At 68.5% G+C, this 57,463-nt stretch carries 50 protein-coding genes and 3 pseudogenes (2 of these 53 running past the window's edge); 21 read left to right on the forward strand and 32 right to left on the reverse strand.

Translation table 11 applies throughout. The annotated features are described in order from the left end of the window. The 12 genes from OP79_RS00535 to OP79_RS00590 all read right to left on the reverse strand — a co-directional run. Positions 1-546, reverse strand: partial view of an ABC transporter substrate-binding protein gene (locus tag OP79_RS00535; protein ID WP_033317840.1) — the start only. 816 nt of this gene lie to the left of the window's left edge; 546 of the gene's 1,362 nt are visible here — the first part of the coding sequence; it begins with the start codon at positions 544-546; its stop codon lies off the left edge, out of view. Between the two features lie 56 nt (positions 547-602). Beyond that, complete coding sequence (locus OP79_RS00540) at positions 603-2,636, reverse strand: pectinesterase family protein (protein WP_033317841.1); 2,034 nt, start codon at positions 2,634-2,636, stop codon at positions 603-605. Positions 2,637-2,670: 34 nt separating this feature from the next. Further along, positions 2,671-4,224, reverse strand: a complete 1,554-nt coding sequence (locus OP79_RS00545; RefSeq protein WP_033317842.1) for a glycoside hydrolase family 43 protein — start codon at positions 4,222-4,224, stop codon at positions 2,671-2,673. Continuing rightward, complete coding sequence (locus tag OP79_RS00550) at positions 4,221-5,063, reverse strand: DUF6807 domain-containing protein (protein WP_033317843.1); 843 nt, start codon at positions 5,061-5,063, stop codon at positions 4,221-4,223. The genes OP79_RS00545 and OP79_RS00550 overlap by 4 nt, the downstream gene beginning before the upstream one ends. Further along, complete coding sequence (locus OP79_RS00555; protein WP_033317844.1) at positions 5,060-6,235, reverse strand: Gfo/Idh/MocA family protein; 1,176 nt, start codon at positions 6,233-6,235, stop codon at positions 5,060-5,062. Before OP79_RS00555 ends, OP79_RS00550 begins: the two co-directional genes overlap by 4 nt. Then, complete coding sequence (locus OP79_RS00560; RefSeq protein WP_033317845.1) at positions 6,232-7,548, reverse strand: pectate lyase family protein; 1,317 nt, start codon at positions 7,546-7,548, stop codon at positions 6,232-6,234. Before OP79_RS00560 ends, OP79_RS00555 begins: the two co-directional genes overlap by 4 nt. 14 nt (positions 7,549-7,562) lie before the next feature. Then, positions 7,563-8,459 (reverse strand): carbohydrate ABC transporter permease, encoded by an 897-nt coding sequence (locus tag OP79_RS00565; RefSeq protein ID WP_033317846.1) that lies wholly within the window; start codon positions 8,457-8,459, stop codon positions 7,563-7,565. Continuing rightward, the gene (locus tag OP79_RS00570) at positions 8,456-9,391 is read right to left on the reverse strand and encodes a carbohydrate ABC transporter permease (protein WP_033317847.1); all 936 of its coding nucleotides are present in this window, start codon (positions 9,389-9,391) and stop codon (positions 8,456-8,458) included. Before OP79_RS00570 ends, OP79_RS00565 begins: the two co-directional genes overlap by 4 nt. Positions 9,392-9,511: 120 nt before the next feature. After that, entirely contained in the window at positions 9,512-11,284 is a 1,773-nt protein-coding gene (gene araD, locus OP79_RS00575; RefSeq protein WP_425428544.1) for an L-arabinonate dehydratase, read from the reverse strand. Next, positions 11,281-12,192, reverse strand: a complete 912-nt coding sequence (locus OP79_RS00580; RefSeq protein ID WP_033317849.1) for a dihydrodipicolinate synthase family protein — start codon at positions 12,190-12,192, stop codon at positions 11,281-11,283. Before OP79_RS00580 ends, araD begins: the two co-directional genes overlap by 4 nt. Continuing rightward, positions 12,189-12,845 carry a GntR family transcriptional regulator gene (locus OP79_RS00585; RefSeq protein WP_033318109.1) on the reverse strand — a complete coding sequence of 219 codons (657 nt, stop codon included), beginning with the start codon at positions 12,843-12,845 and terminating at the stop codon, positions 12,189-12,191. The genes OP79_RS00580 and OP79_RS00585 overlap by 4 nt, the downstream gene beginning before the upstream one ends. Positions 12,846-13,168: 323 nt before the next feature. Beyond that, entirely contained in the window at positions 13,169-13,780 is a 612-nt protein-coding gene (locus OP79_RS00590; RefSeq protein ID WP_051744281.1) for a TIGR03086 family metal-binding protein, read from the reverse strand. Positions 13,781-13,988: 208 nt separating this feature from the next. On the opposite strand from OP79_RS00590, the gene OP79_RS00595 reads away from it, so the two are divergent. Next, a complete protein-coding gene (locus OP79_RS00595) occupies positions 13,989-14,957 on the forward strand; it encodes an NAD(P)-dependent alcohol dehydrogenase (RefSeq protein WP_033317850.1) in 969 nt (322 codons plus the stop codon). A gap of 131 nt (positions 14,958-15,088) precedes the next feature. Here OP79_RS00595 and OP79_RS00600 read toward each other — a convergent pair whose 3' ends face one another. From OP79_RS00600 to OP79_RS49580, 3 genes and pseudogenes are all read right to left on the reverse strand, one after another. Next, positions 15,089-15,385: a hypothetical protein gene (locus tag OP79_RS00600; RefSeq protein WP_033317851.1), complete on the reverse strand. Its 297-nt coding sequence runs from the start codon at positions 15,383-15,385 to the stop codon at positions 15,089-15,091. A 203-nt stretch (positions 15,386-15,588) separates the two neighbouring features. Continuing rightward, on the reverse strand, positions 15,589-16,095 hold the full coding sequence (locus OP79_RS00605; RefSeq protein WP_033317852.1) for a DUF6624 domain-containing protein: 507 nt from the start codon (positions 16,093-16,095) through the stop codon (positions 15,589-15,591). A gap of 134 nt (positions 16,096-16,229) precedes the next feature. Continuing rightward, positions 16,230-17,851, reverse strand: a pseudogene (locus OP79_RS49580) (nuclease/transposase family protein). A gap of 193 nt (positions 17,852-18,044) precedes the next feature. Between OP79_RS49580 and OP79_RS00615 the strand changes: the two are divergent. The 3 genes from OP79_RS00615 (at position 18,045) to OP79_RS00625 (ending at position 19,953) form a co-directional block, all read left to right on the forward strand. Then, the gene (locus tag OP79_RS00615) at positions 18,045-18,554 is read left to right on the forward strand and encodes a DinB family protein (RefSeq protein ID WP_033317853.1); all 510 of its coding nucleotides are present in this window, start codon (positions 18,045-18,047) and stop codon (positions 18,552-18,554) included. Between the two features lie 124 nt (positions 18,555-18,678). Next, entirely contained in the window at positions 18,679-19,296 is a 618-nt protein-coding gene (locus OP79_RS00620) for a dihydrofolate reductase family protein (RefSeq protein ID WP_033317854.1), read from the forward strand. A gap of 12 nt (positions 19,297-19,308) precedes the next feature. Further along, on the forward strand, positions 19,309-19,953 hold the full coding sequence (locus tag OP79_RS00625) for a GNAT family N-acetyltransferase (RefSeq protein ID WP_051744283.1): 645 nt from the start codon (positions 19,309-19,311) through the stop codon (positions 19,951-19,953). Positions 19,954-20,393: 440 nt separating this feature from the next. Here the strand turns inward: OP79_RS00625 and OP79_RS00630 are convergent, their stop codons facing one another. Next, entirely contained in the window at positions 20,394-20,873 is a 480-nt protein-coding gene (locus OP79_RS00630; RefSeq protein ID WP_169786174.1) for a hypothetical protein, read from the reverse strand. A 63-nt stretch (positions 20,874-20,936) separates the two neighbouring features. Between OP79_RS00630 and OP79_RS00635 the strand changes: the two genes are divergently transcribed. Continuing rightward, positions 20,937-22,193 (forward strand): MFS transporter, encoded by a 1,257-nt coding sequence (locus OP79_RS00635; RefSeq protein ID WP_033317856.1) that lies wholly within the window; start codon positions 20,937-20,939, stop codon positions 22,191-22,193. On the opposite strand, the gene OP79_RS00640 is transcribed toward OP79_RS00635, so the two are convergent. Then, positions 22,127-23,293 carry a hypothetical protein gene (locus OP79_RS00640; RefSeq protein WP_033317857.1) on the reverse strand — a complete coding sequence of 389 codons (1,167 nt, stop codon included), beginning with the start codon at positions 23,291-23,293 and terminating at the stop codon, positions 22,127-22,129. The genes OP79_RS00635 and OP79_RS00640 overlap by 67 nt on opposite strands. A 53-nt stretch (positions 23,294-23,346) precedes the next feature. After that, positions 23,347-24,288, reverse strand: coding sequence for a 5-dehydro-4-deoxyglucarate dehydratase (locus tag OP79_RS00645; RefSeq protein ID WP_033317858.1), 942 nt, complete (start codon positions 24,286-24,288; stop codon positions 23,347-23,349). Positions 24,289-24,575: 287 nt separating this feature from the next. Between OP79_RS00645 and OP79_RS00650 the strand changes: the two genes are divergently transcribed. The 8 genes from OP79_RS00650 to OP79_RS00685 all read left to right on the forward strand — a co-directional run bounded on the left by OP79_RS00650 (position 24,576) and on the right by OP79_RS00685 (position 32,221). Continuing rightward, a complete protein-coding gene (locus OP79_RS00650; protein ID WP_033317859.1) occupies positions 24,576-25,385 on the forward strand; it encodes an NAD-dependent epimerase/dehydratase family protein in 810 nt (269 codons plus the stop codon). A gap of 274 nt (positions 25,386-25,659) precedes the next feature. Continuing rightward, on the forward strand, positions 25,660-26,421 hold the full coding sequence (locus tag OP79_RS00655) for a DeoR/GlpR family DNA-binding transcription regulator (protein WP_033317860.1): 762 nt from the start codon (positions 25,660-25,662) through the stop codon (positions 26,419-26,421). Positions 26,422-26,531: 110 nt separating this feature from the next. After that, complete coding sequence (locus OP79_RS00660; RefSeq protein ID WP_033317861.1) at positions 26,532-27,902, forward strand: ABC transporter substrate-binding protein; 1,371 nt, start codon at positions 26,532-26,534, stop codon at positions 27,900-27,902. After that, positions 27,899-28,837 (forward strand): carbohydrate ABC transporter permease, encoded by a 939-nt coding sequence (locus tag OP79_RS00665; RefSeq protein ID WP_033317862.1) that lies wholly within the window; start codon positions 27,899-27,901, stop codon positions 28,835-28,837. Before OP79_RS00660 ends, OP79_RS00665 begins: the two co-directional genes overlap by 4 nt. Beyond that, positions 28,834-29,685 (forward strand): carbohydrate ABC transporter permease, encoded by an 852-nt coding sequence (locus OP79_RS00670; protein WP_033317863.1) that lies wholly within the window; start codon positions 28,834-28,836, stop codon positions 29,683-29,685. Before OP79_RS00665 ends, OP79_RS00670 begins: the two co-directional genes overlap by 4 nt. Continuing rightward, a complete protein-coding gene (locus tag OP79_RS00675) occupies positions 29,682-30,671 on the forward strand; it encodes a zinc-dependent alcohol dehydrogenase family protein (protein ID WP_033317864.1) in 990 nt (329 codons plus the stop codon). The genes OP79_RS00670 and OP79_RS00675 overlap by 4 nt, the downstream gene beginning before the upstream one ends. A 42-nt stretch (positions 30,672-30,713) precedes the next feature. Further along, positions 30,714-30,935: a hypothetical protein gene (locus OP79_RS00680; RefSeq protein ID WP_033317865.1), complete on the forward strand. Its 222-nt coding sequence runs from the start codon at positions 30,714-30,716 to the stop codon at positions 30,933-30,935. Between the two features lie 65 nt (positions 30,936-31,000). Beyond that, positions 31,001-32,221 (forward strand): TerD family protein, encoded by a 1,221-nt coding sequence (locus tag OP79_RS00685; protein ID WP_211270716.1) that lies wholly within the window; start codon positions 31,001-31,003, stop codon positions 32,219-32,221. 80 nt (positions 32,222-32,301) lie between these two features. Here OP79_RS00685 and OP79_RS00690 read toward each other — a convergent pair. Next, positions 32,302-32,664, reverse strand: a pseudogene (locus OP79_RS00690) (DUF4097 family beta strand repeat-containing protein); the annotation flags it as partial. Between the two features lie 272 nt (positions 32,665-32,936). Between OP79_RS00690 and OP79_RS00695 the strand changes: the two are divergent. After that, the gene (locus OP79_RS00695; protein ID WP_051744330.1) at positions 32,937-33,653 is read left to right on the forward strand and encodes a methyltransferase domain-containing protein; all 717 of its coding nucleotides are present in this window, start codon (positions 32,937-32,939) and stop codon (positions 33,651-33,653) included. Positions 33,654-33,666: 13 nt separating this feature from the next. Here OP79_RS00695 and OP79_RS00700 read toward each other — a convergent pair whose 3' ends face one another. From OP79_RS00700 to OP79_RS00715, 4 genes are all read right to left on the reverse strand, one after another. Then, positions 33,667-34,683 carry a 1-aminocyclopropane-1-carboxylate deaminase gene (locus OP79_RS00700; RefSeq protein ID WP_033317868.1) on the reverse strand — a complete coding sequence of 339 codons (1,017 nt, stop codon included), beginning with the start codon at positions 34,681-34,683 and terminating at the stop codon, positions 33,667-33,669. Positions 34,684-34,697: 14 nt separating this feature from the next. After that, a complete protein-coding gene (locus tag OP79_RS00705; protein WP_033317869.1) occupies positions 34,698-35,345 on the reverse strand; it encodes a GntR family transcriptional regulator in 648 nt (215 codons plus the stop codon). A 94-nt stretch (positions 35,346-35,439) separates the two neighbouring features. Continuing rightward, entirely contained in the window at positions 35,440-35,688 is a 249-nt protein-coding gene (locus tag OP79_RS00710; RefSeq protein ID WP_033317870.1) for a DUF397 domain-containing protein, read from the reverse strand. After that, on the reverse strand, positions 35,685-36,503 hold the full coding sequence (locus OP79_RS00715; protein ID WP_033317871.1) for a helix-turn-helix domain-containing protein: 819 nt from the start codon (positions 36,501-36,503) through the stop codon (positions 35,685-35,687). The genes OP79_RS00710 and OP79_RS00715 overlap by 4 nt, the downstream gene beginning before the upstream one ends. A gap of 138 nt (positions 36,504-36,641) precedes the next feature. On the opposite strand from OP79_RS00715, the gene OP79_RS00720 reads away from it, so the two are divergent. After that, entirely contained in the window at positions 36,642-37,082 is a 441-nt protein-coding gene (locus OP79_RS00720) for an ATP-binding protein (protein ID WP_051744285.1), read from the forward strand. 115 nt (positions 37,083-37,197) lie between these two features. Here OP79_RS00720 and OP79_RS00725 read toward each other — a convergent pair whose 3' ends face one another. After that, on the reverse strand, positions 37,198-37,773 hold the full coding sequence (locus tag OP79_RS00725; protein WP_033317872.1) for a CGNR zinc finger domain-containing protein: 576 nt from the start codon (positions 37,771-37,773) through the stop codon (positions 37,198-37,200). Positions 37,774-37,876: 103 nt separating this feature from the next. On the opposite strand from OP79_RS00725, the gene OP79_RS00730 reads away from it, so the two are divergent. Beyond that, positions 37,877-39,049 carry an epoxide hydrolase family protein gene (locus tag OP79_RS00730; RefSeq protein ID WP_033317873.1) on the forward strand — a complete coding sequence of 391 codons (1,173 nt, stop codon included), beginning with the start codon at positions 37,877-37,879 and terminating at the stop codon, positions 39,047-39,049. Between the two features lie 143 nt (positions 39,050-39,192). Here the strand turns inward: OP79_RS00730 and OP79_RS51235 are convergent, their stop codons facing one another. From OP79_RS51235 to OP79_RS00760, 6 genes and pseudogenes are all read right to left on the reverse strand, one after another. Then, positions 39,193-39,615 (reverse strand): hypothetical protein, encoded by a 423-nt coding sequence (locus OP79_RS51235; RefSeq protein WP_078491540.1) that lies wholly within the window; start codon positions 39,613-39,615, stop codon positions 39,193-39,195. 200 nt (positions 39,616-39,815) lie between these two features. Continuing rightward, the gene (locus OP79_RS55125; RefSeq protein ID WP_157857258.1) at positions 39,816-39,959 is read right to left on the reverse strand and encodes a hypothetical protein; all 144 of its coding nucleotides are present in this window, start codon (positions 39,957-39,959) and stop codon (positions 39,816-39,818) included. Between the two features lie 789 nt (positions 39,960-40,748). Next, positions 40,749-41,165 (reverse strand): hypothetical protein, encoded by a 417-nt coding sequence (locus tag OP79_RS00740; RefSeq protein WP_033317875.1) that lies wholly within the window; start codon positions 41,163-41,165, stop codon positions 40,749-40,751. Between the two features lie 28 nt (positions 41,166-41,193). Next, a pseudogene (locus tag OP79_RS00745) lies at positions 41,194-45,761 on the reverse strand (RICIN domain-containing protein). Between the two features lie 462 nt (positions 45,762-46,223). After that, the gene (locus tag OP79_RS00755) at positions 46,224-47,807 is read right to left on the reverse strand and encodes a TROVE domain-containing protein (protein ID WP_033317878.1); all 1,584 of its coding nucleotides are present in this window, start codon (positions 47,805-47,807) and stop codon (positions 46,224-46,226) included. Between the two features lie 487 nt (positions 47,808-48,294). Beyond that, positions 48,295-49,761: an alkaline phosphatase PhoX gene (locus tag OP79_RS00760; RefSeq protein ID WP_033317879.1), complete on the reverse strand. Its 1,467-nt coding sequence runs from the start codon at positions 49,759-49,761 to the stop codon at positions 48,295-48,297. A gap of 229 nt (positions 49,762-49,990) precedes the next feature. Here OP79_RS00760 and OP79_RS56360 point away from each other — a divergent pair, with 229 nt between their 5' ends. Then, entirely contained in the window at positions 49,991-50,344 is a 354-nt protein-coding gene (locus tag OP79_RS56360) for a hypothetical protein (protein WP_211270709.1), read from the forward strand. 7 nt (positions 50,345-50,351) lie between these two features. Here the strand turns inward: OP79_RS56360 and OP79_RS00770 are convergent, their stop codons facing one another. After that, positions 50,352-51,779: a hypothetical protein gene (locus OP79_RS00770; RefSeq protein WP_033317880.1), complete on the reverse strand. Its 1,428-nt coding sequence runs from the start codon at positions 51,777-51,779 to the stop codon at positions 50,352-50,354. A 299-nt stretch (positions 51,780-52,078) separates the two neighbouring features. Between OP79_RS00770 and OP79_RS00775 the strand changes: the two genes are divergently transcribed. Further along, positions 52,079-53,911, forward strand: coding sequence for an endonuclease/exonuclease/phosphatase family protein (locus OP79_RS00775; RefSeq protein ID WP_033317881.1), 1,833 nt, complete (start codon positions 52,079-52,081; stop codon positions 53,909-53,911). A gap of 236 nt (positions 53,912-54,147) precedes the next feature. Here OP79_RS00775 and OP79_RS00780 read toward each other — a convergent pair whose 3' ends face one another. Next, positions 54,148-54,789 carry a TetR/AcrR family transcriptional regulator gene (locus OP79_RS00780; RefSeq protein WP_033317882.1) on the reverse strand — a complete coding sequence of 214 codons (642 nt, stop codon included), beginning with the start codon at positions 54,787-54,789 and terminating at the stop codon, positions 54,148-54,150. Between the two features lie 158 nt (positions 54,790-54,947). Between OP79_RS00780 and OP79_RS00785 the strand changes: the two genes are divergently transcribed. The 3 genes in view from OP79_RS00785 to OP79_RS00795 are tightly spaced (at most 4 nt apart) and all read left to right on the forward strand, a layout consistent with a single transcriptional unit that may run on beyond the window. After that, the gene (locus OP79_RS00785; RefSeq protein ID WP_211270710.1) at positions 54,948-55,871 is read left to right on the forward strand and encodes an SDR family oxidoreductase; all 924 of its coding nucleotides are present in this window, start codon (positions 54,948-54,950) and stop codon (positions 55,869-55,871) included. Between the two features lie 4 nt (positions 55,872-55,875). Continuing rightward, positions 55,876-57,015 (forward strand): MBL fold metallo-hydrolase, encoded by a 1,140-nt coding sequence (locus tag OP79_RS00790; RefSeq protein ID WP_033317883.1) that lies wholly within the window; start codon positions 55,876-55,878, stop codon positions 57,013-57,015. Beyond that, positions 57,012-57,463 carry the start of an alpha/beta fold hydrolase gene (locus tag OP79_RS00795; RefSeq protein ID WP_033317884.1) on the forward strand. It continues 472 nt past the right edge of the window, so 452 of the gene's 924 nt are visible here — the first part of the coding sequence; it begins with the start codon at positions 57,012-57,014; its stop codon lies off the right edge, out of view. The genes OP79_RS00790 and OP79_RS00795 overlap by 4 nt, the downstream gene beginning before the upstream one ends.

Here is a 57,463-nt window from a genome sequence, read left to right on the forward strand (position 1 = left end):
CGCCTTCTCGAACAGGTCGGTCCGGTAGTAGAGGACACCGTTGTTGGCGGAGGTCGGGATCGAGTACAGCTTGTCGTCGTCACCGCCGGCGGACTTCAGCGACTTGACCATGTCCTCGTTGAGCTTGCCGTTGAGGGAGGACTTGCCGAGGCGGTCGTCCAGCGGCTCCAGCGCGTTCTGGGCGGCGAAACCGGCGAGCATCGCCGCGCCGGCGCCGCCGACGTCCGGCAGGCCGCCGCCCTGGATCGAGGTGTCGACCTTGGACTGGTACTCGGTGGCGGCGACCCCGACGTACTCGACCTTGATGTCCGGGTTGGCCTTCTCGAAGTCGGCGATGATCTCCTTCCAGATGTCGGTGCGGACACCGCCGTTGTTGTCCCAGAAGACGATCTCGCCCTTGCCGCTGCCCTCTTCACCCTTGTCGCCCGCTGCCCCGCTGCCGTCGTCACCGCAGGCGGTGGCGGTCAGCGCGAGCACGGCGCTCAGGGCGACGACGGCGGCCGAACGGCGCCCGCCTGTGCTGCTCCGGTGAATGCTGATCTTCATTGGTCGGCTCTCTTCTTCTTCTGGATCCAGCGAGGGTTGCAGTGACGCTGTGGGGGTCAGTGGCGGGCGTGGGGTGCCCAGTTGTCGGTCCCGGCGAGGTAGTCGGCGACCGTGTGCGTGGCCGCTTCCTCGCCCGGCATCTGCGGCCGGTCGACGTTGACCGTCGCGCCCGGGCCGTATGTGCGGTACTCGGTGAAGCGCGCGTCCTTCCACGAGAAGCCGCCCATGTCGGTCCACGGTGAGGACTTGATGGCGGCGGGCAACTCGGTGTCCCGGAACAGGACTTGAGCGATCGCGTTCGGCTCGCCGCCCGGGTGCCAGGGCCTGCCGAGGTGGAAAGACCCGGCGGGCGCGTCGCTGACGACCTTCGACCTGGTGATCAGGAACCCGTACGGGTTGTCCTTCCAAGTCGAAGCGGCCGTGATGTAGCCGTTGTTGGTGGTGGAGCCGCGGGTGAGTGCCTTGATGACGGAGCGTTCGATGACGGTGGTCGCGCGTCCGTAGATGAAGTCGACGTCGCCCTCGATGTACGAGTCGCGGACGTAGACCCGGCTGATGACGTCGAGCTTGGGGCTGTCGGTCATCAGGGTGTCCTGGTTGCCCAGGAAGGCCGTGTCCTCGAAGACGATCCGGTCGCCCGTCGTCTTCATCGCCAGGGCCTGCTCGGCGCCGTACTCGTACGCGGCCTCGTCGAAGTCGTTGCTGAAGGTGAGGTTGCGCGCCGTGACGTCGCTCGCGGCGATCCGCACGGTGGCGCTCCCGGTGGAGCCGCCGAACTGGGCGGGTGTGTCGAAGACGATGACGGTGTCGGAGCGGTCCTGTCCAGTCCCCTGGAGCACCACGTTCGGCTTGGCGGCGGGGATGAGCACCTTCTCCCGGTACGTGCCGGGCGCGATCCGGATCGTCACGGTGGAGTCGTTGCCGTCGGGCACGGCGTCCACGGCGGCCTGGACGGTCGGGTAGTCGGCGGGGACGTTCAGGACGGTGTCGGTGCCGAGCTTCTTCTGCGGTCCGGAGAACTTCGACACGAGCGCGGGGACGGCCGCCGCCGGGTGGAGCTCGTACTTGTAGAGGTCCCGCGGCTCGAAGGCCGCGCCCCACGCCTCCTGCCGCCCGCTGGTGTTCTTCAGGATCGATCCGCGCTGCACCAACTCGGCGGTGGTGTCGGCCTGGTAGGGGTGCTGGACGTCCTTGTAGTAGCTGTTCTCGATGACCATCTTCGTCTGGCCGCGCGACCAGTTGCCGTACGTCCACACCGGGTCGCCCGGATCGGCCTGCGCGGTCAGGTAGTTGTTGTAGAGGTGTGCGTAGGCGCAGTTGTCGGCGGACGGGTTGCGTTGCTTCGTACCGCTGAACAGGTTGTGGTCGATGGTGATCTGCGTCTTGACGTTCGTCGTCCAGCCGATGCCGAAGGTCTTGTTGTTGTTCTCGAAGCGGTTGTAGGAGACGGTGACGTACTCGCTGTCCTTGCGGACGTCGAGTTGGCCGTCGCAGATCCGCGAGAAGCGGTTGTGGTCGATCCAGACGTGGTGGACGGTGTCCATCTGGATGCCGTCGAAGTCGGTGTCCTTGCAGTCCCAGTTGCCTTCGACGTACGAGTCGCGGATCGTCAGGTTGCGGATGATCACGTTGTGGGTGCCGGGCTTGAGGTTCAGCTCGCCCTGGACGAGCTCCCCCGCGGTGCCGACGCCGATGATGGTCTTGTCCGAGGCGACGACGACGTTCGCGCCGAACGGCTCGGCCTTGATCGTCCCGGCGACCCGGATGACGTACGGCTCCTCGGCCGCCGCGTACCGTTCCAGGTCGGCCTGGGTGGTCACGGTGACGACCTTGCCGCCGGCGCCTCCCGTCGTACCGCCGTCGAGGGAGGCGAAACCGTGGGCCTTGTCGGTCCAGCGAGGCGCTGCCATGCCACTGGTCGTCGCATCGGTCGCGGCTTCGGTCACCGCGTCGGTCGCGGCTTCGGCCGGGGCGAGGGCTCCCAGCCCCAGCGAGGCCACCAGGGCTGCGACCGTGACCAGGGCCTTGCCCAGGCCCGGTCTCGATCCCGGTTCCGGGCCCGGCAAGCGCTTGCTACGGAGGTGCGTCATTGCGGCTCCCAACAGGCGTACACGTGAAGTGAGTTCAGGAAGTCGGTCGTGCGGTGATGCGGAACTGCGTGAACGTGGCCGCGCCGGCGTGTCCCCCGCCGGTCGGCGCGAGTGCGAACAGGCCGAGCAGGGCGCCGACCCAGCGCCAGGGCGTGGCGGTGAAGACCGGCCCGGAGGGCTGCCACCCCTCCCCCACGTCGCAGAAGAAGCGGCAGCGCGCCCCCTCGCCGAGTTCGATCCGCAGCCGCGCCCGTCCCTCGGGAGCGAGCCGTGGATGCGCGGCGTCCCGCTCCCGCTCGGCGACGGACTCGGCGAACCGGTGCACGAGATGCACCATCCCGTCGGCGCCCCGCTGGAGCCCGATCCAGCTGAACGCGTCGCCGAGTACGGCGAGTCCGGCCCGGGCGCCCGGCGCCTCGCCGGACAGGGCGAGTTCGACCTCGACGGTGGCGGGGGTCCCCGGCAGCCGTTGCGTGAGCACGTTCGGCAGCTTGCGCAGATCGTGCGCGTCGGCCGTCCGTACGCAGGTCAGTCGTAGCCCGTCGCCCGCGTGCCAAGTCGCCCAGCCGTCCTGCGGGTTGGCGGTCCACTGCCACTGGCGTCCGAAGCGTCCGCCGGGGAAGTCGTCGTCGGTGGCAGGCGCGGACGGTGGCTGAGATGGTAGGTCGGGCTTCTTGTGTACGTCGACGGGGGCGCCCTCGTCGCCCAGTACGGGCCAGCCGTCCGCACCCCAGCGCATCGGCTGGAGGTGGACGACCCTCCCGTACGCGCCCTTCTCCTGGAAGTGGACGAACCAGTCCTCGCCCACTGGGGTGCGCACCCAGCCGCCCTGGTGGGGGCCGTTGACGTCGGTGTCGCCCTGCTCCAGCACGATCCGCTCCTCGTACGGCCCGAAGAAGCCGCGTGAGCGGAAGGCGCCCTGCCAGCCGGTCGTCACTCCCCCGGCGGGGGCGAAGATCCAGAACCAGCCGTCGTGTCGGTACAGCTTCGGCCCTTCGAGGGTGAACCAGCCGGGGATGCGGTCGCCGTCGACGATCACCTTGCCCTCGTCGAGCAGGCCGGTGGCGTCGGGCCGCATGCGGTGGCCGGTGAGCCGGTTCTTGATGCCGGAGCGGGACTTGGCCCAGGCGTGCACGAGATATGCCTCGCCGGTCTCTTCGTCCCACAGGGGGCAGGCGTCGATGAGTCCCTTGCCCTCCTTGAGCAGGTGGGGGCGGGTCCAAGGGCCGCGTATCTCGGGGGCGTTGATCTGGTAGATGCCGTGGTCGGGGTCGCCCCAGAAGATCCAGAACCGGTCGTCGTGATGCCGTAAGGACGGCGCCCACACTCCGCAGTCGTGCCGGGGTGTCCTGAACTCCTTTGCCGGTTCGAGGAGTTGGAGGGCGTGTCCGACGAGGGTCCAGTTGACCAGGTCGCGGGAGTGCAGCAGCGGCAGGCCGGGGGCGCGGCCGAAGCTGGAGGCGGTCATGTAGTAGTCGTCGCCGACGCGGATCAGGTCGGGGTCGGACCAGTCGGCGTTCAGGACGGGGTTGCGGTAGGTCCCGTCGCCGAGGTCGGCGGTGAAGGCGGGTGCGCTCTGGCTGCTCATGGGCTCACCGCCTTGCGGACGAGGGCGGCCGTCTCGCCCCGGTCGAGGCGGCCGTCGGCGATGACGGTGACGATCCGGCGTACGACGGTGTCGCCTGCCGGGATGCGCAGGCGCTCGTCGTGGGCGAGGGACGAGCCGACGCCCGGGTACTCGGCGGTGCGCACGAACCACGGGTCGCGGCGGGTCTGTTCGGTGGCGCCGGCGAACACCAGGGTCCAGTTGGCGCCGGCGAGGGCGAGCCAGTCGGCGCGCCTGCCGTGCACCGCGTCCTCGCCCTCGGTGTCGTGGGTGAACACGGCGGGCGACTCGGCCTCCTTGCGGGCGCGCCAGAAGAAGCCGCCGTATGCCGCGCCGGGGCGTCCGTTCGTGGCCGGGCTGCCGATCGACAGGGGCCCGTCCGTGGTGTTGGTGAGCGAGAAGGTGAAGTCCAACGCCCAGGCGGCGTCGGTGAGTTCGGTGGCCGCGACGGTACGTCGCTCACGCAGCAGCTCGCCGCCCGCGGCCATCCAGCGCAGTTCCTCCACGAAGCCGTCCGGGTCGCTCAGCTGGAATCCCGCGTGCCGTTGGGCGCCGTGGTTGTCGAGCTCGGTGGGGCCCTGGTCGCGGACATAGGTGCGCCCGCCCCAGAAGTTGTGCCCCTCGACGTCGGGAACGGCGACACCGACGCCGAGGTGGTGTACGTGGTCGGCCGGGCTCAGCTCGGTGACGGCCGTGCCCGCCAGGGTGGTGACCGGGTGCAGATACGGACGCGGCGAGAGCTTCGGCGGCAGTTCGGGCCGGGTGATGTAACGGCCGACGGGGCGGCCCGCGATCCGCAGGACCAGGGAGTCGTCTCTCATGTGCTCACCTCGTTCGGGAGCGCCCAGGGGGCGCCCAGCTCGGAGTAGAGACTGAGGGTGTCGGCGGCGGCTCTGACGAGCGCGTCGATGCCGCGGACGACCCGGCGGTTCTCCTCGGGCAGCAGGTACCAGTCGTCCTCGGGGAGTGCGACGGGATCCGGTGCCTGCCGAATCGCTTCGACGACCCGCATGAACGCGCCCGTCGACTCGGGCGCGACCAGCAGCTCGGCTCGGCCTTCGAGGTGTTCGACCAGGTTCTCCAGCAGGTCGGTCCTGCCGTACTCGGTCTCCTCGGGGCCGCGCCCGGACCGCTGGAGGAGGACCCGGTCCTGCTTGTACCAGAAGGTGATCCGGCCGCTGGTGCCGTGCACGAGGACGTACGGCTCGTCGGGCCGTTCGGCGCACAGAGTGGCGGCGACGGTGACCCGTCGGCCGGCCGCGGTGGTGACGCGTACGCACGAGGTGTCGTCGGACTCGATGGCGTTGGCGCGCAGCAGTTCGGCCTCGATGGCGGTGATGTCCTCGGCGCGGGTGGCGCCGTCGAGTGCGAGGGCGGTGGCGACGGCGTGTGCGAGGGGGTTGGTCAGCGCGCCGTCGACGACGTCGGCGCCGTTCAGCGTGCGCCGTCCCGCCCAGGGCGCGCGACGGTAGTACTCCTCGGCGCGCGCCCAGGCACCGGCCGCCCCGATCCCCGTCACTTCGCCGATCGCGCCCTCGGCCACCAGCTCCCGGATGGCGGGCACGGCGCCCGAGCCGAGCGACTGGAACCCGATCTGGCACACCACCCCGGCCGTCGCGACCCCGTCGGCCATCCGGCGGAACTCGGCGTACGACGGCGCGGGCGGCTTCTCGAGGAGCAGGTGTACGCCCTTGTCGGCGGCGATCAGTGCCAGGTCGGTGTGGGTGTGGATCGGCGTGCAGATCACGGCGACCGCGGCACCGGTGGAGTCCAGCAGCGCCCCGAAGTCGGCGGACTGCTCCGGCAGTTGACCCGCGGCGGCGAAGGTGTCCAGCTCCTCCTCGGTGAGCGGCGTCAGCTCGCAGATCCCGGCGAGGCGTACGAGGCCCTTGTCCTGGAGGCGGCGGATGTTCTTCAGATGCCAGCTTCCGTGGCCGCGCGCGCCCGCGAGGACGATCGGCACGGGTGTGGTCATCGGCGCAGGTGTGGTCATGGGATCCTCCCCGCTCCCGCGCCGCGCGCCACCTCGCGGTCGGCCCGCTGGGCGGTGTCGATCTTTCCGTGCAGGGCGGGCTTCCAGCCGACGTCGGCGGTCAGGTCGCGTTCGCTGCCGGAGTTGTAGGCGTTGTTGATGGCGAGCAGGTCGACCGGGTAGCCGTTGAAGAGGCTTCCGGTGGCGTGCAGAGCGGTGCCGTTCCAGCTCTTCACCAGGTCGGCGGCCTCGATGTGGCCGGGTGTGGTGAAGGCGTTGTTCTCGGCGTAGATCGCGGACTCGGTGCCGACGCCCCAGGAGTAGCGGTAGTCGTGGGCGTCCTCGGGGACGACGTACCGGTTGTTGTAGGCGTGCACCTGGCCGAAGCGGACGCGCGGGGCGCGCTGCACGGCGGAGTCGAACTCGTTGTGGTGCAGGGTGACGCGGAGCTTGCCGCGGTCCCCGGTGGCCGTGTCACCGTTGCCGATGAGCATCGCCTTGTCGTGGTCGGCGAACCGGCTCCAGGAGACGGTCACCAGGTCGGAGGCGTTGGTGATGTCCAGTAGGCCGTCGTGGCGCAGGTAGTTACGGCCGAAGTAGGTGGGCTCGTCCTCGTCCGGGTGGCCCTTGTCGGAGGCCGTGACATGGTCGATCCACACGTGCGTGGCGCCGCGCAGCCACAGGGTGTCGTACGCGGTCTTCCAGTCACCGAGGCCGCCGGTGTTGGGCTGCCAGCCGGGGAAGCAGTCGTAGGCGTCGCGGAGTTCGAGGTTGCGGACGATGACGTTGTCCGCGCCGTTGATCTGGAGGCTGGCGCCCTTGAGCACCGCCTTGTCGCCGAGGCCGACGATGGTCGTGTTGGACCCGACGGCCAGCTCGACCCGCTCGGCCTGACGCGCGGCCGAAGCCTGCCGGGCCTCCTCCTGCGGGCCGCTCGGCTTGGCGGAGCCCCAGGTGCGTGGGTCGTAGGCGGCGAGGTACTTCTTCAGGTCGTAGCCGCCGGTCGCGTAGTCGTCGCAGTCCAGCCGCTTTCCCTTGTCGTCGGTGTTGGCGTCGATCGTCCCCGCGATCTTGATGATCTTCGGGGTCGCGCTGCCGCCGTCGAGGGCACGGACCAGCTCACTTCGGTTCCGTACGGTGAAGACGTGGGCGTCGTCGGCGGTGGAACCCCCCGTGGTACCACCGTCGGCCGCTGCCCAGCCGTCGTCCGGAGCCAGGGTGTCCCGGCTGATGTCACGCGTCTCGGCGTTCGCCGGCGCACCGAGGGCGGCCAACAGCCCGCAGGTGAGGGTGACTTGGAGGAGGCGGTGCCCTCTTCTCGTATGCGGCGGCAAGGTGCGTACTCCTCTCATCCCTTCACCGCCCCGGCGCTGAAGCCCGTGATCAGCCACTTCTGGATGAAGGCGAAGACGATCACGACGGGCACGGCCGCGATGATGCCGCCCGCGGCGAGTGCGCCCAGGTCGACGCTGTCGGCGCTCATCAGGCTGTTGAGGCCGACGGGGATCGTCTGCTTGTCCTGGTTGCTGAGGAACATCAGGGCGAACAGGAAGTGGTTCCAGGAGTGCACGAAGGCGAAGGAGCCGACGGCGATCAACCCGGGCCGCAGCAGCGGCAGGACGACGACCCGGAAGCCGGTGAGGCGGGTGCAGCCGTCGACCCAGGCGGCCTCTTCGAGGGAGTACGGGACGTTCCGGATGAAGCCGCTGATCAGGATCATCGACAGCGGCAGCTGGAAGACGGTCTCGGCGATGATGACGCTGCCGAGCGAGTTGATCATCTGGAGCTCGGCGAAGATCTGGAACAGCGGAACCAGAAGCAGTGCGCCGGGCACGAACTGGGAGCACAGCAGCGCCAGCATGAAGGCGCGCTTGATCTTGAAGTTGAAGCGGGCGAGGGCGTAACCGCCGGCGAGGGCGACGAGCGTGGTCATCACCAGGGTGGCGATGCCGACGTAGACGCTGTTCTCGAAGTAGGTCCCGAAGCTGCGCTCGGTCCACACCTTCTCGAAGTGCTCGAAGGTCATGGGCCAGGGCACGAGGGAGGTCGAGCCGGGCTCGCGCAGGGCGAACAGAAGGATCCAGTAGAAGGGAACGAGCGTGAAGACCAGGTAGATGCCGAGGGGGAAGTAGATCTGCCAGCGCGGGACTTCGTCCCAGGCGCGGCGACGCTTGGCCGGGCGCTGCGGTGCGGGGGCCTCGTCCTTGGGAGCGGGCGCCGTCATGGTGGCCTCTGTGGTGCTCACTTGTCGTCACCTCCGAACTTGCTCAGCCGCAGATAGACCATCGAGAAGAAGAGCAGGATCACGAATGCCACCGTGGTCAGGGCCGATGCGTAGCCGAAGTTGTGTGCGTCGACGCTGGTGTTGGCGATGTAGAGCGGGAGTGTCGTCGTCTCGCCCGCGGGTCCGCCGCCGGTGAGGGTGTAGAGCAGGTCGACGTTGTTGAACTCCCACACCGCGCGCAGCAGCGTGGACAGGATGATGGCGTCCTTCAGGTGCGGCAGCGTGATGTGCACGAACTGCTTGAAGCGGCTGGCCCCGTCGACCTCGGCGGCCTCGTACAGGTCCTTCGAGACGGACTGGAGGTCGGCGAGGATGAGGATCGCGAAGAAGGGGACGCCGCGCCAGAGATCGGCGACCACCGCTGCCGAGAAGACGGTCGATGTGTCGGACAGCCAGCTCGTGCCGTACTCCCCGATCCCCATGTCGGCGAGATAACGGGTGATGCCCGTCTGGGAGTTGTAGAGCAGCACCCAGATCGCGGAGGTGAGCACCCCGGAGACGGCCCACGGCGAGAACACCATGGCACGGCCGAGCGACCGCCCCACGAAGGTCTGGTTGACGATCAACGCGAGCGCCAGACCGAACAGCAGTTGCAGCCCGACCTCGACGACGACCCATTTGGCACTGAAGATCAGCGTGTCCCAGAACAGCGGGTCCTCGGTGAAGGCGTACACGAAGTTCTCGAAGCCCGCGTAGCCGTTCCGCCAGGGCTTGGTGGGGTTGTAGTCCTGCAGGCTGTAGTAGAAGACGCTCAGCACCGGGTAGGCGATGAAGCCCAGCATCAGCAGTCCCGCCGGGGCGATCAGCAGATACGGGAGCCTGCGTGGCGTGGCTGAGCCGCGGCGCCGCCGGGGTGGCGCGGGCTTTTTCGCCACGGCTGCGGCTTGGGCCATGACTGTTCTCCGTTCTCGGGGGTGCGGGTGGTGCTGTGCGCGCTCGCTCGTGCTGTGCGCTTGGTGCCCTGTGCTGGTGCGCTGTGCTTGCGCCTGGTGCGCTGTGCTTGTGTGGTTCGCTCAGCCCGCGTACGGGTCCGGCACCTTGCCCGGCTTGGCCAGGAAGGCGAAGTCGCAGCCGGTGTCGGCCTGGGTGATCTGTTCGTTGTAGAGCGCTCCGTAGCCGCGCTCGTACCGCTCGGGCGGCGGCGTCCAGGCCGCCCTGCGTTGCTCCAACTCCTCGTCGGCCACGTTGAGTTGAAGGGTTCGCGCTTCGACGTCGAGGGTGATGGTGTCCCCGGTCCGTACGAGGGCGAGCGGTCCGCCGATGTACGACTCCGGCGCTACGTGCAGCACACACGCGCCGTAACTGGTGCCGCTCATCCGGGCGTCGGAGATCCGCACCATGTCCCGTACGCCCTGCTTCAGCAGGTGGTCGGGGATGGGCAGCATGCCGTACTCGGGCATGCCCGGGCCGCCCTTGGGACCGGAGTTGCGCAGCACCAGCACGCTGTCGGCGGTGATGCCGAGCGCGGGGTCGTTGATGGTGCGCTGCATGGTCTTGTAGTCGTCGAAGACGACTGCCGGACCGGTGTGCTTGAGCAGGTGCGGCTCGGCGGCGATGTGCTTGATGACGGCGCCGTCGGGGCAGAGGTTGCCGCGCAGCACCGCGACCCCGCCCTCGTCCGCGACCGGGTTGTGGCGCGGGCGGATCACGTCGTCGTTGTGCACCTGAGCCGATGCGAGCTGCTCGCGCATGCTGTCGTGGGACACCGTCGGCCGGTCCAGGTGCAGCAGATCGGTGATCCGCGACAGGAAACCGGGCAGCCCGCCCGCGAAGTGGAAGTCCTCCATCAGGTACGTCCGGCCGCCGGGCCGTACGTTCGCCAGCACCGGCACCGTACGGGCGATCCGGTCGAAGTCGTCCAGCGTGAGCCGTACGCCGGCCCGCCCGGCCATGGCGATCAGGTGGATGACGGCGTTCGTGGAGCCGCCGAGCCCCAGGACGGTCGTCACGGCGTCGTCGAAGGCCTCCTGGGTGAGGAGGTCGGACAACTTCCGGTTCTTGCGGACGAGTTCGACGATCCTCAGGCCACTGGCGGCGGCCATCCGGTCGTGCCCGGAGTCGACGGCGGGGATGCTGGACGCGCCCGGCACGGTGACGCCGAGGGCCTCGGCGGCCGCGGTCAGCGTCGACGCCGTGCCCATGGTCATGCAGTGGCCGGGCGAGCGGGCGAGGCCGCTCTCCAGTTCGGTCATCTCGCAGTCGCCGATGAGTCCGGCGCGCTTGTCGTCCCAGTACTTCCACATGTCGGTGCCGGAGCCCAGGACCTCGTTGCGCCAGTGGCCCGGCAGCATAGGCCCGGCGGGCACGAAGACGGCCGGCAGATCGACGGACGCGGCGCCCATGAGCAGCGCGGGCGTGGACTTGTCGCAGCCGCCCATCAGCACCGCACCGTCCACCGGATACGACCGCAGCAGCTCCTCGGTCTCCATCGCGAGCATGTTGCGGTAGAGCATCGGGGTCGGCTTCTGGAAGGTCTCGGAGAGGGTGGAGACCGGGAATTCGAGGGGGAAGCCGCCGGCCTGCCACACTCCGCGCTTGACCGCCTGTGCGCGGTCCCGGAGGTGTACGTGGCAGGGGTTGATGTCGGACCACGTGTTGAGGATCGCGATGACCGGCTTGCCCAGGTGCTCCTCGGGGAGGTAACCGAGCTGGCGGGTGCGGGCCCGGTGGCTGAAGGACCGCAGGCCTTCGGTCCCGTACCACTGGTGGCTGCGCAATTCCCTTGCACCGTCGGCGGTTTCGTCCGGGCCTGCTGCTGGGCTTCTGTCTGGGCTTCTGTCGGTCATATGGACCACCCCGCCGCGATGGCGGCGACTTCGGCACGCTCGGCCTCGGGCAGCAGGCGGCTCGGCGGCCGGACCTCGCGACGGCACAGACCCAGCGAGGCGAGGGCCTCCTTGACCACCGTCACGTTGTTGGCGGAGCCGTTGGCCGCGCGCAGTTCCTCGAACCGGCGGATCTGCTCCCACACCTTCATGGCTGCCGCGTAGTCGCCCGATCGAAGCGCTTCGATCATGTTCAGCGAAACGGACGGGGCGACGTTCACAAGCCCCGAGGTGAAGCCGGTCGCGCCCGCCGAGAAGTACGAGGGCGCGTACGGCTCGGCGAGCCCCGCCACCCAGACGAAGCGCTCCAGCCCCGCGTCCCGCGCGAAGGCGGCGAAACGGGCCGCGTCCGGCACGGCGTACTTCACGCCGATGACGTTCGGGCAGTCATCGGCCAGTTCGGCCAGCCGGGCGCCGAGGAGCTGCGCGTTGCGGATGTACGGGACGACGCCCAGTTCGGGGACGGCCTCGGCGATCGCCCGGTGGTAGTCGACCCAGCCGCCCTGCGCGACGTACGGATGCACCGGCTGATGGACCATCACCATCTGTGCCCCGCAGTCACGGGCGTGCCGCGCGGAGGCGACGGCGGTCGGCACATCGTGCCCGACCCCGACCAGGACGACGGCCCGCTCGCCCGCCTCGTCGATGGTCAACTCCGTGACCAGGCGGCGCTCTTGGGGGCTCAGTGCGTAGAACTCGCCGGTGTTGCCGTTCGGCGTGAGGATGCGTACGCCGCCCTCGACCAGGCGGCGCAGCAGGGCGCGGTGGCTGTCCTGGTCGACGGTGCCGTCCTCGGCGAACGGAGTCACCGGGATCGCCACCACATCGGCCAGCGCCGCCCGCTCCGTCTCGAACGTCGCGCTGCTCACTTCTGCTCACCCTCTCCCTGGGCCTCGGGGAAGGCCCGGTGCACGAACGACGCGATGTGCGAGTGCAGGGCGCGGGCCGCGCCGTCCGAGTCGCCGTCGAGGGCGAGCCGCAGGATCTCCCGGTGCTCGCCGGCCTCCCGCTCCCAGGAGGGGTTGGCGGCCCAGGCGACCGCGGAGACCAGAGCGGCCTGGTCGCGCACCTCGTCGAGCATCCGGCCGAGCAGCGGATTGCCGCAGGGGACGTACAAGGCGCGGTGGAACTCCCGGTTGGCCAGGGAGCGTTGGGCGGTGTCGGTGGCGGCGTCCGCGCGTTCCAGCGCGTCGCGCGCCGTGTCGAGGGAGGCGCCGCGCTGCACGGAGCGGCGCAGGGCCTCCGGCTCGAGGAGCAGCCGCACGTCGTACACCTCGCGCGCCATGTCCGCGTCCACCATGCGCACCGTGACGCCCTTGTACTGGTTCATCACGACGAGCCCCGTGCCGGCCAGGGTCTTCAGCGCTTCCCGCACCGGGGTCTTGGACACCCCGAACTGCGCGGCCAGCTCCGTCTCGACCAGGGCCTGACCGGGCGTCAACTGCCCGGTGAGGATGCGGTGTTTGATCCCCTCCAGCACGTACTGCGTGCGGGACGGGATCGGCGTGGGCACAGAGGTCATGCGCGCCTCTCGGATCTCATCGATCACTTCACGTGTCGGATCGCAGGACCGGATACACATATCTCACGTATCTGATCTCGCGTATCGCGTCTCATATATGACGTACGAAGTACGACGCGTTGAAGGTAGGAGCGCGGTGATGTTTCGTCAACGCTTCTGACAGAAGTTGTTTGTGTTGACGCTCAAGAGATATCGGGGGCGGGGTCGGCCCGGGGGCGCGGAACCTTTCGTTCGGAGGGTGCGGAACCTTTCGTTCAGGCCCTTGCGGTGCAGGTCGGAGGCTCAGGCCCGTCGTGCAGGCTCTTGCCGTCCAGCTCGGACGTTCAAGCCCTTGCCGTCCAGTTCGGATCGCGGCCGCTCAGGCCGATCGTCCGGTCAAGGAGAGGGGCTTCGTCCGGTACGGGCACCGGCGGGCCGAAGATTTCGGAGCCGTCAGGGTCATCGGCCGCGGGGGCGAGGAGGCTGTGGGACGCCTGGAGGGCTGCCGTGTCGGGGGTGTAGTGCTGGCCGGTGGCTCGGGCCAAGTCCCAGCCGTGGATGACGAGTTCGTTGGTGGCGACCAGGGCCGCGACCTCGCCGGGGAGGTCGACACCGCCTGCCCGGGTGTCGCCGGTCCAGGCGGCCGGGTCACGCCAGGCCTCGGCCAGTTCGGCGAGGAGCTTGGGGAGTTCGGCGCGCCAGTCGGGCGTGACGTCCGGCAGGGAGGAGCCGGGGTCCGTGTCCGTCGTCGGTCCCAGGTCCTTTCGGCCGGCGTCCCGGAAGGCCCGGGTCAGACCGACCAGGTGGCCCAGAAGATTGCGTACGGCGTACTCCGGACAGGGCGTCGGAGCGCCCAGCTGCTCCTCGCCCACGCCCTCCGCGAGACGCGCCACGATCAGGGCCTGCGGCCCCAGGTCAAAGGTCGTCGATGTCGATGTCGATGTCGTACCAGTCATGCTCGGCTCCTCTTCTGGTCACCGGTCACGGGGTCGTCGGGTCGTAGTCCGTCTTGCAGCCCCGCCATGTAGACCGTCGGCCGTACGAAAAGTCATCGCACCCGCTCCTGAGATCATGCTCAGGAAGCTGGTCAGGCCTTCGAGCTGCCGCGATGCTCGGGGTATCCGGGACGCTCGGTGTCCGGGACCGCGAAGGGGGAGCCACGCCATGAAGGCGATCGTTCAGGATGCGTACGGATCAGCAGACCTTCTGCGCCTGCGCGAAATCGACCGCCCCGTCCCCGGGGACGACGAAGTGCTGGTCGAGGTGCGCGCGGCCGGTGTCGGCCCCGAGGTGTGGCACCTCATGACGGGCCGGCCCTATGTGGCCCGGGCGGCCCTGGGACTCCGTAAGCCCAAGAATCCGGTACAGGGCTGGGACGGCGCCGGGCGGGTCGAGGCGGTCGGTGCGAAGGTGACCGACTTCAAGCCGGGCGACGAGGTCTTCGGCAACTGCGAGGGCTCGTTCGCCGAGTACGCGCGCGCCAAGGCCGAGAAGCTCGCCCACAAGCCCGCGGGCCTCAGCTTCGAACAGGCCGCCGCCCTCCCCGTCTCGGGCATGACCGCTCTCCAGGCCCTGAGCGGCAAGTCCCGCCCACAGCCCGGCCAACGGGTCCTGGTCATCGGCGCCTCCGGTGGCGTGGGAACGTACGCCGTCCAGCTCGCCACGATGTACGGCGCCGAGGTCACCGGCGTCTGCGGCCCCACAGCTGCGGACTTCGTCCGCTCCCAGGGCGCCACCCACGTCATCGACTACACCCACGAGGACATCACCGACGGCCCTCACCGCTACGACGTCATCATCGACAACGCGGGCCTCCGCCCCCTGCCCGTCCTCCGCCGCGCTCTCACCCCACGCGGCACCCTCGTCATCGTCGGCGGCGAGGGCGGCACCGGCTTCTTCGGCGGCATGAGCCGCGACCTCCGCGCCGTCCTGCTCTCCCCCTTCATCGCCCAGAACCTCCGCAACCTCATCTCCATCGCCCGCCGCGAGGACCTCCTGACCCTCAAGGACCTCGCCGAGAAGGGCAAGATCACCCCGGCGATCGACCGCACGTATCCGCTTGCCGAGGCGGCTGCTGCCCTCCGGCATCTGGAGACGGGGCATCCCCGGGGCAAGCTCGTCATCACAGTCTGACGACAAGCCCTCAAAGCGACCACCATCGCGGCCGCCGCAGGAACGAGGCGTCCGGAGCCACCGCTGCCGGCTCCGGACGCCCCCGTAGCGGCTGAGAACCGCTTGCGTTCGCTCCTAGCCCGGTCGGCGGATCAGCAGGTGACGACCTTGCCGTACGAACCCCGGCCCCAGTTCCACTCCCACTGCTCACCGGGCTGGTACGTGAGGCAGGGAGAGTCGGAGCCCCAGTCGATGACGACCTTCAGGTGCATCGCCTCACCACAGTTGTTCGTGACCTTGACGTACTTCTCGTGCTTGATGACGTCTCGCTTGACACAGGCCGGAGCCGTCCCGGCCTCGGCCGCCGTGGCTGTGGGGGCCACGGCAAGGCCGCTGCCCAGGACGGCGGTGGCGAGGATGCCGAGTGCGGCGCTCTTGTGGAACTTCATGATGGGGTTTTCCCTTCTGGAGTACTCGGTGTGCTGAGGTGAGCGGCATGTGGTGGATCACGCCGCCCGGTGCAATGCTCCGACTGTGCCGGGGTTCGGATACCGAGCACCACGAAGATTCACCCGTTTGGGGCCATCTGGGATGCCCCAGGGCCTGACCTGCTGGGATACGGACGCGGGTGACGCGATCGTGGGACGGGGCGTCAGGCCATCGCGAACTTGGCAACGTACTCGTCGAAGGGCTCGATACCGACTTCCGCACGGAGTTCGTCCATGCGCTCAGGCTCTTCACAGGGCCAGGGAACCGGTGCCCCGTCCTTCACGCCGGCGATCTGAGTGCCGTAGATCTGCTTGCGGCCCTCATTGACCAGCGTGCGGTCGCACAGAAAGGCCAGCTCGCGTGGGCCGGCCGAGCCTGCCGACACCGCCTGCTGCATCAGATGGAGGGCGCGTCGCTGAACTTCGAGCTGCCGGTCAGCGTGCTGGGCGATCAGCCACGCTGCGCGCGACGCCTCCTGGCCGACCAGTTCCTCCGTCGGCCAGCCGTACTCATCCATGATCTCGCCGAGCCGGTCACCGTGCTGTGCGGTCAGCCGCCGCCAGGCCAACTGCTCGGCAGGGTCGTCGCTGTTCGCGCGGACTGCGGACTGGTGATCCGCCGCGGCCATCTCCGTGAGTTCCACGGCTAGCGCGGCAACGGCGTGCGCCACTCTCTCAACTCCCCGTTCAAATCAGTGCGTTGTGCTCGTTGACCGCAAGCCTAAAGATACAAATCAGGCATAAAGATCATTCCGGGGAACGGTGACAGGCACCTCCGCGAGCCGGGATAACGGATCTACCGGTCCTAGAGACTGAGCGGGAGTGAGTCCTGTTGCCAGGGCTCATGCCCAGCCGAACGCCCCGAACGGTGTTGGGCGTTCTGGTCCACCGCGTTCTCGCCGCGTCCGGCGCCAGCGGATCGTGTCCGTGGTCCGGGGGCGGTTTCCCTCACGCCCTGGGGTGCCCGGTCGGGCCTGGACGGTCCGATGCCCCTGCTCATCACTCTGGTGAGCAGGGGGCGGTGCCGTCCGTCGCCGGATCGGGTGCCCCAGGGCGCGCCTGCCGATCGCCACGGCAGCAGCGTCGTGGCGGGTGGTCTTACGGGTCTTGCTGGTGAGGGGCTTTTGCCAGTGCCGGGCGCCCCACTTGGAAGTGTAGGCCGGGTCGACGGCGACGACGGTGATGCCGAGTTCGGCTGCCATGCTGACGAGCCGGGCCCGCAGTCTGGCCACGGGCATGCCGGAGATGAGGTTGCGGAAGCGTTTGCGGCGGCCGTACTTCTCCCTGCTGGTCTCGGCGGTGAAATCGAGGTCCTCGATGGCGATCGCCAGGCCATGGCGCTTGGCCCAGTGCAGCAGGCGGATCAGCGCGTGCCGGACCTGTGCGTCACGGTGCTGGGCGGTACCGGACAGGTCGTAGAAGAAGCGTCGGGGATTGCCGGTGGGGTTGCCGTGGTTGTCGAGGCGCCAGGCGGCGAGGTGGTCGGCGTTGGTGTCGACGCCGATCAGGCCGTTCGTGCGGGCAGCCTCGAGCGGCACGGTCTGGACCGGTGGGATCGTCCAGGACGCGGTCAGGTACCAGCGGCCCCGGCCTGTGTCTTCGTGGATGCGGTAGGCGACGGCCCGGTTGGCGGTGACGCGGTCGGCCCACTGCTCGCCCCGGTGCGCGAACGCCACGCGGGCGGTGAGCACGTATCGGCCGTGCGGCGCGTTCGCCAGGTGCGCCAGCGGCGCCGGGAGCTTGAGGGACACCTCGCCGTCGTCGGTGACGCGGATGGTCTCGTTGCCGCACCGTTTGCCGGACTCGCCGTCCGCGGCGAGAAACCGGCGCCCTGCCTGCCACCGCTTGCGCCATTCCGGCTCGGTGAGCTGGGCGGCATCCAGGTGGTGGCGGGTGTTGAGCAGCCGCTTCCCGCCGCGCACCACGTGCACGACGCCGGCCTCACGGTCGGCCCGCACCGTCTGAAGCCGGTCTTCGAGCAGGTGCAGGCGGCGGGACTTGGCGAACCATTCCTGTTTGCTGCGGTAGCCGCCCGGAGCGCGCTTGGTGCCTTTCTCGCCCACGGGCAGGGACAGCCGGTGCGTGATCGTCTCGATCCCGGCCTGAAGGCTCTGGATGTGCGCGAGCTGGCCGCGCCGGGCGAGCACCCACTGATCGTGGGTGGCCTTCGTGATCGACCCGGCCCAGCGCGAGGAGGACTGTTCCGTCAGGGTGCGCTTGCGCTCGGCCCACCGCTCACTGTCGTGGTCCAGCCTGGCCGCGCACCGCGCCTTCAGATCACGGGAGGCGAGCGAACCCAGCAGGTCGCCGACCAGGCGCAGCACCTTCTCGTCCCCGGCGCTCAGATGCTTGAGCCGGGTACGGATCGCAACCCCCCGAGGGGCCGGGCACCACAAACGGCGCCGCCACCTCCCGCAGTCCCCCCACCCCTTCACCCCCGGCCCGGTGTCGCAGAAATCCGTCACCCCACCCAACGACCATCACCAGTAAAGGTCACGCATTCGATGCAAGAACTCTCGTTCCCTGCCGGGGAGCGTGCCTGATTGATGGCCCTCGTATGGGGACAGCCGACGGAGTAGATACTGGCCCTGCATGCAGGCACGGATGAGGAGCACGGTCAGTGACCAGCGACAATCGCATAGGACCGCCCAGTTTTGGAAGCGAACGCGACATGCTGCGAGCCTTCCTCGACTACCACCGCGCGACCCTCGCCATGAAGTGCGAAGGACTGACCGACGAGGAGCTGCGGCAGCAGTCGATGCCGCCGTCCACGCTTTCACTGCTCGGGCTGGTGCGGCACATGGCGGAGGTGGAGCGCGCCTGGTTCCGTCGAGTGTTCGAGGACAACGACGCGCCCATGGTCTGGTCCGACAAGATCGACTTCCAGGCGGCGTACGACGCGAGCGCGTCGACCAGGGAGGAGGCATTCGGGGCCTGGGAGGCCGAGGTGGAGAACTCGCGTCGTATCGAGCGGAAGGCCGAGTCCCTGGACCAGGCCGGGTATCAGCCGAGGTGGGGCGAGGAGGTGTCGCTGCGGATGGTGATGGTGCATGTGCTCCTGGAGTACGGCCGCCACAACGGGCACGCGGACTTTCTGCGTGAGGGTGTCGACGGGACGGTGGGCGCCTGAGCCCGCAGGAGCCACCGATCTCCAAATGCTGCGTCGCGTGTCGCTGGGGGATGTCGAATGGGCCGGTTCCCGATCGACGTGAGAGTGAAGGCAGCACATCCCAGGACTTGAGGAGCACCCGATCGTGACCGTAACCGCTGATATGGCCATCTCCCTCGACGGCTACGTCGCCGGCCCCGACGTCACCCTTGACAATCCCGGAGGCGACGGCGCCGAACCGCTCTTCGAGTGGATCCACAACCTGGCGAGCTGGCGGGAGCGCCAGGGCATGACCGGCGGGGAGGAGAACCGCGACTCCGAGCTGATGCGTGAGTGGTTCGATGCCACCGGAGCGGTGGTCATGGGGCGGATGATGTACGACACGGGCGAGGAGTTCTGGGGCGACAACCCGCCCTTCCGGGCCCCGGTCTTCGTGCTCACCCACCGCCCCCGGCCGACCCTGGTCAAGGAGGGCGGCACCACCTTCACCTTCGTCACCGACGGCATCCACAGCGCCCTCGACCAGGCGAAGGCCGCCGCCGGGGACAGGAACGTCGACATCGCGGGCGGGGCGAGCACGGTGCAGCAGTACCTCGGGGAGGGGCTCATCGACGAGCTGCAACTGCACGTGGTCCCCGCGCTCCTCGGCGCGGGACTGCGGCTCTTCGAAGGGCTGGGCGCCGTACGGCGGAACCTCGAGCCGGTCAGAGTGGTCGACACACCCCTCGCCACCCACCTGAAGTACCGATTCGTCGAGCGGTGAGGGGTTGCTGGGGTGCTCACGCTGACAGAGATCGCCGAGGATCCGCTTGTCCTGGAGTGCCGCCTGGACCTGTGTGACGGTACGGAGGTCGTCTTCCGTCCCCTCACCCACACCGATGCCGAGCGCTTGGCTGGTTTCCTTGAGGGCCTGTCACCCGAATCGAGGCGGCTGAGTACGTTCGCCGGGTATGACCTCGCGGCTGCGCGGGAGTTGTGTGACGCGATCGCGCGTTACGACAAGCTCAGGCTGGTGCTGGAGGAAGTGCCGTCCGGCAGGATCGTCGGCCTCCTCGAACTCAGTCTCGCTCTCACACCTGCGGACATCGCGCGCTATAAAGAAGCGGGCATCCGCCTCGCCGAGACGACTGACTGCCGTTTCGGTCCGACCCTGGCCGATGACTACCAGGGGAGGGGGGTGGGGACGCTGGTCCTCCCGCTCATCGCGGACGTCGCACAGCGGCTCGGCAGAACGAGGATCATCCTGTGGGGCGGCGTCCTCGCCAACAACCCCCGCGCCATTCGCTATTACGAGAAGAACGGCTTCCAGCCAGTCGGTTCCTTCGCCGGAACGGACGGTTCGCCGTCTCTCGACATGATGCTGGATCTCGATCAGGTACCGAGCGCAGCAACGTCGCCGACGCGGCACTGCGGCTCGTAACGCCGGCAGAGGGCCTTCCTTCCGGCGAGGTGGTGTCCCCAAATGTGGTGTTGCGGAGGCGGGCGCGGTGGTGGGCCCAGGGGGTGCTGGTCCCACGGCTTGAGCCCTTCTCCCCGCCCTGTTCACGCATCGCTCGTTTGAGCGCCCGAAGGGCATCCTCCCCCTCACTGTTCACGCTTTCTGCGGGAGAGGGGGCATGAGGCCGTGAGGCGTGCGTCCTGGGTGTTTGCACGTCCGCGTGGGGCTGTCCCAACCATCGCCCCACCGGGGGCAGTACAGCACTTCCACGGACACGGCCTCCGGCAGGACCTCGCTCAGTCCGTCGAAGTACGCGAACTGCCCCGACCTCGGCCTCCAGCCCAGGCCGGGAAAAAATCGGCTGGCAGCGTGGGGAACGATCGCCTCAGGCACCTGGAGAAAACCTGACCGGCGAACACGTGTCATTGACCTTGTTTCGCCACTTCCACACAGGACTCATCGGATCCATGAGGGGTGATCTGGGCCTGTCGGCCTTGGCCTGAGTCTCCAAAGGTGATGGTGAAGCAGCGGTCGACCATGGTCTCGGCCGGACCGAAGAGGACCACGGAGCGCTGATACATGCGGGAGAGCTCAATAGTGACGCGTGTGCTTCCTTCTGCGGAATCGACCGCGAACAGACGGCCGTATCCCATGCCCGCAACCGAAGCCAGGGCAGCTTCCACGTCCTGCCGGTCGACCGGGCGAGTGTCGTCCTGAGCCACGACGGCATCAGCGAAGCGCCGCGCATCATTCCGCGTCGCTTGGAAGGCAGCATCCTTCCTCGCCGCTTCGCGGTAGCTGCCGACCCCGTACGAGACCAGAAGCGCTGCCAGAAACGTAAGCACGAGCGCTCCCAGCGCTTTCGCCCAGGGAGCAGACCTTCCCATCTGATCAGTTGTCATCGCGCCCAATTAAGGCAGTCGCCCGATCCCTTGCCCAGGGCCTTAGCCCCAAGATGACGAGCCATGACAAAATCGGCATCGCATGCGCCATGGACAGTGACCCGTGTCCTGAGGGACCGCAACGCCGGCCTCTACCTGGGCGGAGTCGTGGTCTCCGGGTTCGGGTCGTCGGCGATGTGGCTGGTGGCCGGGATCTGGGTGAAGGAGCTGACCGGTTCGGACGGGCTGGCCGCTCTCTGTGTCTTCGCCCTCTGGGCGCCCACGCTGATCGGCCCCCTCCTGGGCACGCTCGCCGACCGCACCCGCCGCAGACCGCTGCTGGTGTGGACGAACCTGGGGCTGTCCGCGCTCCTCCTGTCCCTCCTCGCCGTCGACTCCCCGGGCACCCTCTGGATCCTCTTCGCGGTGCTGTTCGTGTACGGCGCGACCGGCGTCGTCCACGACGCGGCGGAGTCGGCCCTGGTGGCCACGGCGGTCGACGAGCGGCTCCTCGGCGACTTCAACGGCCTGCGGATGTCGGCCAACGAGGGCATGAAGCTGGTCGCCCCGCTCGCCGGAGCGGGTCTGTACGCGGCCTTCGGGGGCGCCGGCGTCGCCCTCCTGGACGCGCTCACCTTCGTGCTGGCCGCGGGGCTGTACACACTCCTGCGGGTACGCGAGCCGAAGCCGCTCCCGGCCCCGGCCGGCTGGCGCACCCAGACAGCCGACGGCGCCCGCTACCTCTGGCGCCACGAGACACTGCGCCCCCTCGTCCTCGCGGGCGGCACGACCATGCTCTTCGCGGGCCTCAACGGCGCGACGATCTACGCGGTGGCCGAAGGCCTGGGCCACTCCCCCGCGTACGTAGGTGTTCTGTACGCCGTGCAAGGCGCCGGTTCGGTGGCCGTCGGCCTGGCCTCGGGTCCGCTCCTCCGCCGCCTGGGCTCACACCGGTTCGCGGGGTACGGCATCGCGCTCACCGCCCTGGCCGTGGCCGCCCGCGCGCTCCCGTACGACGCGGTGGCCCTCGTCTCGTCCGCGGCCGTGGGCGTTGGCCTCCCGTGCGTGCTGATCGCGGCCCTCACCGCGGTTCAGCGCGAGACTCCGGACGACCTCCTGGGCCGTACGACCGCGACCGCCAACACGCTGATGTTCGCCCCGAACGCGGTGGGACTCGCGCTGGGCGCGGGCCTGGTCGAACTGGTCGATCACCAGGTGCTGTTGGTGACGCTCGGGCTGATCCGGCTGGTGACGGTCGTACCGTTGCTCAGGCGTCAGCCGAGCCGTGCGAGCGCCTCCGCCACGAGTGACAGGTCCTCGTCGGACGCCAACCCCGCGTGATACAGCCGTACTTCGGTGGCTCCCCGCTCGACCGCCCGTGCCACGTCCTCCGCGAGCGTGCCCGGGCTGCCGCCCATGCCGCGCACGACGGGGAAATTGGCTGCCAGCACGCTCCTCTCAACAGCCTGCTCGGCGAAGGGAGTCAACAACTCGGGCCCTCCGGCACACGGCACGACCACGCCGTCGGCCACCGACAGGATGTGCGCGGGATCCACGCCGACGTTCGCGCCGACGTGGTACGAGGCCGGGTCCGCGTGCAGCAGGATCTGGAACCCGTCGGGAGCGGCCGCGCGTACGGCGGCGACGGCCTCCGTCTGGAGGGAGCGGGCGACGGAGTCCCGCCACACGCGTGTGGCCGTTGCGAGTTCGGCGCCGAGGAGTTTCTCCACCGCTTCCCAGGCTCCGGTGGGTGCCTCGCCCCGCCATACGGGTTCCAGGGCGCGCCGGACCGAGGCCGCCAACTTGTCGGGGGCCAGGCCCCGTTGCGTATAGCCGTCGCGGCAGGAGGGGCAGAAGCACAGCGACATCAGGTACTGGCCGGCGTCTCCGAGTGCCACGCCGGCCGTCTTGTCGTGGGCGTGGAGATGCGCGAGGCCGTACCAGCCGAGGGACTCCAGCTCCGTGCCTGAGGCGCCGGGCCGCACCGCCGCCTCGACGGCCAGGTCGACCAGGTACGCGCGCGTGTCGGGCTGTGCGATGCAGGGCGCCCAGGGATAGCGGTCTCCGTAGGCGTTGACCACGGAGGTGTCCGGGAACTCGTCCCCCATACGGGAGTTGTGCGCGAGCACCACCCAGGTGTGCACGTCGAGTCCCGCCTCCGCGAGGGACGCGGCGGCCTGCCCGTACGCGTCCCCGGAGGCCCAGTCCCCGGCGTCGTACGGCCGCAGCCGGCGTCCCTCCCACCGCGGGCCGGGCGGATAGAGCACGGCCGCGTGCCGGGCGGTGACGATGCGGTGGCGGGGGTGGCGGGGGGTCAGCGCGCGCGTGGAGTGGTAGGCGGAGGCGAGCGTCGCCTGCCGTACGCCCAGGTCGGCGATGCGCGCGGCGGACTCGGGGTCGCCGTTGACGTCCCACGGGTAGACGAAGGTGGACGCCTTCACAGGCCCCTTCAGAGATCCCTTCGGAGACTCCTCCGCAGACCCTGCCGCCTGGCTCACTTGTCCTCCTGGAGAAGCGCCTCGCCCCGCTCGATCAGCTGGGCGAGCTGCTTGACGTGGTCGTCGCTCGGCTCGTGCAGCGGCGGCCGTACCTCGCCCACGTCGAGACCCCGCAGCCGTACGCCCGCCTTGACGAGTGAGACAGCGTATCCGCGGCCCTGGGCGCGCAGTTCGACGAGGGGACGGTAGAAGCCGTCGAGCAGACGGTTCGCTGTGGCGTCGTCTCCGGTGTTCAGCGCCTTGTGGAAGGCGAGGGCGAGCTCGGGGGCGAAGCAGAAGACCGCCGACGAGTACAGCGTGATGCCGATGCCGCGGTACGCGAGGCCCGTGAGCTCGGCGGTCGGCAGTCCGTTGAAGTAGAGGAAGTCGTCCGGGACTTCGGAGCGCACCGCGCTCACGGTGCGCTGCATCAGATCGAGGTCGCCGACCCCGTCCTTGAAGCCGATGATCCCCTCGGTGCGGGCCAGTGAGACGACCGTTTCGGGCGTGAACACGGCGTTGTCGCGCTGGTAGACGATGACCTCGAGCGAGGTGGCGCGGGCCAGCTCCGTGTAGTGCCGCAGCAGCCCCTCCTGCCCGGCGACGACGAGATACGGCGGCATGGCGAGCAGCCCGTCCGCCCCGGCCTCCTCGGCGAGCTTCGCGTACCGCACGGCGAGCGCGGTCCCGTACCCGGCGCCCGCGATCACCGGCACGCGCCCGGCCGTCTCCTCGACGGCCGCGCGTACGCAGTCCTGGAACTCCTCGGGGGTGAGCGCGTGGAACTCCCCGGTCCCGCAGCAGGCGAAGACGGCGGCGGCCCCGGCCTCGACGCCACGCCGGACATGCGCGCGGTACACGTCGAGGTCGACGGCACCGTCAGGGCCGTACGCGGTGACGGGGAAGAACAGCGGCCCGCTCGGGACACTGAGGCGAGCGGCAAGGGGCGCTGACGTCACGGGCTCTCCCTAGGCATGCACGCACACGCCGACCGTGCACGTTTCCGATCCACGTTTCTGATCCACGTCCATATTTCTGAACACGTACACGCTAGAGCGCCTCTTCGGGGGTGGTCAAGCGGGCGAAGCGGCAAGACAGCCGCAAGACGGGAGCGACATACGGGCGATCACGGTGCGGATTTCCCGCCCCCGCGCGACACTTGACGCGGCCCGACGGCGATCCATAGTTTGTCCATGGATGTGAATGCCGTACACGATGACGGCTGTTGATTCAAGGAGACCCGAGGATGCCCGCTCCCCGCACCGTTCTGCTCACCGGCGCCGCCGGCGGCCTCGGCACCCTGATGCGGGGACTGCTGCCCGCCTACGGATACGAGTTGCGGCTCCTCGACCTGCGCCCCATCGAGGGCGAGCCGGACGCGATCACCGCGGACCTCGGCGACAAGGAGGCCCTGCGCGAGGCCGTGCGGGGCGTCGACGCGATCATCCACCTCGCGGGCATCTCCCTGGAGTCCACCTTCGACAAGATCCTCAAGGCGAACATCGAGGGCACGTACAACCTCTACGAGGCCGCGCGCGAGGAGGGCATCCGACGCGTCGTCTTCGCCTCCTCCAACCACGCGGTCGGCTTCACCCCGCGCCCCCAGGGAAACGATCCCCTCATCCCCATCGACACACCGCACCGCCCGGACACCTTCTACGGCCTTTCGAAGTCGTTCGGCGAGGACCTGGCGCAGTTCTACTGGGACAAGCACGGCATGGAGACCGTCTCCGTACGGATCGGCTCCTGCTTCCTGGAGCCCACCAGCGTGCGCATGCTGTCGGTGTGGATGAGCCCCGGCGACGGCGCCCGCCTCTTCCACGCGGCCCTGACCGCCGAGGACGTCAAGCACACGGTCGTCTACGGCTCGTCCGCGAACACCCGCCTGTGGTGGGACCTCTCGACCGCCCGGGCACTGGGTTACGAGCCGCAGGACGACTCGGAGCAGTACGCCGAGAAGCTCATCGCCGAGCAGGGCGAGCTGGACCCGGAGAACCCGGACCACGACCACCTGGGCGGCCACTTCGTGACCAAGCCGCCGATCTGGCCGTACTGACGTCACACGGCGCGGCGAAAAAGCGCGCACAGAGAGCGGGCGGGCACCGAACGGGCCCGCCCGTTCGGTATTTCGGGCACGGATGCTGCCCGAACTCACGGCACGTTCCGCTTCTTCCCAGGTCCGGAGCGGGCACCGGTCAGGGAAAACGGTCAGACACGGGCAGCATCGGGCGTGGAACAGACCTGGTCAGCGCCGCAGGCTCGCTGTAGAACTTCCCCCATGGGTCGACAGGGCCCGAACGGGCAGCGAGCAGGGGAAGCAGGTGTCGGCCATGACCGCGGAAGAACGTCAGCGAGAGATAGTCCTGGCCGCCCGCCGCACGGGTTCGGTCGATGTGAACGCGCTCGCCGCAGAGCTGGGCGTCGCCAAGGAGACCGTACGGCGTGACCTGCGCGCCCTGGAGGACCATGGCCTGGTCCGCCGCACGCACGGCGGCGCCTATCCCGTGGAGAGCGCCGGATTCGAGACGACCCTCGCCTTCCGCGCCACCAGCCACGTACCCGAGAAACGGCGGATCGCGACCGCCGCGGCCGAGCTGCTCGGGGACGCCGAGACGGTCTTCGTCGACGAGGGCTTCACCCCACAGCTCATCGCCGAGTCACTGCCCCGGGACCGGCCACTGACCGTGGTCACCGCGTCCCTGCCGGCCGCGGGCTCCCTCGCCGAGTCCGAGAACATCTCGGTCCTGCTGCTCGGCGGCCGGGTCCGGCACGGCACGCTGGCGACCGTCGACCACTGGACCACGAAGATGCTCGCCGGTTTCGTCATCGACCTGGCGTTCATCGGCGCCAACGGCATCTCCCGCGAACACGGCCTCACCACCCCCGACCCGGCCGTCAGCGAGGTCAAGTCACAGGCGATCCGGGCCGCCCGCCGGACCGTGTTCGCCGGCGTGCACACCAAGTTCGGCGCGGTCAGCTTCTGCCGTTTCGCGGAGATCAGCGTCCTGGAGGCGATCGTCACCAGCACCCTCCTCCCCACGTCCGAGGCGCACCGCTACTCACTGCAGGGCCCGCAGGTCATCCGAGTCTGACCCAGAGTCCGAAAACCCAACCGACTCAGCAAGAAAACCAAATCGACCCCCTACGCAGCATCACACTCCCCAGAGCCATCCCATTTGCACCAAATATCCAGGAGCGATCCATGCGAACCCAGAGCCGACGGAGGCCGCGCGCACTACTCGCCGCGACCGCCGCAGGGACGCTGCTCGCCCCGCTGCTCTCCGGCTGCTGGACCGGAGCGGGCGGAGCCGGTTCCGGCGGCAACTCCATCAACGTCCTCATGGTCAACAACCCGCAGATGGTGGAGCTGCAGAAGCTCACCGCCGCCCACTTCACCAAGGAGACCGGCATCAAGGTGAACTTCACCGTGCTGCCGGAGAACGACGTCCGCGACAAGATCAGCCAGGACTTCGCCAACCAGGCCGGCCAGTACGACGTCGCCACCCTCAGCAACTACGAGATACCGATCTACGCCAAGAACGGCTGGCTGCACGAGATGAACTCGTACGTCGCCAAGGACAGCGCGTACGACGAGAAGGACGTCCTCAAGCCGATGCGGCAATCCCTCACAGCCGACGACGGCAAGCTCTACGGACAGCCCTTCTACGGCGAGTCGTCCTTCCTGATGTACCGCAAGGACGTCTTCGCCAAGGAGGGCCTCACGATGCCAGAGCGCCCGACCTGGACGCAGGTGGCCGACCTCGCCGCCAAGGCCGACGGGGCCGAGTCGGGCATGAAGGGCATCTGCCTGCGCGGACTGCCGGGCTGGGGCGAGATCATGGCGCCGCTCACCACGGTCGTGAACACCTTCGGCGGCACCTGGTTCGACAAGAACTGGAAGGCACAGCTGAACTCCCCCGAGTTCGAGAAGGCGACGAAGTTCTACGTGGACCTCGTCCGCAAGCACGGTGAGGCCGGCGCCGCCCAGTCCGGCTTCGCCGAGTGCCTCAACAACATGACCCAGGGCAAGGTCTCCATGTGGTACGACGCCACATCCGCCGCCGGCTCCCTGGAGTCCGCCAACTCCCCCGTCAAGGGCAAGATCGGCTACGTACCCGCCCCCGTCGAGAAGACCGAGTCCTCCGGCTGGCTCTACACCTGGGCCTGGGGAATCCAGGACGCGTCCCGGAACCCGGACAACGCCTGGAAGTTCGTCTCCTGGGCGTCCAGCAAGGAGTACGAGCAGCTGGTCGGCGACGAGATCGGCTGGTCCAACGTCCCGGCGGGCAAGCGGGCGTCGACGTACACGAACGCCGCATACGTCAAGGAGGCCGCCGCCTTCCAGGAGACGACGAAGGAAGCCATCGAGGGCGCCCGGCCCAACGACCCCGGAGTGCAGCCGCGACCGGCCCCCGGCATCCAGTTCGTCGGCATCCCCGAGTTCACCGACCTCGGCACCAAGGTCTCGCAGGAGATCAGCGCGGCCATCGCCGGACGCCAGTCGGTCGAGTCGGCCCTGGACAAAGCGCAAGCACTCGCCGAGGAGATCTCCGAGGAGTACGAGGGACGATGACCGCCACGACGACAGCTCCGGTAGCCGCCACACCCGTACGCACGGCGAAGCCCCCCTCGGGCCGACTGCGCGCCTGGGCGACCAGGGCCCCGCTCCTGCCCGCCCTGATCTTCATGATCGCCGTGACCCAACTCCCGTTCGTGGCCACGCTGGTGATCTCCTTCTTCGACTGGAACTCGCTCTACCCGGACGCCCGCGAATTCGCCGGCTTCGCCAACTACTCCGAGGTCCTGACCGACGCGGATCTGCGGCAGTCGGTCTTCACCACGATCCTGCTGACCGCGGCCGTGGTCCTGGCCAGCCTCGTCATCGGCCTCGCCCTGGCGCTGCTCCTGGACCGCAGGTTCCGGGGCCGCGGCATCGTCCGTACGCTCCTGATCGCGCCGTTCCTGGTGGTCCCGGTGGCCGCGGCCCTCCTGTGGAAGCACGTGCTCTACAACCCGGAGTACGGCCTGTTCAACGGCCTGCTGCACTACGTGGGCGGCCCTCAGCCGGACTGGATCTCCGACAACCCGCTGCTCGCCATCGAGGCCTCACTGATCTGGCAGTGGACGCCCTTCATGATGCTGATCCTGCTGGCGGGCCTGCAGAGCCGCGACCACGCACAGATCGAGGCGGCGAAGGTGGACGGCGCGAGCGACTGGCAGGTCTTCCGCTACCTGACGCTCCCCCACCTGCGCCGCTACCTCGAACTCGGCGCCCTCCTGGGCTCGATCTACATCGTCCAGAACTTCGACGCGGTCTTCACCATCACGTCCGGCGGCCTGGGCACCGCCAACCTCCCCTACACCGTCTACCAGAGCTTCTACCAGGCCCACGAGAACGGCCTCGCCTCCGCGGCCGGCGTCCTCGTCGTCATCGGCTCGATCATCATCGCGACCTTCGCACTGCGCGTGGTCTCGTCCCTGTTCCGTGAGGAGGTGTCCCGCGCATGAGTGCCACCGCGATCCGACTGCGTCCCCGCCGTACCCGGGGAGCCGGCCTGGGTGTGCTTGCCTGGCTGCTCGGTCTGCTGTTCTTCCTGCCCATCGCGTGGATGGCCCTGACGTCCTTCCACTCCGAGGAGGACGCCGCCACCAATCCCCCGTCCTTCGCCGCAGCCCTCACCCTCGACGGCTACCGCGAGTTCTTCGGCGCGGGCGGCGGCGCGAGCCCCTGGCCCTCGCTCATCAACTCGACGGTGGCGTCGCTGGCTTCGACGCTCTTCGTCCTCGTGCTGGCCCTCCCGGCGGCGTACGCGCTCTCCATCCGCCCGGTGAAGAAGTGGACGGACGTCCTGTTCTTCTTCCTCTCCACGAAGATGCTGCCGGTGGTGGCGGGCCTCCTGCCGATCTACCTCTTCGCGAGGAACACCGGCCTGCTAGACAACATCTGGCTCCTGGTCATCCTCTACACGTCGATGAACCTGCCGATCGCGGTGTGGATGATGCAGTCCTTCCTCGCCGAGGTCCCGGTCGCGATCATCGAAGCGGCACAGATCGACGGCGCGAGGCTGCCCACGATCCTGACCCGCGTGGTGGCCCCCATCGCTCTCCCGGGCATCGCGGCCACGGCCCTGATCTGCTTCATCTTCAGCTGGAACGAGCTGCTGTTCGCGAGGGTGCTGACCGGCGTCGTAGCCGAAACAGCCCCCGTCTTCCTCACCGGCTTCATCACCAGCCAGGGCCTGTTCCTGGCGAAGGTGTGCGCCGCTTCGCTCGTCATCTCCCTGCCGGTGCTCGCCGCGGGGTTCGCCGCCCAGGACAAACTGGTCCAGGGCCTGTCCTTGGGAGCCGTGAAATGAAGGCCGCCGTCATCGAGTCCGTGGGCCGCGCCGTCGTCGCCGAGGTCCCGGACCCGACGCCAGGGCCCCGCGAGGTCGTCGTCGAGGTCGCCGCGTGCGGTCTGTGCGGCACCGATCTGCACATCCTGCAGGGCGAGTTCGCGCCCAAGCTGCCGATCGTGCCGGGGCACGAGTTCGCGGGCGAGGTCGTCGGGGTGGGCACCCAGGTCACGGAACTGTCGGTGGGCGACCGGGTGGCGGTGGACCCGTCCCTGTACTGCTACGAGTGCCGGTACTGCCGTACGGGCCACAACAACCTCTGCGAGCGCTGGGCGGCGATAGGCGTGACCACGGCGGGCGGCGCGGCCCAGTACGCGGTCGCCCCCGTGGCCAACTGCGTCAAGCTCCCCGAACACGTACGCACCCAGGACGCGGCCCTCGTCGAACCCCTGTCCTGCGCGGTACGCGGCTACGACGTCCTGCAGTCCCGCCTCGGCGCCCATGTCCTGATCTACGGCTCCGGAACGATGGGCCTGATGATGCTGGAGCTCGCCAAGCGGACGGGGGCGGCGAGCGTGGACATGGTGGACCTCAATCCGCAGCGGCTGGCGACGGCCGAGCAGCTCGGCGTCTCGGCATCGGCCGCGAACCCCGACGAGCTGGACCGCCCCCAGGGCTGGGACCTGGTCATCGACGCCACCGGCAACGCGGCGGCGATCCAGGACGGCCTGGACCGGGTGGCCAAGGCCGGTACGTTCCTCCAGTTCGGCGTCGCCGACTACGCGACCCGCGTGACGATCGACCCGTACCGCATCTACAACCAAGAGATCACGATCACCGGCTCCATGGCGGTGCTGCACAGCTTCGAGCGGGCGGCGGAGCTGTTCGCGACGGGTGTCCTGGATCCGGACGTCTTCATCAGCGACCGCATCGCCCTGGACCGCTACCCGCAGGCGCTGGAGCAGTTCGCGTCGGGGGTGGGCCGCAAGATCGTCGTGACGCCGTAATCCGCTGTCGTCGGGCATGACCGGGCGCCTAACATCCCGGTCATGCCACGACCACAGGGATTCTCGTACGAGCATCAGGGCGATGGAAGCGTGACGATCACGCACAACGGCCGCCCCGCGACCACCCTCCGCGGCCCTCGCGCCGACGAGTTCCTCACGGAAGTGGAATCCGGCGACCCACAACTCGTCATGGCCCGCTGGACCGGCAACTACAAGCACGGCAACGAGCGAACGGCCCGCAACCACCCCCGCAACCGCCGCTGACCCAATTGGGCGGCAGGTAAGGGAACGGTAAAGCGGGCCCGCTCGTTACCCCCCACATGACAGCTATGACCCCCGGCTCGAACATCCCTCTCCCCGTCGCCCGCGTGACGGTGGACGTCACCGCCCCGGTGCGGCTCGACGTATCGGGCCTGCTGCTCACCGCCGACGGCAAGGTGCGCTCCGACGACGACTTCATCTTCTACAACCAGGCCACGGGCCCCGGTGTGACGTACCGCTCGGGCGGCGGCGCGGCCCCGGACGCGATCGTGGTCGACACGGCCGCCGTGCCCCCGGGCATCGAAAAGATCGTCGTCACGGCGAGCCCGGACGCGGCGGGTCAGACCTTCCAGGGCATCGAACCCACGGCGACGATCCGCAACGCGGACGACAACTCCGTACTGGCGACGTTCACACCCCCGCAGTTGGGTACGGAGACGGCACTGGTGATCGTGGAGGTCTATCTCCGCAACGGCGCCTGGAAGGCCCGCGCGGTCGGCCAGGGGTACGCGAACGGCCTGGCGGGCATCGCCACGGACTTCGGCGTCTCGGTGGAGGAACCGGCTCCGACACCGGCCCCAGCCCAGACGCCCGTAGCCCCGCCCGCCCCCGCCATGCAGCCCCCGGTCGCCCCGCCGGCCCCGACCCTCGCGACACCTCCGGCCCCGGCCGCACCCCCGGCGGCTCCGCCCGCCCCCGCCCCGGGCGCCGGGAAGATCAACCTCGACAAGGGCCGCGTAAGCCTCCAGAAGAACCAGACCGTCTCCCTGGTCAAGGGCGGCGCCCCGCTCCTCTCGCAGGTCAAGATGGGCCTCGGCTGGGAGCCGGCGTACCGCGGCAAGGACATCGACCTGGACGCGTCGGTCATCGCGTACGGCCCGCAGCGCAACCACATCGACAGCTGCTACTTCGGCAAACTCTCCATCGTGAACGGCGCGATCAAGCACTCCGGCGACAACCTCACGGGTGAGGGCGGCGGAGACGACGAGGTCATCACGGTCGACCTCGGGCGCCTCCCCCAGGAGGTCACCGGCCTGGTCTTCACGGTGAACTCCTTCTCGGGCCAGAAGTTCACCGAGGTCGCCAAGGCCTACTGCCGCCTCCTGGACGCCGCCACCGGCGAGGAACTGGTCCGCTTCGACCTCACCAACGCCGAGGCCCAAACAGGTGTCATGATGGCCAAGCTGATCAAGCAGTTCTCCGGCGAGTGGGACATGACGGCCATGGGCGACTTCGTCAAGTCCCGTACGGTGCGCGGCATGGTCAAGCCCGCGGCGCAGTCGCTGTAAACGTCCGTCCGTAGGCATCCCGGGGCGCCCTCTTCCTAGAGGGCGCCCCGCCGTACGTCAGATGGAGGCCGCAGGCGGATTCAGAAGCTGCGGGCGGTGATGTCGCCGTGGGTGGTGGTGGCGCGGATATCGAGTTCGACGGTGCCGTCGCTCTTGAGGGCGTTGTTGATGCGGCCGTAGCCGGCGCCGGCGTCCAGGGAGGCGGAAACCCCGGCCGCGGCGCCGACCGACACGTCGCCCATCTGGGTGCGCAGCACGAGGGCGCCGGAGAGGGCCTCGGCGATCGTGATGTCGCCCTTTTGGGTGCTGATCTCCGCGGAGCCGCCCAGGCGGCCGACCGAGACGTCGCCGTCGAGGACGGTGAAGCGGGCGCTCGCGGCCTCGTCGAGCTTGACCGAGCGGTAGCCGTCCGCGAAGACGACGTCGCCGAGCCGTCCGACGCCGCAGAACAGGCCCGCGAAATCCTCCACACGAAACCTGAATCGACCTCATAGAAGGCTTCCGTAAGCAGCCTTACTGAGAAGGCACATATCGGGCGTGAGACCCCGGCGCCACGTACCGGCCCTCGACAGCCGCGTAGCGAATTCGCCGTCCCACTGCGCGCCTGCGTCCGAGATCCTATGCTGACACCGAGTTGGAGACGATCTGGGGGGTATGCCTGGTGAGGGCAGTAAGCAGCGGAACGTCAGTATTGAAGTCGGGGGTCAAGCGGCTCCTGGGACGTGCTGGATTCGACATCGTGCGCAGCACCAACAACCTGGGTGGCGTTGACGACTTCATCCCGTTCGAGGCGACGATGCGGGCTGCACGGGCGGCCGGTCTGCCGGTCGGTGACTACATCGACGAGGTCATGAACGGGACGCCTGGCGCCACCCAGTCCACCATCGATGAACTACGCGCTCTCGGCGTCTTCGCTGCCAACCCGAACACGGTGCTGGAGATCGGTCCCGGGTCCGGACGGTACCTGGAGAAGACGCTCAAGGAGTGTTCACCAGACCGCTACGAGATCTACGAGACGGCAGCACCCTGGGCCAACTACCTGGTGGACACATTCAGCGTGGTCGCCCAACCGACCGCTGGAAGCAGTCTCGCCCCAACACCCGACGGCAGCATCGACCTCGTTCAGGCCCATAAGGTCTTCAACACGGTGACCTTCCTCGGCGCCTCCCGCTACTTCTTCGAGATGGCACGCGTCACGCGACCCGGTGGTCGGATCGTCTTCGACGTAATGACAGAGACCTGCCTGGACCCGGCCGCAGTACGCACCTGGGCCACGAAGGGCGGCGCGGGACACGACTCCTTCCCCGCCGCCATGCCCCGCCAGACATGCGTGGACCTCTTCGCGACTCTCGGCTGCAGCCTGAAGGCCAGCTTCCTGGCGCCCATGGGCGTCGCCACCACGGAGGTGCTTGTCTTCGGTAAGGCGGCTTGACCCGCAGAAGGCCTTAGAACAGCGCGCTGTACGCGTTCAGCGCGGGCTGTCCGCCGAGGTGCGCGTACAGAACCGTCGCCTCCCGCCCGATCTCTCCCCGCGACACGAGATCGACGAGCCCGGCCATCGACTTCCCCTCGTACACCGGATCCGTCACCATCCCCTCGGTCCGCGCGGCGAGCCGCATCGCATCCAGTGTGGCCTCGTCGGCGATGCCGTACGTGCCCGCGTGGTAGCGCTCGTCCAGCTCGACGTCCGACTCATCCAACTCCCTCTTCACACCGATGAGTTGGCCGGTGCCGTGAGCGATTCGCGCGATCTGCTCACGGGTGCGGGCGGGCGCGGCCGACGCGTCGATGCCGATGACACGCCGGGGCCGCCCGCCCGCCTCCTCCAGGGCCGCGAACCCGGCGACCATGCCCGCCTGCGTCGACCCGGTCACGGAGCACACCACCACGGTGTCGAAGAAGACCCCCAACTCTCGCTCCTGCTCGGCGACTTCATACGCCCACCCGGCGAACCCGAGACCGCCGAGCGGATGGTCGGAGGCGCCGGCGGGAATGGCGTACGGCTTCCCGCCCCTCTCCTCGACCTCCCTGAGCGCCAGCTCCCAGCTCTCCTTGAACCCGATCCCGAACCCGGCCCGGACGAGCCGTACGTCGGCGCCCGCGAGCCGACTGATCAGGATGTTGCCGACCTTGTCGTACACGGAGTCGGGCCACTCCACCCAACTCTCCTGCACGAGAACGCACTTGAGCCCTGCGCGGGCGGCGACGGCCGCGACCTGCCGGGTGTGGTTGGACTGCACGCCACCGATGGAGACGAGGGTGTCGCATCCCTGGGCGAGCGCGTCGGCGACGAGGTACTCCAGCTTGCGCGTCTTGTTCCCTCCGTACGCGATACCGGAGTTGCAGTCCTCACGCTTGGCCCAGAGCGAGGCCCCGCCGAGGTGCTTGGTCAGCCGTTCCAGCGGGTGCACGGGCGAGGGCCCGAAGAGGAGGGGGTAACGGTCGTACGAGGAAAGGGACATGGATCCTCCCAGGATCAGTCGCCGTCGGCGAGGCCTTCGAGCCCTCGCCAGATCTCCGCGGTGACACGGACCGCCTCGTCCACGTCACCGGCCGCGCAGGCCTCGATGAGCTGCTCGTGCAGCCCGGCCGAACGGCAGTTGCCGCCCTCACCGAAGCGCCGTCGCTCCAGTCGGCGGATGAGCGGGGTGTAGCGGGCGATGGTGGCGGCGGCCGCGCGGTTGCCACTGACGCGTACGAGCACGTCGTGCAGTTCGTCGTCGGCACGCAGGGCGGTGTCCACGTCGCCCGCGTGAACAGCGGCCGCGAACCGCTCGTTGGCCGAACGCATCATCTCGACGTCCGCGGCGAACAGCCGGGGCACGGCGACCCGCGCGGCCAGTTCGTGCATGGCCCCGACGACGGCCGCCGCGTCCCGTACATCGGAGGCCACGACAGGGGTCACCCGCGTGTAGCTCTGCGGCTTGCTCTCCAGCAGCCCCTCGTCGACGAGCCGCGAGAAGGCCTCACGCACGGGCGCCCGTGACAGCCCGAGCCGCTCGGCGAGATCGGCGTCGCGCACCGCCGCGCCCGGTTCGATGTCCCCGGCCACGATGGCGTCCCTGATCGCTTCGTATGCCCGGTCCCTGAGCAGGGTGCGGGGTACGGGCCCTATGGCGTCCACAACTGAAATGTTAGATGTCAATCTCCGCCGCGCACAAGGCTGTGGCCCGCACTGAGGTGCGGGCCACAGCCTTGGGGCTCGAGGTTTAGGGGGCTCAGGCCTCGCGGGAGGCGTACGTGACGAAGGGGGTCCAGGCGTCGGCGGGGACGGTGAAGCGGGGGCTTCCGGGGCCGAACTTCGAGTCTCGGATGTGGATGGTGTGGGGGCACGCGGCTACTTCGAGGCATTCGCCGCCCTGAGAGTCGCTATAGCTGGACTTGCGCCAGGTGTAGGCGACTTCGAGGCAGGCGCCGCCTGAAGAATCGCTGTAGCTGGACTTGAACCACGACAGCTCGGCGCTCATAGCTCCTCCGCCAACTTCCTCATGAACCGGGCAGACTCCTCAACGTTAAGCGCCTGCGAGCGGATCATGCCATAGCGTTGCGCGAGTGCGCTGATCTTGTCGCCGTCGGCGTAGAGCGCCCCTGTTTCTTGCGCTTCCACGTGGGCGTACACGTCATGCTCGACGGTCTCCACAAGAATGAGCGCGCCACTGAGCGCAACCGTTGGGGCAAGCGCGAACGGCAAGACCTGCAGTGTCACATTGCGTAGTTCGCCCACCTTCAGCAGATACTCAAGCTGCCTCCGCATCACAGCCTGGTCGCCGACCACCGCCCGCAACGCTGCCTCATGCATCACGAAGGTGAAGTGCGCCAGCGGCTTGCCGGTCAGCTTCTCCTGCCGTTTCAGCCGGGCCGCCACCCTTTCCTCAATGGTCTCCTCGTCCAGCGGCGGACAGTCGTTGCCGATCAACTCCCGTGCGTACTCCTCGGTCTGCAGCAGCCCCGGGATCAGCATCGTCTCGTACCACTGCACCGTGATCGCCTCGGCCTCCACCAGCACGTACTGCTGCGTCCGCTGAGGAAACGGCTCAGGCTTCAGAAACTCGTGCGCGGCCACCAACTTCCCCCGCGCCCCACACAGTTGATCCGCAACCTGCAACAACCTCAGTGTCGGCCGACGCCTCCCGCACTCCATCGACTTGACGTACTCGTAGTCGTACCCGGCCTCCCCCGCCAACTCCTGCCGACTGACCCCCGCCTCCTCCCGCCACAACTTGATCTGCCCACCGCAGTACCGCCAGTTCTGCTGCGCCTGCTGCGACTCCCCGGAAGCCACGCACCCACCCGCCTCCCATCCACCACACCGTGTACAGCCACGCTGTGTACCCACACCGACACTCCCCGAGACTACGCACCAACCACCAGCCTGATCACAGCGAATGACGGAGAACCACACGCAAGGAACAGCACACACATGCCCCAGGACCGCGACGACGCCGAAGCCCTCGAGGACACCCAAGACGTCGAATGGCACCTACCCCGCCACGCCCGCAGCGTCGGCCGGGCCCGCACCCTCCTCCGCGAACAGGCCACCGCCTGGAAGCTCCCGAACGAGCTGACGGAAACAGCCGTACTCCTGCTCAGCGAGCTGATGACAAACGCGTACCGCCACGCGAAGGTCTCCCCCGGCCGCGAAATCCGAACCCGCTGCGTCCTGGCCGCCGGCCACCTCTGCGTGTCCGTAACGGACGCGAACGACACCCTCCCGACGCTCCGCGAGGCGGCCCCGGACGACGAGTCCGGCCGCGGCCTGCCCCTGGTGGCGACACTGGCGGACGACTGGGGCGCGGAACCTCGTACCGGCGGCATCGGCAAGACCGTCTGGTTCACGCTCCGCAGCGATGCACAGCCATGAACTCTTGGTGCCACGTCGAAGGCGACGGATGGCTCTTAGTGGTGCCGTTGGGGTGCACCCAACGCGACAGATGTGTCGCAGGCGTGGGGCCCACTTGGATGTACCGAGGTAACGATCACTCCGCTGATCTGGGGTTTTTGCGCTGGTTGGCATTGAAGCGCGCTTTCTTCTGACGATTCCCGCACGTGTTCATGTCGCACCATTTGCGGGTGCGACTTTGGCTGGTGTCGAAGAAGGCGGCTTGGCAGGTTGGTGATGCGCACAAGGCCAATTTTCCGTCTCGTTCGCCTGCGATGATGCTGATCGCGTCGGCGGCGATCACGCCGAGGGCATCTTCCACGCAGGAAGCCGAGCTGAGCCGCCATTGCCGCTTACCGTCGGGCGTCAGGATCGCCGCGGCCCGGCCCTGAGCGCTGCAGTCATTGATGACTTGGACAGCGGACGCAGGGAGAGCGCCCTGGATCGCGGCCGCTGTTGCGGCGGCGTGAATCGACTCCCTCAGCTCCCGAGCGAGTTCGAGCTGGGCGGTGGTGCAGGAGTCCACGGCGAGGCCGTTCACTGCCAGCCAGTCGACGAGTCGCTGCGGCGTGGGAATGCGCTCCACGGCGTCGCCATGACGCTCCGACAGAGTCCCCGTGAAGCTGGTCGCCAGCACATTGCCGAGGCGGAAGTCAGGGAACGCAGCACGCATGGAACCACCTTAGCCGGTTGCAGCGTGGCCCGGAGAACTGCTAGAACCGTCTTAGCCGGTTCGCGATGGGTCGTAGCCGGTTCCACGATGGCCAGGAGGTCTCATGCCCCGTCCAACCAGCGACGTGCAAGCATTTGAAGCCCCCGCAACTGGCGCTGACCTCGACGATCTGCGCGCGCGGCTGGCCGCGGCGCGACTACCGGAGGCCGAGACGGTCTATCGCGCCGCGCCCGGCCCTCGCCGATGGGAACAGGGCGTCCCTCTCGCCGACCTCGTCGAGGTCGTGGACTACTGGCGCACCGGGTACGACTGGCGGTCGTTCGAAGAGCGCCTCAACCGCATCGGCCAGTTCCGCACGACCATTGATGATCTGGGAATCCACTTCCTGCACCGCCGATCCGCACGCGCGGATGCCACTCCTCTGGTCTTGACGCACGGCTGGCCAGACAGCATTGCTCGGTTCATCGATGTAGTGGACGAGCTGGCAGATCCGAAAGATGCAGACACGCCTGCGTTCCACGTCGTGGTCCCGTCGCTACCAGGCTTTGGTTACAGCGACAAGCCGGCCACCACCGGGTGGGGAACCGAAAAGATCGCGGCCGCATGGGTGGAACTGATGGAAAGGCTCGGCTACGGCAAGTTCGCAGCCCACGGCGGTGACTGGGGAGGCAATATCACCACGGTTCTCGGCGGCAGGTTCCCGGCGCACGTTCTCGGCATCCACACAACGTTCGCGGAGGGACCGCCCGGGTTGACAACGGACGGGCTGACGGCGGTCGAGCGCAAGTGGGCCGAGGAAACCCGCGATTTCTGGCGCCACCGCGCGGCGTACGCGAAGCAGCAGGCGACCCGACCGCAGACCATCGGCTACTCGCTCGTCGACTCACCGGTCGGGCTTCTTGCCTGGATCCTTGACAAGTTCGCCGAGTGGTCAGACACCGAAGACAGCCCGTTCGAGACGATTTCCATGGACCGCGTTCTTGACGACGTCACCCTGTATTGGCTGACGCGGACCGGCGCATCGTCGGCCCGCATTTACTACGAAAGCCACAACTCACTGGACCCCGAACTTCGGGTCGACGTCCCGTCAGCAATCACTATGTATCCCCGCGACATCGAGAAGTGTCCGCGCCCCTGGGCACAGGAGCGGTACCGGCAGATCGTCCGATGGAGGGCGCCCGAAATCGGGGGACATTTCCCGTCGCTGGAGGTTCCCGAGTATTTCGTCAAAGATCTGCAAGAGGGCCTCGCGGCAGTGCTGGCCGCTGATCGGTGAACGCGGCTCGGCGACCCGGCACTCGATCACCGCCTGATCCGGCTCAAGGCGTTGTCCGACGGCTTCCATCTCGCATTCCTAGTAGGTGCGCAGGCCCCGTCGACGCTGTACGGCTCGGCGCCGACGAGGCCTGACGGGTGGGATCAGGGCTGGAAGCCCCATACGTGAACCGCAGTCCCGTAGGTGTGCCCATCTGCTTCTTCGACGTGGAACCGCGCCGAGGCGAGGATTCCCAGAAGGGCGGCCCGCATACAGGTATGGACGGTTTCGTAATGGCGAATCGCGTAGGGCAGATTCGAAGGATCAAGTTCGCCCGGCGGAATGTTCAGAGCGGCAGTTGTCAGCTCTGCCCCCGTGCTCCATTCCACCAGCACCCCGCCGTCGGCCAGAGGGTCCACATGAACCTCCGCTCCAGGCCTGCCTTCGGACTCGCCTCCGAGGCCGACTCGGTAGACGGGAATCCCGGCCTGGGCCAGAGCCTGGCAGGCTTCATCAGCCAGTGCGTTTCGCCGGGCGATGACATCCGGCTGGGCTTTTGACGGCAGATCGAATCCATGCTCGTTCATGCGTCTCTCACGTCCCTTCCTGCTGTTGAACTGCCAGGGAAGACGCCGAGCGCCCGCCGCCAGCCTGCTTGACGTACTTGGCCAGAAGTTGCTTTGCCGCACTTTCGATGCCCGTGTAATAGGGGACCGACCAGGTGACTGGCGTACCCTCCTTGAGGGCGGCGGCCAATTCGGAGGCGCAACCCCCACACGGTTGCCGCTCAGTTCAGTAGTTCCGCGATGACATCCATGATCTCGCCCACACCGAAATGGCTGATCATGATGTTGGTGTCGGTGTAGACGTCCGCCTGCCCTCCGTCGCCTGCCGTGAGCTGGAGGAAACCATGTTCCGGGTCCCGTGCCATCACAAGGGATCGAGGACCTCGTTCATCACAGTCCGGTCCAGAGGCTCCGATTGACCGTTCATAAATCGGCACACGAATACGTCGTAACTCAAGACTTCCCCAGAATGCGCGCGTCCATGAGGCCGTAGGCGGAGGTGGTCTTTCCGCCAGGTGAGGCGATCGTCGGGACAGCCCCGCACAGACGCGCACACCACACGACGTATGCGAATCGCGGGCCCATGACCCCTCGCGCAAAAACCGTGAACACACTGGCGGAGAATGTCCTCCAGATGCTCAAACGAACAATGAGTGAACATGACGGGGAGAAGTGCTCACGCGCGGGACCAACACACAGGTCCGGCCGCAGGGCCCGCCGACCGACTGGCACATCCACCTTTAAAACGCCTCGTCCATGCACGCGTCCCACGCATCCATTCACCAGTAATGACGTCCTCGGGCGCTTTGCGGTAGTCGAAGCCGCGTTCAGGCAACTCACCCTCGTCTCTGTGCAGTTGGTCTGCTGTTCCGGTGCGGCGGACACCGCGGGGCGCACATCGGGTGTGCGCCCCCTCTAACTGGATTACCGCTACACACTCAGGGCTTGCCAGCATTCTTCAAGGGCGAGCGAACCGAAGGTGTCGCCGCCGTTTGTCAGTTGATCCAACGACGACGAACGACATCGGCCCGCACACCCGTGGCATCAGGGTGCGGGCCGATAGTCGAGCCGGAGAGGCATGCGTGGTTTGCGATCCGCTCCCGCCCTCTGCCTCTCCGAGGTGGAGAGGGAGTGCGGGCCACGGACATGCCCTGTCAGGGACTCTCGGCTGGCCGCGTGGTTCCGGCTTCGACGGCTTCGAGTGCCTCCCGGGTGATCTCGGAGACGAACACAGCGTCTTTCTCCAGGCCCTCGGGAAGGTGGCCTCGGCTGTCCTCACGACACAGGATCGTGCCGCGCGGCGTGAGAATCCCCGCGCCGAGCCGGTCCGCGAGCTCGGCGATGACGCCACGGATCTCGCCCAGAGCCGGGCGGTCGACCCCGATGATGTTGTCGAAGACGGACAGGTCGGCCTCGCCGCCATCCGCCGCCCGGATCCAAAAATCCGTGTCGTCCGCTGTCGCCTTCTCAGGCGCGGCATCGTAAGGAGCCAGAACGGCTCGCACCAGGTCCATGTCCGGCGGACTGAGTTCACCGTCCACGAATCTGTAGATCCCTAGGCCGTAACTCACGGCACTCCCTTCAATGGCTTGCGGTAGTTCACCCTACGATCGGGGCGGGCTTGAACACGATGTCGATTCCGTCGACCTTGTTGTCAACCGCCCAGTGACGCAGAGCGGTCGCGGTCCTCTCGTTGTCCACGTACCAGACGACGGGGACGCCATCGGCCGCCTTGACCTGCTTCTGCATCGTGCTGGTTTCCCTCGTGGGAAACCTGAGCTTGCCGGTGGCCGCGTCGACGAAGTTGTCCGGGTAGTGGAGGAACTTGGCGTCGATGAGCGTTCCGTTCTGGTAACCGTCGAACTTGACGAAACCACTCTTCTCGGCCGGTGCGGGTACTTTGTACACAAAGCCCTCCGGAACTCCGTTGGTGACCACCCGCTGATAGGCGGCGGCAGAGGCGTCCATCCCCTCGTTTTCGGCATACCACCTGCCGGGGCCTCCGAGTTCGACCCAGCAACCAGGCTCGGCGCTGGTGGCGCGCGCTGCGAAGGAGGCGGTGCGGGCCGTCTTCTTGCACGAGTCGCCCAGTTCCCTGATCACCTTGGTGGCGATTCCAGCAACCGCCGCCTCACTCAGCCCGAGAGAGCGCAGGGCCTTCCACGCGTCGGCGAAGCCGATGCCGGTCTTGATGGAGGCGTCCAGTGCCTTTACGGCGTCGGCGATGGGCCTGAGGATCTTGCCCGCGAACAGGGTCGCGACGTCCACAGCCGCCCAGGCACATCCGCCCCAGCTGCCGTCCGCACCACCGGGGGCGATCTTCTGGACGCACTTGATCCAGTGTCCGAAGAGGATGTCCACCGGGTCGATGCCCTGGTTGAACTCCACCATCGAGATGGTGTCGGTGACCTCGGTGGACAGTTCCTTCGTCGGGTGTTCGCCGAGGTACACCGTCGCACCGGCGGGGCACCTGTACTGCGAAGGATCCAGGTCCTCAGCGGTGCACATGTACAGGTCGAGGACCGCTTTGAACCGGATCTTCGCGGTGATCTTGCAGTCGCCGGTGTGGATGATCGGGTTGCAGTTGTCCTTCTTGATCACCTCCGGATCGCCGATCTTCTCGATCTGGTCGACGACGTAGAACATGTTGCCGATGGCGACACCGGCCTCGTCGACAACGGTCCCCGTGGTGATCTGTTGCGCGTTCTCCTTCGCTTCGGCGCGCTCGGCTGCTTCCTGCGCCTCCTTGGCGTACTTCTCCGCGTCCTTGGCCGCCTGTTCGGCTTCGGTCGCGGCGACGTCGGCGCGGTCGGCCGCTGCCCGGGCGTCCTTGGCGGCCTGTTCGGCCTCCGAGGCGGCCGTGCGGGCGGCGGAGGCGTCGAGTGCTGCCTGGTCGGCCGAGTCGCGGGCGTCCTTGGCATGGCCTTCGGCGCGGCCTGCGGCCTTGTCCGCGGCGGCTGCGTCTTCCGTGGCCTGGCGGTCGTATTCGACCGTTCGGGCCAGTGAGGCGCTGGCCTTGGACGCGGCCGTGGCTGCGTCGGCCGCGAAGCCGAGGGCCTCCTTCGCGTAGGTGCGTGCGTTCGACGCGTGCGCGGCGGCGTTGGCGGCGTGCTGGTAGGCGGCCTTGGCTTCGCCCTGCGTCGCCTGGGCGAGGGCCTTTGCGGCGGCGGCTTCTTCCTGTGCGTTCTTGGCGTGGGCGTCGGCAACGGCCTTCTGCTGGTCGGCGATCGTCTTCGACGCCTGCCCCGTCAGCACCACCAGGCTCGCGGCCGAGTCCGTGGTGACGTACGGGGAGCCGAGCTGGATCGCGTCGTTCGCCGGTTTGGCGACCTGTGCGGCGGCGTTGCCGGCGTCCACGGCGGCCTGTGCGGTGACATGGGCGAAGCCCGCGGCCTTCGCCGATGCCGCCAGAGCCTTGGCGACCTCCTTCTTCGCCTCGCCCGCATGTCCCTTGGCGGTTTTGGCTTTCTGCTCCGCTTCGTCGGCCAGCTTGACGGCCGTCTTCGCCTCAGCAGCGGCGTGCTTCGCGGCCGCGATGGCGTCCGCCGCGGCGCTGGTCGCGGTCTTCACCGCGGCGTCGGCCTTCAGTTTCGCGGCCTGGGCGCCGTCGGCGTGGGCACGGGCTCGCTTCGCCGCCGCCTCGGCGCGGGTGGCTGCGGCGTCCGCGTCCGCTGCCGCCTTCGTCGCGGCGTCGGCCTCGGAACGGGCCTTCGTAGCGGCGGTCTCGGCATCGTCCGCGTGCTTGTCCGCCTGATTGGCAGCGGTGCGGGCTGCGTCTGCTGCCTCGCCGGCCTCCAAGGAATCGGCGTAGGCACCCTTCGCATCCGCCTTGGCCCGGGCGGCGTCGGCCTTCTGCTCCGCGTCCCAGGCGTCGTCCCGCTTGGCCTTCGCGTTGTCGCGGGCCTTGACCGCATCGTTCTTCTTCTCGACCGCGGTGCTCTCAGCGGTTTCGGCCTTGGCCTTGGCGTCCTTCGCCTTCGTCGCTTCGGTCTCGGCGTTCTGTCTGTGCTTGGCTGCCTCGGCCTGCTTGGCCGCGGCGGTCGCCTTCTCCGCCTTCGCCGTCTTCTCCTCGGCTTCCGCCGCGAGTCGCTTGGCGTGCGCGTCGGCGGCAGCCGCCTTCGCATCACCTTCGGCCTTCAGCGTCTCGGCGAGCTTGGCCTCGGCGGTCTCCTTGTCCTTCTTCGCGTTGTCGCGGTGCACCTTCGCGGCGTCGGCAGCGGCCTTCGCCTGCAACTCGGCCGTGTGCGCTGCTTTCTTGCGGAACTCCGCCTTGACCTGCGCGGCCTGAGCCAATGCTCGCTGCGCGATGGTCTGGCTGTCGCCGCCGGAGGCGCGGGTGGCGGCCTCAGCGGTTTCGCCGGCCTTCACCATCGCCTCAAGGGCGGCCGACGCGCCCTGGGTGACCTGCGCCTTCTGCTGGCCGACCAGCAGACCACGGCCCCGAGGAGCGCCGTTGTTGTCCGCGATGGTGTAGGCGGCCTGCTCGGCGGTGCTCGTGTCCGTGGCGGACTTCTTCGCTGCGGCGGCCTGCGCCTTGAGGGTGGTGAGTTGCTTCTTCGCCGCTGCCTGCGCGCCTGCGATGCCCGTCTTGGCCTTGTCGAACTGCGCCTTCGGCGGAACGGTGCCCTTGTTGCCGGACGGCTTGATGTCGAACTGCTGCGGGCCGGTGCCGTTGCACGCCCACAGCCACGAGTTCTGGCCGTTGGTGAGCTCGTTCAGGTCCAGGCACTTGCCCGTGCCGACGTTCTTCAGGCTCGTCGTCGCGCGCAGGTTGTACTCCCACGTCTGCGCCGGAGAGCTGTTGCACGTCCAGATCTGGATCTTCGTGCCGTTCGTCGGGTCGTTGTTGGACACGTCGATGCACTTCAGAGAGTTGACGTTCTGCAGGTGCAGGCCCTTGTCGTCGCCGTAGACCTGCCACTTCTGCGCTGCCGTGCCGTTGCAGGTGAACAGCTGGACCGGTGTACCGCTGGCCGTTCCGCTGCTCTGGACGTCGAGGCACTTGCCCCGCGCCGCGTGTACCTCGATCACCGCAGGCGCGTCGCCGACCCACCCGAGGACCAGTAGTCCTGCCAGCGGGCGAGGTGGTCGGCGGTCCATGAGTGGCCCAACAGGTCCCCGAGCGCCTTGGCGCCGGTGGCCAGGGACTTGGTGGCGTCCTTGTTCGCGTTCAGGATCTGGTTGCGCTGCGCGGCCTGAGAGGTGATCTCCCGCTACCACTCGGTGGCGGCGGTGGTGGAGATGTCGCCCAGCACCTTGCTCGGGTCGATCGGGTCACGCCATGCACACGACGCGAACCGGGACTTCAACTCCTCGACCGCGATGCGGTACTCCGCCGTGTCCGGCTGCGGGGCGGTGCGGGGGAATCCCCCGGAAGTGAGGAAAATGCGGGCGTTGTCCGCACCCGCGTTCTCTCCCGGGGACCCGTGCAGCCACTTGAACGCCGACCGCTCGGCGAGCGCACGGTTCCATTCGACCGGGGGAAGATCCGTGTCCGGGTCCGTCCCGTAGAGGGGAGTGCCCAAGTCATCAACGGCCTTCAGGGTCCTCGCGTCCGCCTTGGGGGTGGAGTCCTCGTAGAAGTCGCTGTCGTTCTTCCAGAACCGGTCGGCGGTCCACTGGCTCAGACCCGTCTGGCCGTAGAAGTCGTCCTTGCCGTCGCCCGACGAGCCCGGAGGCCGTTGAAAGGAAGCGTCGGTGAAGCCGGCCGGGGTCGTCAGACCGTCGAGGGGCTTCTGCCATCCGTTGCGGAGAGCGTGAAGGGCGTTGAGTTCCTTGCCTGCCGCGTCCCGGTCCTTCTGGTACGCCTGGGCGAGCGGAGTGTTCTGCCAGTGCTGCCGGTCGGCCAGAGTGTGGAGCTTGTCCGGGGTCTGGTTGAGGCCGTCCTGCGCGGTCGTGGCCATGGACGGGCCGCCCAGGCGCAGGACGTCGGCCATCAGGCACTGGTCCTGCCGCAACTGCTCGGCGGCAGTGTCCTCGTGCCAGTCGTAGGAGTCGCCCGCCGCAGCGGCCCCCGCTCCGGCGAGTCGGTCGAGCAGATCCGGACGGACGGCCAGGCCGAACACCACGGCCAGGGCCAGGACACCCGTGATGACGGATGTGAGGAATCCGGATCTTCGTGTTCTGGGTATGACGAACCCCGTTCCAGGGCGCAACAGAGCATCCATTCATCGCGAAGGAAGGCAGGCGGGGGTGCCCGTCCGAGGAGATAGAGGCGATGAGTGAAGCTCAGCCCGCCGCCCCGGTACGGAGACCGAAGCAGTGGGTGGTGTCCCTCCCCGTGGCGACGCTGTTCCCCCGGCCGCCGGTTGGTGTGAGTGCGCCACGGCGGAGCGGTCATGGTCCACCAGCGGCGCGCGGCGATCACCATAGCCACAAGGCCAGCGGTCCGGAACAGGAGTTGACTTCGGAGTCAGGAGTGGCATGGCGCGAAAACGCCCACGACAGCACGCGATCAGGCAGGCACAAATCCGTGCCGATACTAGGTAGTAACTGTGTGCCTGTTGTGAAGACATCGGGGGCCGAGAAGGCAGCTTGGGTCAGAAGTTGACTGGAAATCACCCTGCCCATGCCAACCCACACAAGCGTGTGGCCCGCACCGAAGTGCGGGCCACACGCCTTACCGCTCCTCAGGCCACCCAAGGCCAATCGGCGTCCCGCGCCCCCTCCAGCAGCGGAACCATCCGGAAAGCCGCGTCCGACAGGCCGCCGAACGTGTGCCTGTTCCCCTTACCGGACGGGCCATGGCCCGCCTGGTATCCGGCAAGGTTCCAGGTGTAGACCGGCACGTTCGCCGGTACCTGCTCGGTCGGGTCCCCGTAGTTGCTGTACATGGCCTGCTCGTCCGTGACGATCAGTACGCGGTCGTGCTTCTTGTAGTGCTTGCGCACCGCCTCGGTGGTGTTGGTGCCGCCGAGGTCGCCGAAGCGGTCGAGCACCTTCAGTACGGACTCGCCCTTGCGGAACCGCACCCGATTGCTGCTCGTACCGAACTCGACGAGATCCGCGTCCGCCGCCCGCAGCGCGAGCGCCGTGCCGAAGATCGCCGCGGCGTCCGCCCGGTTGAGCTCCGAGCGGTCGGAAAGGCGCGAGTAGAACATCGAGCCCGAGCGGTCGACGAGCACCAGCGTGCGACCCGGCAGTGCGGGCACGTTGGCCAGCGAGTGGCCGAGTGCCTGCTCCAGCGGGTACGACCAACGCAGCGACGGCGCGTACTGGTACGCGGCGAGGTAGCGGAACGGGAACTGCCGCGAGCGCGCCACCTCCGCCGGGTCGCTGATCTTCGCGGCGACCCGAGCTGCCACCTCGTCCGAGACGCCCGCCTCGTCGAAGTTCCGCAGGTTGCGGACCAGTGCCATCGCGCCCATGGACGGGATCACGGCCTCCCAGGCCGCCTTGTCCATCGGGCCCTGGAGCCAGCCGGCCAGCGCCTCCCAGGTGATGCCCGCGTCCGCGAGACGCTGCGCGCCGCCCGAACCGGTCACGACCCTGCGCCGCTTGGCGGGCCGCAGTGCCATCAGGTCACGGTGGGCCGCCAGCACGGGCAGCGACTTGGGCACCACTGCCGTGTCCGGGTTGTGCCGGCGGTCGAGGGCGTACTGGAACAGGTCGCCCTGCCACGGCTTCTGAGGGTCCGGCGCGGCGTGCACCAGGTTCAGGATGTCACCGAACCGGTAGCCCTTGGACGCCGTGTCGTACTTCAGGAGCGACTTGGCGCTGTAGAGGCGGCGTACGGCATCGGCGACGCCACGCTTCACCGGCTTCGGGATGGCTCGGCCGTACCGCGAAGTCCAGTACGCGAGCAGCTCGCCGGGCTCGTCGGGGCGGCGCAGCACGGAGTCGATGACCTGTCGGTTGGACGGGCCGTCCGTGGCACCGGCGTCGAGACGCGCCTTCACGTACTCGGCGGCGCCGACGATCGAGGCCGTACGGAGGTTGCCCTCACCGCGCAGCCAGCCGAGCAGGCCCGCGGTCCACTCCGGGTCCTCGACGGCGAGCCGGCGTACGAGCTGGGCGAACCGGTCGTCGCGGGCCTCGCCGCTCTCGTAAAAGGTCTGCTGCGCAACGAAGTTGGCGATCGAGAGGAGAAAGAGCTCGGAGCGTGCGTCACGCTCCTGGCCCCGGCCGCCCTGGTGGGTACGCAGAACGCGCCCGGTCGACGTCACGCGAGAAGTGGGCTGTGCCTTGGTGGACTTGGTGTTGAAACGCGCCATGGTGAATTCCCCCGAATTCATTGATTTTCCAGGGGGGAGGCGCAACAAATGGAATGTGCCCGAGGTCAGGAGTCGGCGACGGAACAGTCAGATGCTCTGCCGATTGAGCTATACCGACCGAAGCCGGATGACGGGACTCGAACCCGCAACCCTCTGATCCCAGAAGTAACCGTTGCCTGCGCACCGGGCACACACCATTTGCTGCGCCTCCCGAGATCAAGTCGGCGGCGGCGTGGATTCTTTGGAAGAGAAGTAGCCGCAGCCTGCGCACCGGGAGGTGCGTGACATGCATGAAATTGTGGTGTCCAGAGTTCAAGGCCGGCGGAACCGACGTAGGTGCTCTAACCCCTGAGCTACACCGGCGCGTTGTACCGGTGGCGGGACTCGAACCCGCGGCCGCCCCATTATCAGTGGAAGTAGGTCCTGCCTTCGCACCTGGACATGCATCACTGTAGGAGGCGTACCGCGGGCCGGGCCAATGAATTAATCAGACGCGCTTCTGGCGCTTCCAGGGTCCGGTGATCGCGAGCAGAATCCCCGGGTCCTGGATGTTGGCGTACAGGGTCTTGCCGTCAGGGGAGAAGGTGACGCCGGCGAACTCGCTGTATTCCGGCTCTTCTTCGGTGCCGACGTTCAGGTCGTTGCGGGCGATGGGGTACGTGCGGCCGCTGTCCGTCGCGCCGAAGAGGTGCGAGACGCCCTCGCCGTCCTCGGCGAGGACGATGCCGCCGTAAGGGGAGACGGTGATGTTGTCGGGGCCGTCGAAGGCTCCGTCCTTGGAGGGGTCGGGGTTCACGCCGAGGAGGACCTTGAGGGTCAGCGTGCGGCGCTTGGGGTCGTAGAACCAGACCTGGCCGTCGTGCTGGACGGGGCTCTCGTCACGGGCGTACGAGGAGACGATGTATGCGCCGCCGTCGCCCCACCACATGCCTTCGAGCTTGCGGGCGCGGGTGACCTCGCCCTCGTCGAACTGCTTGCGCACCGCGACCGTCTTGGCGTCGCGGTCGGGTACGTCGACCCAGTCGACGCCGTACACGGTGCCGATCTTCGTGGCGCGGGACAGGTCGTCCACGTAACGGCCGCCGGAGTCATAGCACTTGGGGGCCTGCAGGACGCCGGCGTCGTCGGCGAGGGTGCGGAACTTGCCGCGGCCGTAGGTGAATCCCTTCGGCGGGACCCAGCGGAAGAAGAGGCCGTTGGGCTCGTCGTCGTCCTCGGTGAGGTAGGCGTGGCCTCGCTTGGGGTCGATGACGACGGCCTCGTGGTCGTAACGGCCGAAGAACTTCAGGGGCTTGGGGTCGCGGTTGGCGCGGCGGTCGATGGGATCGACCTCGAAGACGTAGCCGTGGTCCTTGGTCATGCCGTTCTGGCCGGCCCGGTCGGAGTTCTCCTCGCAGGTGAGCCATGTGCCCCAAGGGGTGCTGCCGCCCGCACAGTTGGTGGAGGTGCCGGCGATACCGACCCACTCGGCGACCTGGCCGCCGGGGCGCACCTCGACGACCGTGCAGCCGCCGGACGCGGCCGGGTCGTAGACGAGGCCCTTGGTGAGGGGCACCGGGTGGTCCCAGTTGGCGCGCGGGCCCTTGAGCTCGTGGTTGTTGACGAGGAGGGTCGTGCCGCGGGGGCCCGGGAAGGCGGCCGTGCCGTCGTGGTTGGACGGCGTGGTCTCGCCGGACTCCAGCTTTGTCTTGCCGCTGTAGGTGAGGACGCGGTACGAGAATCCGGCGGGCAGCGCGAGGATGCCCTCGGGGTCGGGGAGGAGCGGGCCGTAGCCGACGCCGCCGCCCGGGCGTTCCGCGGCGTCTCCCGCTTCCGCGTCGTCCCCCATGGTCTCGGTGTCCTGGGCCGCGAGGGCGCCGGGCGCGGTGGCGAAGGCGCCGACGCTGCCGACCAGGGCGACACCGGCGCCGGTGATCGCGGACCGTCTGGCGAAGTCCCTACGAGTGAGCGACATGCTGTCTGTTCTCCTGTGACGGTGGAGTGGGACCGTGGAGGGTGGCCGGTTACCGACCTCTGCCACACCGTTCCGCTTGTGACTGAACGCCGGTTGAACGCGGACCGACAATCGCGGGCCAAGGCGCCACCCATACGGCCCAGGAATCCTGGTTTGCGAACGAATGATCGGAAGAATCTCCGTAAAATAGACAGCAACCATCCGCACGCCCCGTGGGAGGCGAGCCGCAGTGGACGCACGTAAGGCGCGCCGCCTTCACGAGGACCGGCTGATGAGGCTGGCTCATGTGACCGGGGTCGGCATCGGACAGGACGAGAGCTCGGGCGAGGACGTGATCGTCGTCTTCGTCACCCACGAGGTGGCCGGCGACAGCCTCCGGCCCGAGGACGTGATTCCGGACGAGCTCGAGGGCGTACCCGTACGCGTGCTTCCGATGGGCGACGGCGAGGCGCAGGACGAGACACAGGCCGAAGCGGTCGAGACCCAGGCCGAGGCGCAGAGCGAGACTCAGGCCGGGGCGCGGGACGAGACCGAGCAGAGGCAGTCACAGGGGGCTCATGAGTCCCCTGAACCCACCCCCTGACAGCCGCTCAACCCCCTTGCTGCGACCGCGCCTTGAACGCCGCCTTACGGGCCTCCTTGGCGACCTTCTTGTCCGGGTGGAGCCGTCCCATGGCCTCCAGGACGTCCGGCGTGGCCGGGTGGTCGACGCGCCAGGCGGCGTCGAAGAAGTTGCTGTGCTGGGCCGCGAGTCCCTGCACCAGGGCCTGGAGTTCCTCGGAGTTGCCCTCCGCCGCCAGCTGCGCGGCGATCGTGTCGACGGTCAGCCAGAAGACCAGGTCCTCGGAGGGTGCGGGCACGTCCGGGACGCCTCGCTCGGTGAGCCACACCCGGGCGAGCCCGCCCAGCTCGGGGTCGTCGAGCACTTCGCGCAGGGCCCCCGAGGCCTCCGTACCGACGAGCGACAGGGCCTGCTGGCAGAGCAGCCGCCGCAGCGGTGCGCCCGGGTCGGAGCCGCGGGCGGCGGCGAGCAACTCCCGTGCGGCGGCGAGGGGTTCGCGCCGGGCGAGCCACTGCTCGGTCTCGGCCTGTGCTGCTGCGGGCGGGAAGGTGGAGGTGCCGTCGAGCAGGGCGTCCGCGCCCTTGTCGGCGAGGTCACCGACCGCCGGGGCGGAGAGCCCGCCCTCCCGGAGCCGGGTCCGGATGCCGTAGAGGCCGAGCGGGGTGAGGCGCACCATTCCGTACCGCGAGATGTCCGTCTCGTCGGACGGCGTGGCGGGCTCCTCGTCGGGGTCGGTCATCAGCGTCTCGTCGACGGGCTGGAAGTCGACGAGACCGGCCGGTTCCAGGAGCCGGAACTGGTCGTCGAGCCGCATCATCGCGTCCGACACCTGCTCCAGGACGTCGTTCGTGGGTTCCGCCATGTCGTCCGGTACGACCATCGAGGCGGCGAGCGCGGGCAGCGGCACCGGGCTGTCGCCGGGTCCTTCCTCGCTGACGGTCAGCAGGTAGAGGTTGCCGAGCACGCCGTCGAGGAAGTCGGCCTCCGCGTCCGGGTCCCAGTCCAGGGCGGCGAAGTCGATCTCGCCGTCCGCGTCCATGGCGGTCATGAGGTCGTCGAGGTCGGGCACGCTCGCGTCGGCGAGCACCGTGTCCAGGGCGCCGAGCCACAGGCCCAGCACGTCGGCCGGCGCACCCGAGGTGACGAGTGCCAGTTCGGCGCCCTTGGCGACCGTCCCCTCCTCCTCGTCCACGATCTCGACGAGCCCGGTGTCCACGGCCACCCGCCAGGCCTCGCTCGCGAAGGCGGCGGCGTCCTCCCCTTCGAGGCCGAGTTCCGCGGCGGCGCCCGGCAGTTGCTCCTCGACGAGTTCGCCACCGGCTCCGACCCGGGTGTCCGGACCGGCCCAGCGGGCGAGGCGTACGGCACGGGAGAGCAGCGGTGTGGCGAGCGCGTCCCGCGCGAGCTCCGCTTCGGACGTCAGCCGCACCGGCGGCAGGGTGGAGCTGTCTGACATCGGCTGGTTCTCTCCTCGGACGTACAGACGTGCACACATGCAGGGGGGTCGGGCGGCCGTCCGGACGTCGTGTCTCCGGCCGCCCCTGACCGCAGTCTCAGCCTAGACGGATTTCAACCCATGCGGCCTAGTTCATGAACCTGTCAGAACCCGTACATGGCTGAAACCTTGACAAGTAACCTGGCCACACACGAGATTGACGCGCGTAGAGCCCTACTGCTCCGCAGGCTCCACCAGATCCACCAGCCCCTTGCACCACCCTCGTCCCGGCGCTCACGCACGTCCCCGGAGGGATTCCGTTGCCCAGCAAGTCTTCCGCGCGCATAGCCGCGCTCACCGTCGCCGCCATCTGTTCCACCGTCTCCGCCGTGGTGTTCACCGGCTCCGCCCAGGCGGAAGCCGTGGCCGTCCACGACATCCAGGGCAGCACCCGGACATCCCCGCTCGCGGGCCAGCAGGTCACGGACGTGACCGGCATCGTGACCGGCGTACGGACCTACGGTTCGTCCCGTGGCTTCTGGATCCAGGACCCTGCCGCGGACAAGAACCCGGCCACCAGCGAAGGAATCTTCGTCTTCACCAGCTCCACGCCGAAGGTCGCCGTCGGGGACTCGGTGAAGGTCTCGGGCACCGTCACGGAGTTCGTGCCGGGCGGTACGTCCTCGGGCAACCAGTCGGTCACGGAGATCACCAAGCCGACGGTGACCGTGGAATCGAGCGGCAACGCACTCCCGGCGGCCACGACCATCAGCAGCCGTTCCGTACCGGACACGTACGCGCCCGCGGGCGACAAGGACGCGAACGGCTCGGTCAACGGGCTCACCCTGCAGCCGAGGAAGTACGCCCTCGACCTGTACGAGTCCCTGGAGGGCATGAACGTCAAGATCGGCTCGTCGCGCGTGGTCACCGCCACCGACCCGTTCTCCGAGCTGTGGGTGACGGTGAAGCCGTACGAGAACCCCAGCCGTCGCGGCGGCACCGTCTACGGCTCGTACGACTCGCAGAACACCGGCCGGCTGCAGATCCAGTCGCTGATCCCGACCGCCACGCAGCCGTTCCCGACCGCGAACGTCGGCGACACCCTGAAGGGCGCCACCGAGGGCCCGCTCGACTACACCCAGTTCGGCGGCTACACGCTGACCGCCCGCACCCTGGGCACGGTCGCCGAGGGCGGACTGGAGCGCGAGACGACCCGTAAGCAGTCGCGGAGCGAGCTGGCGGTGGCGACGTACAACGTCGAGAACCTCGACCCGACGGACGACTCGTTCGCCGACCACGCGGCCGCGATCGTGAAGAACCTGCAGTCGCCCGACATCGTGTCCCTGGAGGAGATCCAGGACAACAACGGCGCGAAGAACGACGGCACGGTCGCCGCCGACGAGACGATGCGCAAGCTGACCGACGCGATCACCGCGGCGGGCGGCCCGGCCTACGAGTGGCGGGCCATCGACCCGGTCAACCTCGCGGACGGCGGCGAGCCGGGCGGCAACATACGCCAGGTGTTCCTCTTCAACCCGGAGCGCGTCTCCTTCACCGACCGTGCGGGCGGCGACGCGACGACCGCCGTGGGCGTCACGAAGACGTACGGCAAGGCGGCTCTCACGGCGTCCCCGGGCCGTATCGACCCGGCGGGCGAGGCGTGGAAGAACAGCCGCAAGCCGCTCGCGGGCGAGTTCGTCTTCCGCGGCAAGACGGTCTTCGTGATCGCGAACCACTTCGCGTCGAAGGGCGGCGACCAGGCGCTGCACTCCCAGTACCAGCCGCCGGTCCGCTCCTCGGAGACCCAGCGCCACCTCCAGGCGACGTCGGTGAACGCCTTCGTCAAGGACATCCTCGCGGCGCAGAAGAACGCGTCCGTCGTCACGCTCGGCGACATCAACGACTTCGAGTTCTCTCAGACGACGAAGCTCCTGGAGGACGACGGCGTCCTCTACTCGGCCATCAAGTCCCTGCCGAAGAGCGAGCGTTACAGCTACGACTTCCAGGGCAACAGCCAGGTCCTCGACCAGATCCTGATCAGCCCGTCGATCCGTAAGTACTGCGACTTCAGCTACGACAGCGTGCACATCAACGCGGAGTTCTCCGACCAGATCAGCGACCACGACCCGCAGGTGCTCCGGTTCAGGCCGTAGTCCCTGTGCGCGGACGAGCCCGGCCCCGTCGTCCGGGGGGCCGGGCTCGTTCCCTTTCCACCTCGCGCATACGCCCGTACCGGCTCAGGCGAAGACGCTGTTCAGCCAGCCCTGCCAGGCGGTCTCGCCGGCCTGCCTGATCGAAACAGGGCCGCCAAAGGCTCCGGTCCGTTGAACAGGGGCCGTGGGCTGCCGTCCGGTGCAGACAGCTCCTGAAGGAATCCGGGCCTGCGTGATCAGGGCTGATCGCTGATGGTTCGGTAGGCCGCGATGAACAGGGTGTGGCACAGGTCGATCAGTTCTTCGACGGTGGCGTTCTGGTGGCCGAGCGTCCAGTCCACGAGGAGTTCGTTGACTCCGCCGACCAGGCTCATCGCGGTCATGGTGAGCCGGTTGGAGGAGGCTTCCGGGTCAGGGGGCGGTGCGACGACGGCGGCGATCAGTGCGGCGAATTCGTGCAGGACCTCGCGGCGGCGCACTTCGAGGCGGGGGCTGGCGCCCACGACCTCGATGAGCACCAGACGGGCCTTGCGGGCGTCGCCGGCCAGTGTGCGGATGAACACCTCGAGTCCGGCGCGCAGTTGGGCGTCGACATCGGGTGCGGCAGCGGCTGCGGCCTGCGCGGTTTCGGCTGTGATCGTAGCGATCAGCTCGTTGTAGACCCCGGCGAGAAGGTCTTCGCGGTCGCGGAACGACTCGTAGAAGTAGCGCTCGGTCAGTCCGGCATGCGAGCACACCTGCTTGACGGAGACCGAGGCGTATCCGGCCGTGCCGAACAGGTCGAGGCCCGCCTGGATGAGGCGGATGCGGCGCTCCTGCTGTCGTTGCGCCGCATCGCGTCCGCCGTAGCGCCGCCCGGCGGTCTGTGTGCCCGTCATGTCTCCCCTTCGCAGAGGTGTTGACACCGGTGTGCTCTGAACTGACACTCTAGCTTGTCAGTTCATCTGACATGGCATCGTGTCAGACACGCGTGGGCCTGGGGACCGCTTGCCGCTCGGCGTTCCGCTCATGCTCAGGGCAAGGAAGGGGCTCGACCGTGGCAGCACCGCCCAGGTACCCGGACAAGTTCAGCCGAAGAGACCGCGACCGTGACCGCGACAGGCTCCCCCGCACACAACCGCTGACCGGCCGAGTGATCGCGGTCACCGGGGCGGGCCGCGGAATCGGGCGTACCGTCGCAGCCCGGCTCGCCGCAGCCGGAGCCGCCGTGGCGATCGGCGATCTCGACGCGGAGCTCGCCATGGAGACGGCTGGTGCCATCGGCGCGCATCCCGGTGGCCGACCGCTCGGGCTGTCTCTCGACGTCACCGACACACCTTCCTTCGAGGACTTCCTGCGCACCGTCGAGACCCGGCTGGGGCCGATCGACGTACTGATCAACAACGCCGGAATCATGTGGGTGGGCCCCTTCGAGGAGGAACCGGAGGAAGCCGCCCTGCGCCAGTTCGACGTCAACGTCCACGGCGTACTGCGTGGGATGAAACTCGTGATCCCGGGGATGCGGAAACGCGGTCGCGGCCACGTGGTGAACATCGCCTCCGCCGCCAGCAAGGTCGCCCCGGCCGGCGAGGCGACCTACGCGGCGACGAAGCACGCCGTCCACGGCTACAGCACAGCCGTCAGAACCGAACTGCGCGGCACCGGCGTGCATGTGTCCTTGGTGATGCCCGGCGTCGTGGACACCGAGCTGGCCGTGGGCACCGCGACCGGCCCCACCCGACGCCTGACGACGGATCAGGTGGCCGACGCGGTGCTCGACGTCGTACTGCGCCCGCGGTTCGAGGTCTTCGTTCCACGCCAGGTGGCCGCCCTGACCCGGTTGGCCGCGCTGCTGCCGGGCCGTGCCCGCGACGCCCTGCATCACCTCCTTGTCCCCGACCAGCTCGCCGCCCTGTCCGACCGGTCGGTCCGCGCGGCCTACGAGCAGCGCACCCGGACCGCCCGCCATCCCGAAGGATGAGCCCGTGACCACCACGCCCAAGCCGGCGACGCCCAGCACGAAGAAGGCCCAGGACGCCGCAGCTCCGCGTCCCATCCCCGAATTCGAAGATGTCCACGACGTATGGCCCCGCGGTGACCGGCTGCGCGCCGTGCGTCGCGCCGCGGCCACCTACCGTGAGCGGTTCGTCCAGCAGGGCCGCATCCACGCCGTCCGCAGTTTCGACATCGCCGCCGCCCCGTACCCGACCCGGTTCGGCTTCCACGGCGCCGCGCTCGCCGTCAACCCGTTCGTGAGCATTGTCAACCGGATGCTCGTCGTGCAGTTCGACGGCTTCGACGGTGAGCTGAAAACACTGGTGTGGGAGCCGACCGTCGCCGCCGGCACGGCTCAAGCGCCGTTCTACGCCCAGCTCAAGCGGCTGGCGGGGGACTTTCTCACCGAGCACGTCTTCGCCCGCTACTACCAGGACCCGAACACCGTCCTGCCCTCCTGCGGTCTGCGACCCGAGGACGTGGACTTCGTCAGCTTCGACCACCTGCACGTCCAGGACGTGCGCATGATCATGGGAAGTACCAGCACCGTTCCCGGCGAACGGGCGCCCCGCGAAGCGCTGTTCCCGCGCGCCCGGTTGTTGGTGCACCGCAAGGAGCTGGGCACCTTCGAATCGATGCATCCGATGCAGTGGGCCTGGTACGTCGACGGAGGCATGGACGGGGTACCGGCCGAGCGCATCACCGCCTTCGACGGCGATGTCGAACTCGGTGTCGGCGTCAGCCTGCTGTGGACCCCCGGGCATACGGACGGCAACCACTCCCTGGTGCTGAACACCCCTGACGGCGTGTGGGTCTCCTCCGAGAACGGCATCTCAGCCGATAACTGGCAGCCCGAGCTCTCCCGCATCCCCGGGGTGCGCCGCCACGCCGCGTTCTACGGCCGTGAGGTGGTGCCCAACGCCAACACCCTGGAGGACTCCCTCGACCAGTACGACTCCATGGTCAAGGAGAAGACCCTCGCCGACCCCAGCCGGCGCGATCCGCGCTGGCTGCAAATCCTCCCCTCCTCCGAGCTGGCCCCCTTCAAGCGGCAGTGGCCGGTGCTGCCCAGCTTCGTCCACGGCGGTCTGAACTACGGCGAACTGACCCCTGCCGGTGGTGGCCGATGACCGGCCCGGCCGCCCGCCGGATCGCCGCGGACGGCGTGGAGTTGGCCGCCTACCAATGGGGAGCGTCCACGGCTCCTCCGGTGGTGCTGGTCCACGGCTATCCGGACACCAGCGCCGTGTGGCGCCCGGTCGCCGAGCGCCTGGCCGACCGCTTCCACGTCACCGCCTTCGACGTGCGGGGAGCCGGTGCCTCCCACCGGCCCAGGGGTCTGCGCGCCTACCGGATGTCCCGCCTGGAAGCCGACCTGGAGGCGGTTCTCGACGCCGTGAGCCCCGACCGCCCGGTGCACCTGGTCGGACACGACTGGGGATCGATCCACTCCTGGGAGTCGGTCACCGGCACCCGCCTGGCCGGGCGGATCGCCTCGTTCACCTCCATCTCCGGACCCTGCCTGGACCACGTCGGCCACTTGATCCGGGCCCGCCTTCGGCCGCGGCATCCGGATCT

Origin of the sequence: Streptomyces yerevanensis, from assembly GCF_000716805.1 — a bacterium.
Taxonomy (GTDB): domain Bacteria; phylum Actinomycetota; class Actinomycetes; order Streptomycetales; family Streptomycetaceae; genus Streptomyces; species Streptomyces flaveus.

Excerpts from the sequence above, each read along its gene's own strand:
- araD (WP_425428544.1), bottom strand. The coding sequence starts at position 11,284 with ATGACCGACAGAAGCCCAGACAGAAGCCCAGCAGCAGGCCCGGACGAA.
- OP79_RS00655 (WP_033317860.1), top strand. The coding sequence starts at position 25,660 with ATGACCGCGGAAGAACGTCAGCGAGAGATAGTCCTGGCCGCCCGCCGC.
- OP79_RS00720 (WP_051744285.1), top strand. The coding sequence starts at position 36,642 with ATGCCCCAGGACCGCGACGACGCCGAAGCCCTCGAGGACACCCAAGAC.
- OP79_RS00555 (WP_033317844.1), bottom strand. The coding sequence starts at position 6,235 with ATGACCACACCTGCGCCGATGACCACACCCGTGCCGATCGTCCTCGCG.
- OP79_RS00760 (WP_033317879.1), bottom strand. The coding sequence starts at position 49,761 with ATGTCGCTCACTCGTAGGGACTTCGCCAGACGGTCCGCGATCACCGGC.
- OP79_RS00730 (WP_033317873.1), top strand. The coding sequence starts at position 37,877 with ATGCCCCGTCCAACCAGCGACGTGCAAGCATTTGAAGCCCCCGCAACT.
- OP79_RS00680 (WP_033317865.1), top strand. The coding sequence starts at position 30,714 with ATGCCACGACCACAGGGATTCTCGTACGAGCATCAGGGCGATGGAAGC.
- OP79_RS00770 (WP_033317880.1), bottom strand. The coding sequence starts at position 51,779 with ATGTCAGACAGCTCCACCCTGCCGCCGGTGCGGCTGACGTCCGAAGCG.
- OP79_RS00540 (WP_033317841.1), bottom strand. The coding sequence starts at position 2,636 with ATGACGCACCTCCGTAGCAAGCGCTTGCCGGGCCCGGAACCGGGATCG.
- OP79_RS00570 (WP_033317847.1), bottom strand. The coding sequence starts at position 9,391 with ATGGCCCAAGCCGCAGCCGTGGCGAAAAAGCCCGCGCCACCCCGGCGG.
- OP79_RS00635 (WP_033317856.1), top strand. The coding sequence starts at position 20,937 with ATGACAAAATCGGCATCGCATGCGCCATGGACAGTGACCCGTGTCCTG.
- OP79_RS00590 (WP_051744281.1), bottom strand. The coding sequence starts at position 13,780 with ATGACTGGTACGACATCGACATCGACATCGACGACCTTTGACCTGGGG.
- OP79_RS51235 (WP_078491540.1), bottom strand. The coding sequence starts at position 39,615 with ATGAACGAGCATGGATTCGATCTGCCGTCAAAAGCCCAGCCGGATGTC.
- OP79_RS00725 (WP_033317872.1), bottom strand. The coding sequence starts at position 37,773 with ATGCGTGCTGCGTTCCCTGACTTCCGCCTCGGCAATGTGCTGGCGACC.
- OP79_RS00550 (WP_033317843.1), bottom strand. The coding sequence starts at position 5,063 with ATGAGAGACGACTCCCTGGTCCTGCGGATCGCGGGCCGCCCCGTCGGC.
- OP79_RS00600 (WP_033317851.1), bottom strand. The coding sequence starts at position 15,385 with ATGAAGTTCCACAAGAGCGCCGCACTCGGCATCCTCGCCACCGCCGTC.
- OP79_RS00675 (WP_033317864.1), top strand. The coding sequence starts at position 29,682 with ATGAAGGCCGCCGTCATCGAGTCCGTGGGCCGCGCCGTCGTCGCCGAG.
- OP79_RS00670 (WP_033317863.1), top strand. The coding sequence starts at position 28,834 with ATGAGTGCCACCGCGATCCGACTGCGTCCCCGCCGTACCCGGGGAGCC.
- OP79_RS00755 (WP_033317878.1), bottom strand. The coding sequence starts at position 47,807 with ATGGCGCGTTTCAACACCAAGTCCACCAAGGCACAGCCCACTTCTCGC.
- OP79_RS00710 (WP_033317870.1), bottom strand. The coding sequence starts at position 35,688 with ATGAGCGCCGAGCTGTCGTGGTTCAAGTCCAGCTACAGCGATTCTTCA.
- OP79_RS00685 (WP_211270716.1), top strand. The coding sequence starts at position 31,001 with ATGACCCCCGGCTCGAACATCCCTCTCCCCGTCGCCCGCGTGACGGTG.
- OP79_RS00585 (WP_033318109.1), bottom strand. The coding sequence starts at position 12,845 with ATGACCTCTGTGCCCACGCCGATCCCGTCCCGCACGCAGTACGTGCTG.
- OP79_RS00545 (WP_033317842.1), bottom strand. The coding sequence starts at position 4,224 with ATGAGCAGCCAGAGCGCACCCGCCTTCACCGCCGACCTCGGCGACGGG.
- OP79_RS00780 (WP_033317882.1), bottom strand. The coding sequence starts at position 54,789 with ATGACGGGCACACAGACCGCCGGGCGGCGCTACGGCGGACGCGATGCG.
- OP79_RS00630 (WP_169786174.1), bottom strand. The coding sequence starts at position 20,873 with ATGACAACTGATCAGATGGGAAGGTCTGCTCCCTGGGCGAAAGCGCTG.
- OP79_RS55125 (WP_157857258.1), bottom strand. The coding sequence starts at position 39,959 with ATGGCACGGGACCCGGAACATGGTTTCCTCCAGCTCACGGCAGGCGAC.
- OP79_RS00665 (WP_033317862.1), top strand. The coding sequence starts at position 27,899 with ATGACCGCCACGACGACAGCTCCGGTAGCCGCCACACCCGTACGCACG.
- OP79_RS00660 (WP_033317861.1), top strand. The coding sequence starts at position 26,532 with ATGCGAACCCAGAGCCGACGGAGGCCGCGCGCACTACTCGCCGCGACC.
- OP79_RS00700 (WP_033317868.1), bottom strand. The coding sequence starts at position 34,683 with ATGTCCCTTTCCTCGTACGACCGTTACCCCCTCCTCTTCGGGCCCTCG.
- OP79_RS00595 (WP_033317850.1), top strand. The coding sequence starts at position 13,989 with ATGAAGGCGATCGTTCAGGATGCGTACGGATCAGCAGACCTTCTGCGC.
- OP79_RS00650 (WP_033317859.1), top strand. The coding sequence starts at position 24,576 with ATGCCCGCTCCCCGCACCGTTCTGCTCACCGGCGCCGCCGGCGGCCTC.